We start from the raw sequence: 57671 nt of genomic DNA, 5'->3' as shown, positions 1-57671 counted from the left end.
ACGACCTCGATCGGGTCGGCATCGAGTAGGGCGAGAGAGGTCATCGGCGAGCATCTGCGTACGACCGGATCGTGCAGCCCGTCGAGCCGGGTGACCACATCGCGCACCTCGGCAACCAAGGCGTCGTCCCGGCGTCCGGGAACGAACAGCCCAACGCCCGCTGGTTGCCATCCGAGCTCGTGCACACCCCCAGTGTCGCCGACAAGACAGCGTCCGGACAGGGGCGCGACAAAGTGGTGCTCCGCATTGAGACCTTTCCGGCTGTGCAGGTGGCCATCCGGCCCTGCCAGGTCGGGCGGTACGGCGAAATCCCCAGCAGATACGGCGGTTCCCACCGAATTCCGGACGGCTCGCCATCAATCGTCCAGAGCCGCAGGGCACGGTCCGGCCGGTAGGTCGGGCGATCCTTGTCGGACCCCTGACATCTGCCTGCGACCTCGCGGGAAGTACGCATCGCGATGTATAACGAGATCCATGGCTGACGTGGAGATCCCGCGCGACGAGGCCGAGGCCGCGCTGCAGACCCGCCGTGACCTTGGCGCGGAGTACGAGCCCGCGATCGTCGAGTCCTTCGTCGAACGCATCGACAAGGCCATCGAGGCGCGGGTCGCCGACGAAGTGGCGAAGCGAGTCGGCGACGCCGGTGCACACGAGAAGGCCCTCGCGAAGGCCGCCTCGCTGCGTTCTGGTCAGGCGCTCGCGCTCGCGATCGTGTCGATCGTCATGTCGATCCCACTCACCGCGATCGCCGCCGATACGAGTGTCGCCCTGGTCCTGTTGATCTGGGGGGCGATCGTGTCCATCAACCTGATCTTCGCCCTGGGCGGCCTGGCGAGCCGCCGCCGGCGCTGACCCGCCACGCTCACGACGCCGAGAAGGCCCCGTCCTCGCGGACGGGGCCTTCTCGGCGTTCGAGTCCCCTGCGGGTCCCAGCAGGTGGTCCTAGCCCTGGCCGGTGAGCTTCTCCCGGAGTGCTGCCAGCGCCTCGTCGGACGCGAGCGTGCCCTCCGCCGGCTTGGCGGGCTCGCTGGAGGCGTAGGACGACGGTGCGGCCGCCGACGACTCCTCGCCGCCCTCGTCCAACTCGGCCTGCTGGGCCGCCTCGATCTGCTTTTTGTGAGCTTCCCAGCGCTGGTGGGCCTCCGCGTACTCCCGCTCCCACTGGTCGCGCTGCTGCTCGAAACCTTCGAGCCACTCACCCGTCTCGGAGTCGAAGCCGTCGGGGTACTTGTAGTTGCCCTGGTCGTCGTACTCGGCAGCCATGCCGTAGAGCGTCGGGTCGAAGTGCTCCCCGATCGCCTCGGCACCCTCGTTGGCCTGCTTGAGCGACAGCGAGATCCGGCGCCGCTCCAGGTCGATGTCGATGATCTTGACCATGACGTCGTTGCCGACCTGGACGACCTGCTCCGGGATCTCCACGTGCCGCTCGGCCAGCTCGGAGATGTGGACCAGGCCCTCGATGCCGTCGTCGACCCGGACGAACGCGCCGAACGGCACCAGCTTGGTGACCTTGCCCGGCACGATCTGGCCGATCTGGTGCATCCGCGCGAACTGCTGCCACGGGTCTTCCTGCGTCGACTTCAGCGACAGGGACACCCGCTCGCGGTCAAGGTCGACGTCGAGCACCTCGACGGTGACCTCCTGACCGACCTCGACGACCTCGCTCGGGTGGTCGATGTGCTTCCACGACAGCTCGGAGACGTGCACCAGGCCGTCGACACCGCCGAGGTCGACGAACGCGCCGAAGTTGACGATGCTCGACACGACGCCCTTGCGGATCTGGCCCTTCTGCAGCTGGTGCAGGAAGTTCTGCCGGACCTCGCTCTGGGTCTGCTCGAGCCACGCGCGCCGGGACAGGACGACGTTGTTGCGGTTCTTGTCCAGCTCGATGATCTTGGCTTCGAGCTCCCGCCCGACGTAGGGCTGCAGGTCGCGCACCCGCCGCATCTCGACGAGAGAGGCCGGCAGGAAGCCGCGCAGACCGATGTCGAGGATGAGACCGCCCTTGACGACCTCGATGACGGTGCCGGTGACGACGCCGTCCTCCTCCTTGATCTGCTCGATCGTGCCCCAGGCGCGTTCGTACTGCGCGCGCTTCTTGGACAGGATCAGCCGGCCTTCCTTGTCCTCCTTCTGCAGGACCAGCGCCTCGACTGGGTCGCCGACCTTCACCACGTCGCTCGGGTCGACGTCGTGCTTGATCGACAGCTCGCGAGCCGGTATCACGCCCTCGGTCTTGTAGCCGATGTCGAGCAGGACCTCGTCCCGGTCGACTTTGACGACGGTGCCTTCGACAATGTCACCGTCATTGAAGTACTTGATTGTCTCGTCGATCGCGGCGAGGAAGGCCTCCTCCGAACCCACGTCGTTCACCGCTACCTGCGGCGTCTCCTGCTGGGCCGGTGCTGTGTCGTTCAGCGGGGCCTCGATGCTGCTCGTCATCTGGATGGTGGCTCCGATATGGCGTGGTCGTCGTCTCCTGCGCGCGTGGACCCTTGGATCAAACTGCCGATAGAGTCCTCGTCGCTGCCTGGCGCCGGAACCGGGTGATTTCGACAGGTAAGAGCGCGAGCCTGCTCCGTCCGAGGTCGCACAGGCCCACAACGCTCATGTCAGGATACGGGGGCCCTGTGATCAGGGTCAACGCAACCCCGCGTAACGGGCAAAGATCAACGCAGTGAAACCCGGCTTGGTTCCCTCCGGGCGTGCTCTTTCGAGTCTTCGACGCGGCTGTTTCAGCGCCATGTCGGACGGCCAGCGGCAAGGTTACGGTATCGGCTCATCTCGCGCAGAAGCCGGCACGCCTGATCGACGACGGGAGTTCCCCCATCCCGGGCGGCCAGGTCGACCAGGGCGAGGAGATCGACCGCCCGGCCGAGCTCGACGAACTGCGGCGAGACGGCAGGAGCCTGAGCGGCGAAGGTGGCGACGACGGCCGTGCAGAACGCCTCGTCGGTCTCGAACCTCAACAGGTTGCCGACGTCGGTGTAGGGCGATCCGCTGTGTGCGTACTCCCAGTCGACGAGCCCGGTGATCTCCCCGGACGTGGGGTCGACGAGCAGGTTCTTCGGGTTGACGTCACTGTGGGCAAGGCACGCCCGGTCAGGCGCGGCGTCGAGCAGATCCTGGGCGTACCGGGCGACTTCGAGCAGCCCCGCCAAGTCATCGTCCGACCACTGGGCAAAAGCACCGCGGCCGCGGTGCGCCTCCACCCAGTCTTCGAGGCCAGCACCGCTGGTCGGCCACGGCTGGACCGCCAGATCGGCCCCCACGAACTGCCCGGACCGCAGGAACGGAATGCCGACCAGGCGCGCGAGGAGACGGCCGGCGCTCTCGCCCGCCGCCCGGCGCTTGGCCCGAGGCGCTTCGGCGAGCCAGAGATCCATGCGTTCGCCGGGTAGTCGCTCCGTCAGCAGGAATGCCGGAGCGGCCGGAGCGGGCCCCTGCGTACGCATCTCGAGGATGCGCGGCACCGGGATCAGGTCACGCAGGAGGGAGTGGAGAGCGGCGTCGACCACGGCCCGGTCCGGGTTTCGGACGTACAGACGGAGTACCGCCTCCTCCCCCGGTGCCCCCACCAGGAAAGTCTCCCCGCTGTAGCCACCGGAGAGCGGTCGGGCATCTACACCGAGGAGGTCGCGGGCCGCGCTGAGCAGGGGTCCAGGCGGCGGCGTGAGTCCGGGGCTGCGACCGGGGCCGTGACCGGGGCTGGGGCTGCGACCGGGACCAGGGCTGGGGATCTCCCCCTGGTCAGGGGCGTGAACCGAGGTCTCGTCGGCCACCATCGTCAGTTCGCCGGGGTCAGGAACGCGGCGAGTGCATCAACGTACATACCCGGATCCGCCGCGCCGCACATCTCCCGCGCCGAGTGCATCGCCAGCTGGGGTGCACCCACGTCGACCGTGGTGACGCCGACGCCGGCCGCGGTCATCGGACCGACCGTGGAGCCGCAGGGGAGGTCCGCACGGTTGACGAAGCGTTGCAGCGGTACGCCGGCCTGCTCGCACGCGTGGACGAACGCCCCGGTGCCGCGGGCGTCCGTGGCGTACCGCAGATTGACGTTGACCTTGAGCACCGGCCCGGCGTTGATCCGGATCGGGTGCTGGGGCTCGTGACGTTCGGGATAGTTCGGGTGGGTCGCATGGGCCATGTCACCGGACGCGCAGATCGAGCCGGCGAGCGCTCGGAGCAGGTCCTCCCGGTCGCCGCCGGCCGCGAGCACGATCCGTTCGAGCACGGCCGGCAGCAGGGTCGAGGCGGCACCCCGGTCGGAGACGCTGCCGACCTCCTCGTGGTCGAAGAGGACGAGAACGGGGACGCTGCCCTCGGCCGGTGCCTGGACGGCCCGCAGCAGCGCCTGGAGGCCGGCGTAGGTCGTGCCCAGATTGTCGAGGCGTGGCGCGCTCACAAGATCGCCGTCCCGCCCGATCCGACGGCTCGGAGCCAGGTCGTGGGTCATGAGCTCCCAGCCGAGGACGTCGGAGGTCTCGACCTTCAACTCCTCCGCCACGAAGCCGGCGAAGTCACCCGGAGAGGTGCCGACACCCCAGACGGGGAAGAGATGCTGCTGGGGGTTGAGCCGGACACCGGTCTCGCGGATCTCCCGATCGAGATGGATCGCCAGCTGGGGAACCCGGACGATCGGTCGATCGACCTTGAGCAGGTGCTCGGCGACCCCTTCGGGCGTACGGACCGACACCCGTCCAGACAGGCCCAGGTCGCGGTCGAGCCAGGAGTTGAGCAGCGGGCCGCCGTAGGGCTCGGCGGCAAGGAGCTGCCAGCCCGCCCGGCTGGTGTCCGGGTGCGGTTTGATCCGCAGGTTGGGACTGTCGGTGTGCGCCCCGACGATGCGGAACGATGTGCCGGGGCCGTGTGCGGACTCTGTGCTCCAGGCCACCAGGGAACCCGCCCGGAGCGTGTAGAAGCGCCCGGGTTCGCGGGGCCAACGGGCCGTCTCGTCCAGCGCGGTGAAACCGACAGCCTCCAGGCGGTCGGCCACCTCGGCACATGCGTGGTAAGGCGAAGGGGCCGCGTCGACGAACGTGCACAGGTCGTCGGCGTGGAAGAACGGGTCGACAGACTGGTCATCGGCTCGGGCGGCGGTCATGTCGAGCATCCTAGAAGCCTGACGTGACAGGAGGCGCATCGTGCCTGGACCCGGTGAGCCGGCGGGCGAGATGGCGGGCGATCGGGCGAGTGATCCGTACGCGCCCGCAGCAAGCGTCCATGCCAATCGCGGTTGGTGGGACGCCAGTGCCGACGGGTACCAGAGCGAGCACGGGGACTTCTTGGGAGATTCCGGCTTTGTCTGGGGACCGGAAGGCCTCGACGAAGCCGACACCCGGCTGCTCGGTGACGTCCACGGCCGCGGCGTGCTCGAAGTCGGCTGTGGTGCCGGGCAGTGTGCACGGTGGTTGCGTACGCAGGGCGCTGTCGCGGTGGGGGTGGATCTGTCGTGGCGCCAACTGCAGCACTCTCGACGACTCGACGAGGTGACCGGCGTGGGGGTGCCAGCGGTGTGCGGCGACGCGGGCGCCCTGCCGTTCGCGGACGCGAGCTTCGACCTCGCCTGCTCGGCGTACGGCGCACTGCCGTTCGTCGCGGACGTCGACGCTGTCATGGGCGAGGTGGCGCGGGTGGTGCGGCGGGGTGGGCGGTGGGCCTTCAGCGTGAGCCATCCCGTCCGGTGGGCGTTCCCCGACGACCCGGGCCCGCGCGGGTTGGTGGTGCGGCAGTCCTACTTCGACCGAACGCCGTACGCCGAGACCGACGAGCGAGGCGCTCTCACCTACGTCGAACATCACCGGACACTGGGCGACTGGGTCCGAGCGCTGACCTCTGCGGGCTTCGTCCTCACCGATCTCGTCGAGCCGGAGTGGCCGGACGGCCACGAGCGGACCTGGGGCGGCTGGAGTCCCCTACGCGGCCGGCTCATCCCGGGAACGCTGATCCTCAGCTGCGTCAACCGCGGCTAGACGGTATGCAGAGGCATTCCGTCTAGCCTGGGCGGGGCGGCACAGCGAGCCAGCCAAGGGCCGAGCAGATGTTGCCCGCGGGCGGCACCTCAACGTCGTCGGCAGAGCAGGCGAGGTCAGTGGCCGGCTTCGTGCCAGGTGCGGCCCTCACCGACGGACACGTCGAGCGGAACGGTCAGCTCGGCTGCGCCACCCATCTCGCGGCGGAGTAGTTCTGCCACCTGGTCACGCTCGCTGGGCGCCACTTCCAGGACCAGCTCGTCGTGGACCTGGAGCAGCATCCGCGACCGCAGCTTCTCCTCCCGCAGCGCCCTGTCGACGCCGAGCATCGCGACCTTGATGATGTCGGCCGCGGATCCCTGGATAGGTGCGTTCAGCGCCATGCGTTCGGCCATCTCGCGCCGCTGGCGGTTGTCGCTGGTGAGGTCCGGGAGATAGCGGCGCCGGCCGAGCATCGTCTCGGTGTAGCCGGTCTTGCGGGCGGCGGCGACCACACCCTGCAGGTAGTCGCGTACGCCGCCGAAGCGCTCGAAGTACTCGTCCATCAGCTCGCGCGCCTCGGCAGTTTCGATGCGGAGCTGCTGGGACAGGCCGTAGGCGGAGAGACCATAGGCGAGGCCGTAGTTCATCGCCTTGATCTTCGCCCGCATCTCCTGGGTGACCTCGGCAGCCGGCACGCTGAACACTCGCGACGCGGTCGCGGCATGGAAGTCCTCGCCGGAGTGGAACGCCTCGATCAGGCCATCATCTGCCGACAGGTGGGCCATGATCCGCATCTCGATCTGGCTGTAGTCGGCGGTGAGCAGGGACTCGTAGCCGACGCCGACGATGAACGCCTCCCGGATCCGGCGGCCCTCCTCGGTGCGGATCGGGATGTTCTGAAGGTTGGGATCCATCGACGACAGTCGCCCCGTCGCCGCGATGGTCTGGTTGAACGTCGTGTGGATCCGTCCGTCATCGCTCACCGTCTTGAGCAGACCCTCGACGGTCGAACGCAGCCTCGACGCGTCCCGGTGGGCCAACAGATGGGCCAGGAACGGGTGCTCGGTCTGGGCGTAGAGCTGTTGCAGAGCCTCGGCGTCGGTCGTGTAGCCGGTCTTGGTGCGCTTGGTCTTGGGCATGCCGAGCTTCTCGAACAGCACGACCTGCAGCTGCTTCGGTGAGCCCAGGTTGATCTCCTCGTCGATCACCCGGTAGGCCTCGTCGGCGGCCTGCTTCACCTGCCCGGCGAAATGTGCCTCGAGGCCCGACAGCCGCTCCACGTCGACGCAGATCCCCGCCTGCTCGACGCGCGCGAGGACGTCGACGAGGGGCAGCTCCACCTCGCGCAGCAGTCGGGCGCCACCGCGCTCGTCGAGGTCGTCGTCGAGCGCGGCCGCGAGGTCGATCACCGCCCGGGCGGCCACCATCGCCGTGTCCGCGACACCGCCGCCCTCGTCGACGCCCTCGAGGCTGAGCTGGCCGCTGTCGGGCTCCTCCGAGCGCAGCTCGCGCCGCAGGTAGCGCAGCGTCAGGTCGGCCAGGTCGTAGGACCGCTGGTCGGGGCGGACGAGATAGGCCGAGAGCGCTGTGTCGCTGGTGACGCCGCGCAGCTCCCACCCGCGCGCGGCCAACGCGAGCATCGGGCCCTTGGCGTCGTGCAGCGCCTTCTCGTGGCGGGCGTCGCCCAGCCAATCGGCCAGGGCCTTGTCGTCCTCGGGCGTGAGCTCACCCGGCTCCACCCAGGCCGCCGTACCGTCGGAGGACGCGAGGGCCACCCCAGCGACATCGCCGGTGCCGCGTCCCCAGCTGCCCTGGACGTGCAGGCCGGTGCGGACGTCGCCGGTCGCGTGCTCCTCTAGCCAGCCGGTCAGCTGGCCGGGCTCGAGCTTCTGGCCGGCGACGTCGAACCCCTCCTCCGCCTCCGGCTCGGGTGCCTGCAGGGTCGCGAAGAGACGGTCACGCAGCACCCGGAACTCCAGCGCGTCGAACACCTGGTGCACGGCGTCCCTGTCCCACGGCTGCATCACCAGGTCGACCGGCTGGAGCGGCAGGGTCAGGTCGCGGACGAGTTCGTTGAGCTGTCGGTTCTGCAGCACTTGTCCCAGGTGCGTACGCAACGACTCGCCGGCCTTGCCCTTGACCTCCTCCACATGGGTGACGAGGTCATCGAGTGAGCCGTACTGGTTGAGCCACTTCGCCGCCGTCTTGGGCCCCACCCCCGGGATTCCGGGCAGGTTGTCGCTGGTCTCGCCGACCAGGGCTGCCAGGTCGGGATAACGCTCGGGCGGGATGGAATAGCGCCGCTCGACCTCCGCCGGGGTGATGCGGGCCACCTCGGACACACCTCTGGTCGGGTAGATCACCGTGAGCCGGTCCGACACGAGCTGGAAGGTGTCCCGGTCGCCCGAACAGACGAGAACGTCATAGCCGAGCTCGACACCTCGGATGCCGAGCGTCGCGATGATGTCGTCGGCTTCGTACCCCTCCGACTCCAGGTGTGGGATCCGGAGCGCCTCGAGGACATCCTTGATCAGCGAGAGCTGGCTCCGGAACTCGTCGGGAGTCTTCTGCCGGTTGGCCTTGTACTCGGCGAAGGTCTCCGCCCGGAACGTCTTGCGCCCGACGTCGAACGCCACCGCGATGTGGGTCGGCTGTTCGTCGCGGATCATGTTGATGAGCATCGAGGTGAAGCCGTAGACCGCGTTCGTGGTCTGCCCGGTCGCAGTCGAGAAGTTTTCCGGCGGCAACGCGAACCACGCGCGGTAGGCCAGGGAATGGCCGTCGAGCAGCAGCAGGCGCGGAGCATCGGCCTGACCGGCGTCGGGTGTGTCGGTGCTGAGCTGATCAGTGTTGGAGGCTTCGTCAACAACCACGCAGGCGACTCTAGTCTCAGACACCGACACTGCCGGACAAGGCGTGGCAGCAGACGACGAAGGAGCGGGCATGACGGATCCGGGCAAAGCACTCGATCTCGCGGACATCCCCCTGGCACCCCTGCACGAGCGGCTGGGCATCGAGGTGGTCGAGGCAGGCCCTGACCGGTGTACCGGGACGATGCCGGTGGAAGGCAACACCCAACCCTTCGGGCTCCTCCACGGTGGCGCCTCCTGCGCACTGGCCGAAGGGCTCGCGTCGCTCGCGGCAACGATGTACGCCTGGCCGGACAAGGTGGCGGTCGGCGTCGACCTCAACGCGACCCATCACCGCGCCGTCCGGTCCGGTGTCGTCCACGGCGTCGCGACACCGGTCCATCGAGGCAGCACGATCGCGACGTACGAGGTGGTGATCTCCGACGAGGCGGACCGCCGGGTCTGCACGGTCCGCCTCACCTGTCACCTCCGCCCGGCCTGATGCTCGGTTGCCTCGGCCTGGCCGGAGGCCCAGTTCCTACGACTGAGAGGGCTGGTTGCTCCTCCCGGTATGGGAGCCCGTTCCATGACCATGAAGGAGATTCGGGCTATGGAACCGGAAAACGCTCATGATCACGATCATGATCACGGGAGGACGCGGTGGACGGAGACGCGGACCGGGGACTGGTCGCCGACCGCAGAGGCCTCCACGTCGCCGGGTACGTCGCCGAACTCCAGCTCCGTCGCGAGCGTCTCGCCCGTCACGAGGTCGCGGTGCGCCTCGACCGCCGTGCGTACACCCGAGTCGGGTGAGTCCACCACGAGACGGATCCGGTCGGAGACGTCGAGGCCAGCGGCCCGGCGGGCCTGCTGAACGACCCTGATCACGTCCCGCGCCACCCCTTCGGCGGTGAGGTCGGGAGTCACCTCGGTGTCGAGCACGACCACGCCGGCGTCGCCGGGCAACGCCGCGGACGATTCGGGATCGGACGGCACCAGCCGGAGCTCGTACTCCCCCTCTCGCAGAGCCACGCCTCCCGCGACGACGCCGGCCTCCGACATCGACCAGTCACCGGACTTGACGGCGCGGATCACCCGCTGGACGTCCTTGCCGAGACGCGGCCCCAGGGCCCGCGGCACCACGGAGAGGACACGTTCACAGTGCGCCGCGTCATCGGATTCGATGACGACGGCCTTGACGTTGACCTCGGAGCGGATCAGGTCGGCGAACGGCTCCAGGGCGGCGGCATCGGGCGCCGCCACCGTCAGCGAAGCGAGCGGCAGCCGGACCCGCAGCCCTTTCGCCTTGCGCAGGGCGAGCGCCGCCGAACAGACGTGGCGTACGGCATCCATCGAGGCGACCAGCCCAGGGTCGGCCGGTAGGTCGTCGGCCTCCGGCCAGTCCGTCAGATGCACCGACCGCTCCCCCGTGAGACCGCGCCAGACCTCCTCGGCCACCATCGGCAGCAACGGAGCCGCCAGCCGGCACAACACCTCCAGCACGGTGGAGAGGGTGTCGAACGCATCCCGGTCACCCGACCAGAAGCGCTCCCGCGACCGCCGGACGTACCAGTTGGTCAGGACGTCGAGGAACGCGCGCACCTCGGCGTAGGCACCCGAGATGTCGTACGCATCCAACGCTCTCGTCGTCGCGGCGACAGTGTCGTGGAGCTTCGCCAGAACGTACCGGTCGAGGACGTGCGGCGAGTCGGTGCGCGACCGGGCGACGACGCCCTCTGCGTTGGCGTACAGCGTGAAGAAGTAATAGGCATTCCACAACGGGTTGATCGCCTGACGTACGGCCTCGCGGAACGCCGAGTCGGCCACGATCGCGTCGCCGCCGCGGAGCACCGGCGAGGACAGGAGCGCCCACCGCATGGCGTCGGCGCCGTACTGGTCGAAAACCTCGTGGACGTCCGGATAGTTGCGCAGGCTCTTCGACAGCTTCCGCCCGTCGTCGCCCTGCAGGATCCCGTGCACGACACAGTGCCGGAACGCCGGCCGGTCGAAGAGTGCCGTCGCGAGGACGTGCAGGGTGTAGAACCACCCGCGGGTCTGCGGTACGTACTCCACGATGAAGTCGCCCGGATAGTGGTCCTCGAACCAGTCGGCGTTCTCGAACGGGTAGTGCACCTGGGCGAACGACATCGACCCCGACTCGAACCAGCAGTCCAGCACCTCGGGCACGCGGCGCATCGTCGAGCGTCCGGTCGGGTCGTCGGGGTTCGGCCGCGTGAGCTCGTCGACGAACGGCCGGTGCAGGTCGGTCACGCGGACACCGAAGTCCTGCTCCAGTTCGGCGAGCGAACCGTAGACGTCCAGGCGTGGGTAGGCAGGGTCGTCGGACTTCCACACCGGGATCGGCGAGCCCCAGAAGCGGTTGCGGCTGATCGACCAGTCGCGGGCGCCCGCCAGCCAGGTGCCGAACGAACCGTCCTTCACGTGCGCGGGCGTCCAGTCGATCTGCTGGTTCAGCTCGATCATCCGGTCGCGGAACCGCGTCACCTCGACGAACCAGCTCGACACCGCCTTGTAGACCAGCGGCGTGTCACAGCGCCAGCAGTGCGGATAGCTGTGGGTGTAGGTGTCGTGGCGCAGCAGCACGCCGCGCTGCTTCAGGTCGCGGACGATCGGCTGGTTGGCCTCGAAGACCTGCAGGCCTTCGTAGGTCGGGACCACCGAGGTGAACCGCGTGTGGTCGTCGACCGTCACCACGGTGGGGATGTCGGCCAGGTCGCAGGCGGCTTGGTCCTCCTCGCCGTACGCCGGTGCGAGGTGGACGACACCGGTACCGTCCTCGGTCGAGACGAACTCGGCACCGAGCACCTGGAAGGCGTTCGGCGTGTCGGCCAGGAAGTCGAACAATGGCGTGTAACGGCGGCCGACGAGCTCCGACCCGCGCAGGGTGCCGACGCGTGCCGCGTCGCCGAGTTCGTTGTCGTAGGCCGCCAACCGGGACTCCACCAGCACATAGCGCACCCCGTCGGACTCCACCACGGCGTAGTCGATGTCCGGTCCGACGGCGACCGCCAGGTTGGACGGCAGCGTCCACGGAGTGGTCGTCCAGACCAGGAGCCGCTCCCCCGTCTCCAACTCGAACGCGACCGTGACGGCGGGGTCGTGCCGGTCGCGGTAGACGTCATCCATCCGGGTCTCGGTGTTCGACAGCGGCGTCTCGCAGCGCCAGCAGTACGGCAGGACGCGGAAACCCTCGTAGATCAGGCCTTTGTCGTACAACGTCTTGAACGCCCACAGGACGCTTTCCATGTACGAAGCGTCGAGCGTCTTGTAGTCGCCGGCAAAGTCGACCCAGCGCGCCTGCCGGGTCACGTAGCGCTCCCACTCCGACGTGTAGCGCAGGACCGAGGTCCGGCACGCGGCGTTGAACCGCTCGACCCCGAGGTGGACGATCTCCCGCTTGGTCGAGATGCCCAACTCGCGCTCGGCTTCCACCTCGGCGGGGAGGCCGTGACAGTCCCACCCGAACCGGCGTTCGACCCGGCGTCCGCGCATCGTCTGGTAGCGCGGCACAAGATCCTTGACGTAGCCCGTCAGCAGGTGGCCGTAGTGCGGCAGCCCGTTCGCGAACGGCGGACCGTCGTAGAACACGAACTCGTTGGAGCCGTTCGGGCCCGGATCCCGCTGGTCGATGCTCGCCTGGAAGGTCTTGTCCGCCTCCCAGTACTCCAGCACCTCGCGCTCGAGCTCAGGGAAGGACGGCGTCGCCGGCAACGTCGTACCGGACGCGTCGGGGGCCGGGGTTGCCGCATCGTCGCGGTGTCGCGGATACATCGTCGCCTCGTCCTCGCCTCACCACCGCAGGCTGTCCTGCGGAATCTGGTGCGAGGACGAGCGAGGAAACCCCCGATGGGTGACCGCCCGCGGTACCACCTCGCTTGGCCCGGCGCCCGCCCTTGAAGGCGCGCGGTCGGACCCGCTCGTTGGCCGGCTGTGACGGGCCGGACCCGTCCGGGTCTAGTGAGGATCCGTCTCGTCCCGTCCGGACGGCTGCCGTGGCGGCGCGTCGTTGGGGAGGGATCCCGTTCTTCCGAAAGGCTCGCCGGTGATGGCCGGGTCGATGCCTGTACGCCCAAGGGTAACCACCCGGTCCTGGATCAGTCGCCCCAGTTTGGCCCGGGTAGTCTCCGGGCGTGTTTCCTGGCTTCGGGACGCTCCTCAACGTCGTCACGGTCCTGGTGGGCGCGACCCTCGGTGTCCTGCTCGGCCACCGGCTGCCGCAGCGCACGCGGGACGTAGTGACCGACGCCCTGGGCCTGGTCACGCTGCTGATCGCGGCATTCGCGGCGTTCGCGGTGCGCGACCGGGCGTTGATCGCGGCGGTCGGCGACAGTGCACCGATCCTGATCATCCTCACCTCGCTGGTGCTGGGCGGCGTCCTGGGGTCGCTCCTGCGCCTGGAGACCAGGCTCGAAGGCCTCGGCCACGTGCTCCAGCGCCGGCTCTCCGCCGGGTCGGACTCGGCCGAGCGGCGTCGGTTCGTCGAGGGGTTCGTGTCGGCGTCGCTGGTGTTCTGCGTCGGCCCGCTCACCGTGCTCGGGTCGATCTCCGACGGCCTCGGTCGCGGGTCGGACCAGCTCGCCCTCAAGGCGGCCCTGGACGGCTTCGCCGCCATCGCGTTCGCGACGTCGTTCGGGTGGGGAGTCGCGGCGTCCGCCCTCGCGGTCCTCGTCATCCAGGGCGGGCTCACGCTGGTGGGCGCCGCCGCCGGCGAGTTCCTCAGCGAGGCTCAGATCTCGGCGCTCACGGCGACCGGAGGGCTGCTTCTGGTGGGCGTCGCGCTGCGCCTCCTGCGGATCAAGCAGCTGCCGGTCGGCGACCTCCTCCCCGCCCTGGTCGCCGCCCCGCTCGTCACCGCCGTCGTGGTGTGGGTGCGCTGACGGGGCTCCGCCGGGCGTCATGGCCCACGGTGATGACCGACGATCTTGGGCTCGTGCCGGTTACGCGGGAGTCGCCGAATCCTCGTCGTCAGGTCGCCGCCAGGTCCCCCGGCGCGCGACGTACCGCTCGCTCGCGCCGAGCGCCGGATTGGCCGAGGTCGCCTGACCTGCGGGCTGCATACCGGCCTTCTCCATGACCCTCGCCGATTTCGGGTTGGCGACGTAGTACTGCGCGGAGATCGTCCGCGCGCCGAGGATGGTGAAGCCGTACGCCAGAACCGCGGCGAGCGCCTCGGTCATGTACCCCTTGCCCCACCACGCGCGCCCGAGTGCGTATCCCACGACCAGATCGCCCGCGCCTGGATCGATCGTGCGACCGATGCCGATCCAGCCGATCACCACACCGGTGGCGCGAAGAACGATCGCGGCGTCATGCGACCCACGCGGGTCCTGTGCGGTGAAACGCAGGACCGCATCGAACCAGGCGTCCGGATCACGACCGAGCGGCTGGTCGAGATAACGCATGACCTCGGGGTCGGAGCGCCACTGGCTGACAGCCGCGCGGTCGCCCGCATCGAAGTCCCGGATGAGCAACCGCTCGGTCTGACACTCCATACGTACAGTGTTCCGGCTCCCGCCCCGCTTCAGGTGGAGTTCGGCCGCCCTGCTCTCGTCCGCGGCAGCCTTGCCGGCCACCGTGGCGGGACTAGCCCGTTCGAGCTACGCGGCCGCTCAGGCCATGCCGAGGTAGGCCTCCTTGACCGCGGGGTCGGCGAGCAGTTCGGTGCCGGTGCTGGTCCTGGTCACCAGGCCGGTCTCGAGGACGTACCCACGATGTGCGCGGCTCAACGCCTGGTGGGCATTCTGTTCGACCAGCAGGACGGTCGTGCCCTGGTTGTTGATCTCGGTGATGATCTGGAAGATCTGCTGGATGAACTGGGGGGCCAGCCCCATCGAGGGTTCGTCGAGAAGCAGCAGTCGAGGCCGCGCCATCAGCGCCCGGCCGATCGCGACCATCTGCTGCTCGCCTCCGGACAGAGTTCCTCCCACCTGGGAGGAGCGCTCGGCCAACCGCGGGAACAGCTCGAACACGCGCGCGAAGTCCTCGGCGATGCCCTGGCGGTCCTTACGGGTGTAGCACCCCATCTCGAGGTTCTCCCGGACCGTCATGCCGGGAAACACCCCTCGCCCTTCCGGCGCCTGGCAGATGCCTCGGACGACCCGCAGGTCCGCCCGGAGCCTGGAGATGTCGTCACCGTCGAAGCGGACGGTCCCGCGCGTGAGGGGGAGCAGGCCGGAGATTGCCTTCATCGTCGTCGTCTTGCCGGCGCCGTTGGCGCCGATCAAGGTGACGATCTCGCCCTCGTCCACCGTCAAGGAGACGTCGCGCAACGCCTCGATCCGGCCGTAGTGGACGGAGATCCCGTCGACCTCAAGCAGTGGCATCGTCGACAACCCCCAGATAGGCGGCGATGACGGCCGGGTCGTCCCTGACCTCGGCAGGGGTACCGTCGGCGATCTTCTTGCCGAACTCCAGCACCACGATCCGGTCGGTCACGCCCATCACGACCCGCATGTCGTGGTCGATCAACAGGACGGTGTAGCCGTCGTCGCGGATCCGGCGGATGAGGTCCATCAACTGGTCCTTCTCCGCCGGGTTGAAGCCGGCCGCCGGCTCGTCGAGGCAGAGCAGCTTCGGCTCGGTGGCGAGTGCCCGGGCGATCTCCAGCCGGCGCTGGTAGCCGTACGGCAGGTTCCGCGCCCGGTCAGCCGCCCGGTCTGCGATCCCCACGAACTCCAGGAGCGCCATGGCGCGTTCGACACCCTCCCGCTCCTCCCGCCAGTGCCGGGGGAACCTGCACAGCGCGCCCGACACGCTCGTGCGGTGCCGCGCGTCGGTGCCGACGACGACGTTCTCCAACGCCGTCATACCTTCGAAGAGCCGGATGTTCTGGAACGTCCTGGCGATGCCCCGCCGCGTTATCTGGTGCCGCTTGGTACGACCGAGTGGCCTTCCCTCCAGCTGGATCTCGCCCGAAGTCGGCCGGTAGACACCGGTCATGGCGTTGAAGCAGGAGGTCTTGCCGGCACCGTTGGGGCCGATGAGACCGAGAATCTCGCCACGCTTGATCGCGAACGACACCGAGTCGAGCGCCACCAGGCCACCGAACCGCAGGCTCACGTCCCGGAGCTCGAGCAGCGTCCCACCGACCTCGACGTCGATCTCCCGGTCGGGTGCGACGGCTTCGGCCACCTCGGCGAAGTGCTCGGCGCGTTCGGCCGCGGTCATCTCGCGGACCTCGACCGACAGCCCTTCGCCGGCGGGCGGCGTCGTCACCGGGTCCACCGCGGTGCGGTCGTCGCTGACGGACGCACTTTCCTCTGGCCGACCACTCATGCGTTCACCCCCTTGCCGGAGTCGGTGAGGGCGCTTTCGGTCCCGGCCTGCTCAGGACGGCCGACCAGCCGTACGTACGCCTGCCGGCCGCGGGCGAGCAGCCGCTGTCGCGCGCCCATGAGGCCCTGCGGGCGGAAGACCATGAGGACGATGAGGGCGATACCGAACATCAGGAAGCGGTACTCCGGTGCCAACTGGAGCCGGTCGGGCACATACGAGATCACGAGCGCACCCAGCAGGACTCCGACCTTGTTGCCCGATCCGCCGAGAACGACGGCCGCGACGAAGAGGATGGACGTCACCACGTCGAAGCGTTGGTTGTTGACGAACCCGATCTGTCCCGCGTACAGAACGCCGGAGAGCCCTCCGACCGCTGCGCCCATGACGAACGCCCACACCTTGAACTTGAACGTGGGCACGCCCATCAGTTCGGCGGCGTCCTCGTCCTCACGGATCGCGACCCAGGCACGACCGACCCGGCTGCGTTCGAGATTTCCGACCAGCAGGAGGATCACGATGATGAACGTCACCGTGAGCCAGTACCACGGCTTGCCGTCGGTCTGGGTGAAGATCGGCGACCCGTCGGCATAAGTGCCTGGAGGGCGTCCGACCTCCTGGAAGCCCCGGTTTCCCCGCAGCGGTTCGACGTTGTCGGCGAGGAGGCGCACCATCTCACCGAAGCCCAGGGTGACGATCGCGAGGTAGTCGCCACGTAACCGCAAGGTGGGAGTGCCGATGACGACGCCGGAGATCATCGTGATGATCATGGCCACCGGGACCACGACCATCCACGAGTATTCGGGGTTGGTGAGGAACGAGTCGGGGCTTGTCATGATCGCCGCGACGTACGCACCGATGGCGAAGAATCCGACGTAACCGAGATCCAGCAGCCCGGCCTGTCCGAGCACGATGTTGAGCCCGAGCGCGATCAGCCCGAAGCGAGCCGCGTTGAACAACGCGAGCTCGTAGTCGGTCCACGGTTCCGTCGTCAACGGGAAGACGTTGAGGACCGGAAGCAGATAGACCAGGACGAGGAGCGGGATGATCAGCACCCAGTGCTGGGCCCGGCTGAGCGAGTTCCACCGGTCCCGGACCCGCTGACCGAACGGCACGCGGTCGGTCGCGACCCACCGGCCGGTCATACCCGCGCCCTTCCGAGCGACTCACCGAGGATGCCGGTGGGCCGGACCATCAGGATGCCGATGAGCAGGACGAACGCCACGACGTCTCGCCACTCACCACCGAAGAACGACTGGCCGTAGTTTTCCACCACGCCGAGCAGGAGACCGCCGACGAGGGCTCCCCGGAGATTGCCGATGCCGCCGAGGACCGCGGCCGTGAACGCCTTGATTCCCAGGAGGAAGCCACCGTTGTACAACACACCCTGGGGAATCTGCATGATGTAGAAGAGCGCGGCAGCGCCGGCGAGAACCCCGCCGAGAATGAACGTCAGCATGATGACGCGCTCTTTGTTGACGCCCATCAACGCGGCGGTGTCGGGGTCCTGCGCGACGGCCCGGATGCCGCGCCCGAGCCGGGTGCGGTTGATGAACTGGTCGGCGAAGACCAACAGCGCGATAGCGGCCACGAAGACGATGATCTGGATCTGGGTGATCCGCGTGGTCCCGAACTCGAACACCGCCTCGGGAGCGAGCAACCGAATCGCCGGCTCCGGGTTGCCGCCCCGCCAGATGAGGAAGATCTGCTGGATGGCGAACGACGCGCCGATCGCGGTGATGAGGAACACGAGCCGGGGTGCGTTCCGCCGTCGTAATGGCCGATAGGCCACGCGCTCGAGCACCAGCGCGATCACGCCCGCACAGATCATCGCCACCAGCCCTGCCAAGGCGAGGTTGACGATCAGCGGCCCGAGCCCGCTGTCGATCGTCGGCCCCGGTTCGTACCCGAGGAACACGAATGTCGTGTACGCCGCGAAGGCGCCGACGATGAAGACCTCCGAGTGCGCGAAGTTGATCAGCTTCAGGACGCCGTAGACGAGCGTGTACCCGATGGCCACCAACGCGTAGATGCTGCCGTAGGCGAGACCGTCGATCGTGTTTGCCCAGAACCGGTCGATCAGCAGGTCGGTGTTGAAGTCGACCCAACCGCCGCTGGCCTGGACGAGGCCGGTCGCAAGGTGGAGTGTCACGCAGACGTCCGTCCGTTGTGGTCGAAGTCGGCGGCGACGTGGGTGGGGCGCGGAGCACCGAGGTCAACTCGGGCTTGCCGCGCCCCGTCCCGTCGCCGGACTTACTTGCTGAGGTCCTTCAGGTGGGCAATCTCGCCGTCCCTGACCTCGTACATCCAGATCGGCGTTTCGGTGAGCTCACCTGTTTCGTCCCACTTGAACTGCTTGGTCAGTCCCTGGCCTTCGTAGTTCTTCACGAAGTCGAGCACTGCCGCGCGGTCCTCGGCGCCCTGGTCCAGCGCCTGCAGAAGGATCGTGGTCGCGTCGTAGCCCTCGGGCGAGTAGGTCGAGGGATCCCTGTCCGACAGTGCCTTGAAGTTCTCGGAGAACTCCTCGAATCCCGCTGAGGGCAGGCACGGGCAGCTGAGGTAGACGCCCTCGGCGGCGTCACCGGCGTTCTTGACGAACTCGTCATCGCGAACACCGTCAGGCGCGACGACCGACCCCTCGAAACCGCCGTCCCGCAGCTGCTGGACGAACGGTGACGCCTCGGGGTAGTAGCCCGAGAAGAAGACCGCGTCCGGAGCAGCGGAGGTGATCTCGCCCACGACCGCGGAGAACTCCTTCTGGCCGGTCTTGATCTTCGGCTCGCAGGCGACCTTGCTGCCCAGCGCCTCGGTCGTCAGGTCCGCGAGCCCGATGCCGTACTCGGAGTCGTCACGGACGACACAGACCTTCTTGGCCTTGAGAGTGTCGGAGATGAACGTCGCAACGGCCGGAGCCTGCGACGCGTCGTTTCCGAGCCCTCGGTAGAACGTCTTCCAACCGTTCGTCGACAGCCCGGGGTTGGTCGCCGACGGGCTGACCGTCACCAGTCCGGCATCATTGAACGCCTTGCCGACGGCCTTCGACTCACCGGAGAACGGCAGACCGATCACACCAAGGATCGACGGGTCGTTGATGGCCTGGGTGACGACACCAGGGGCCTTGTCAGGACTGCCCTCCGAGTCGAACTCCTTCAACTTCACCTGGCAACCAGGGTTGGCCTCGTTGTGCTCCTTCACCGCAAGGCGTACGCCGTGCAGGATGTTGAGGCCAAGGGCCGCGCTGGCACCGGCGATCGTGCCGATGTAGGCGATCGACGTGCCCTTTGCACATTTGCCCTGCCCGTCGCCGGCGGGCAGGACAGCGCCCGTGGGGATCGGCGGGGCAGCGTCGGGCTTGACTGCGACCCGGCCCGGCGCGCTGTCGGACTCGGTGTCACTGTTGGACCCGCCTGTGTTCTGCGCGCACGAAGCGAGGCTCAGCGAAACCACCGCTGCCAACGCCACGGCCCGCACCAGTCGTGCTTTGTACACGAATACCTCCATAGCCACCCACACGTCATGGTGTCGCGACAGTCACGTCATGTGACAGGCGCCTGCCGACCGGTGCCGGAACCTACTGCGGACCGAGCCGGCACGACAAGTCCCGCCACAGGGGGGGACGCCGGTCTCAAAGGTGTTCCGCAGCGGGAATGGCCACCGCTGTCGAGGCTCCGAGGGAGGTGCCGTGGTCAGGAGCGGTGCCACGATCGCACCAGCGCCCAGGTCGGATGTCCGACCCACGATTCCTCCCGATGCCGCATGATTCGGCGCACGTCGCGCCGCCCCCGTACTTCACGGAGTGTGCAGAGACTAGCTGTACGGGGGCACTCGGGTGAACGGACCCGGGGACGCTCTTACCGTCTCGTAACTCTGGACGCCCCCATGTCGGGAAAATCACCCAGTCGGAGCCTCTGGATCGCCTGGCTCGCCACCGTCCGCAATCACGTTGTCACTTTCGTCCACCACAAGTTGAGCGACGCGGCGCATCGGGACGCGCTTGTCCATCGCCGTCTTCTGGATCCAGCGGAAGGCGTCGGGCTCGCTGAGATCGAACTTCTGCTGCAGCAGGGACTTCGCGCGCTCGACCAGTTTGCGGGTCTCGAGCCGCTCGGCGAGTCCGGCGACCTCATGTTCGAGTTGGACGCGCTCGGTGAACCTCGAGACGGCGATCTCGATGGCCGGGACGAGATCGGCCTTGGTGAACGGCTTGACGAGGTAGGCCATCGCCCCCGCGGCGCTTGCGCGGTTGACGAGATCGCGCTGGCTGAATGCCGTGAGGATGATCACCGGACAGATGCCCTCGTCGCCGATGCGTTCGGCCACGGTGATGCCGTCGAGCTTGGGCATCTTGACGTCGAGGATCGCGAGATCCGGCCGCAGCTCACGGACGAGCGCGAGGGCACTGTCGCCGTCGGCCGCCTGGCCGATCACGTCGTAGCCTTCTTCACCCAGCATCTCCGCGAGGTCGAGCCGGATGAGCGCCTCGTCCTCTGCGAGGACGACCCGGCGTGGTTGGCGCTCGGTCGGGTTGGTCACGGCGCAATCCTCCTGCCCAGAGCTGCACGATGCGAGCGCCGCCAGCGTACCCGGCGGATCCGGTCGGGCATTGTCGGCACCGTCCGATAAGCTTGTTTTGGGCCCCGGTACGCCAACCGGCAGAGCGAGCGGTCTCAAACACCGTCCAGTGTGGGTTCGAATCCCACCCGGGGCACCTCATTTCATTCTTCTGACCGTTCGGCGCTTCGGTCGAAGACTCATCTTGTCGGTGGTCCGTGCAATATTCAGCCCATGTATGACCGGCGTATTCGCGAAAGCGCACTCCTTCTTCTCGCCAAAGGCCTCAGCCTCAACGCGGCGAGCAAGGAGCTCGGCATAAGCCGGGCTGCGCTGACGCAGTGGAGTCGAGCCCCAGAAGTGGCGCTGGCAGCAGCCGAACACGGCTGCCCGCGATGTGCGAACCCACCCGATCTCCCAGATCGCCATGCATATGCGCATCTCCTTGGCCTTTACCTCGGCGACGGATACATCAGCCAGCTTCGCAAGGGTGTCTACTCGCTTCGGATCTTCTGCGACGACCACTACCCCGGCCTGCAGGCGGAGGCAGGCGCATCGATGCGGCACGTGCGCCCTCCGGGCAAGGTCTATCGCGTACCCGGCGCCGGATGTTCGGCCGTGATGGGCCTGTGGAAACACTGGCCGTGTTTGTTTCCGCAGCACGGGCCAGGCATGAAACACACTCGACCTATTGTGCTGGAATCCTGGCAGCGCGAAATCGTCGAAGAATACCCCGGCAGGTTTCTGCGTGGACTTTTCCATTCCGACGGCTGCCGCATCACCAACTGGACCGTACGCACGGTGAATGGAACCCCGAAGCGATATGAATATCCGCGTTACTTCTTCACCAATGCCTCCGCCGACATCCGTGCCCTCTGTACGTGGGCACTAGACCTGCTCGGGATCGCCTGGCGCCAGCCCAACCCGCGGCAGATCTCGGTGGCTCGGCGAGAGGCAGTCGCCGCCCTCGACACCCATGTCGGACCGAAGTCCTGACGTCGGCTGCTCCAGCCGGCCAGTCCGTAGGTACTGGAAACCCCCTGGCATGGAGCGATATCTTCTGCGATATTCCTGGCGAGGACGGGGCACCGGCTCCGGGCCGCTGAACACCAGAGTGCCCGCCCAACCGCAGAACACCGAGGAGGTCGTCGTGGCCGAGAGACTCACCGACGAGCCCACCGGGCCCAACTCCGACCCCGCCGGCTCCGCCCGCCCGCCGGGCACCGCTGAACCAGATACCCCCGAAGGTCCGGAGACTCTCCTCCTGAGAGCGCTCGGGAGCCTTCCCGAAGCGCAGCGCCACGATGTCCTGCGCTGGCTGTTCGAACGCATCCCGCAAGCCGCGCCGCCGCTCCGCGACCTCGGCGCCCAGGCACCCGGTCCGGAAGCGGAGATCGCCAGATCGCTCGCCGCGCGACACACGGCCCACCAGGGCCCCGGCGACACTGAGGCTGCCCGACAGGCGCTGCTGTTCGGAATGTCAGACCCGATGCGTGGTGACTACCAGATGGTGCCGGTACGCCTGCCGACGGCAGACCACGCACGGCTGCGGGCCTGGTCGCAGGAGCACGGGTTCGCCATGGCCACCATCATTCGCGGGTTGCTCGCCCGCTTCCTCGACGAGCAGCACCCAGGCTCGCCGGAGGCCGGGACGGCACCAGCGGGTTGAGACGACACGGGGTCACGACCCGACGCAGGACGGTGAGCTCACAGCCGGTATGCCGGTGCTGCCTCGGTCACCGCGTCGCCGATCCGGTGGACTCGCAGTGCGTTGGTGGACCCCGGGATGCCTGGCGGACTACCGGCGACGATCACCACGTTGTCGCCTCGGCGGCACCGGCCGACAGCGAGAAGTGAACGGTCGACCTGCTTCACCATCTCGTCGGTGTGCGCGACCGTGGGCGCGAGGAACGTCTCGACTCCCCAGGTCAGCGCGAGCTGGTGGCGGGTCTCCTCCTCCGGCGTGAACGCCAGAAGTGGCACCCGTGAGCGGTAGCGTGCCAGCCGCCGAGCGGTGTCACCGGACTGTGTGAAGGCGACGAGGAACTTCGCACCCAAACGCTCGGCCACCTCGGCGGCCGCCTTGGCGATCACCCCGCCCTTGGTACGAGGCTCCCACTGGATGCCTGCCACCCGTTCGAGACCGTGTTCCTCGGTGGTCTCGACGATCCGGGCCATCGTGCGTACGGCATCGATGGGATAGAGCCCGACACTGGTCTCCCCCGACAACATCACCGCGTCGGTCCCGTCGAGGACCGCGTTGGCGACATCGGAAGCCTCGGCCCTGGTCGGCCGGGGTGCGTTGACCATGGACTCGAGCATCTGGGTGGCGACGATCACCGGCTTGGCGTTGGTGCGGGCGAGTTCAACGATCCGCTTCTGCACCAGGGGGACATCCTCGAGCGGCATCTCGACGCCGAGATCGCCACGGGCCACCATGAACCCGTCGAACGCATCGATGATCTCGTCGAGGTTCTGGACCGCCTGGGGCTTCTCGATCTTCGCGATGACCGGAAGCCGCACCTTCTCCTCCGCCATCACGCGCCGGACGTCCTCGACGTCGCGGGCGTTCCGGACGAACGACAGGGCGATCATGTCCGCCCGCAGGTGCAGCGCCCAGCGCAGGTCGTCGAGGTCCTTCTCCGACAGGGCAGGGACCGAGAGCCCCACGCCCGGCAGGTTGAGCCCCTTGTGGTCCGACACCCGCCCACCCACGACCACCCGGGTCACGACATCGGTGTCGGTCACGGACTCCACCTCGAGCGCGAGCCTGCCGTCGTCGACGAGGATGCTGTCTCCTGCGTCGACGTCGCGCGGCAGCCCTTCGTAGGTCGTCCCGCAGCGGGTGACGTCACCCACGCATTCCTGCGTGGTGATCGTGAAGCGGTCACCGTAGACGAGGTTGACCGACCCGTCGGCGAACTTGCCGAGCCGGATCTTGGGTCCCTGCAGGTCGACGAGGATCCCGACCCCACGGCCGGACTCCTCGGCAGCCTCGCGGACCAACCGGTAGATGCGTTCGTGCTCGGCGTGGCTGCCGTGACTCAGGTTGAGTCGGGCAACGTCGAGCCCGGCGTCCACGAGTTCGCCGATCCGCTCAGGTGTGGAGGTAGCGGGACCGAGGGTGCAAACAATCTTTGCGCGGCGCACAAAGCCGACTCTATGCCTGCGTCAGAGCCGGCTTCGTCGCAGGGCCGCGTAACCCGCGAGTAGCAAGGCGGCCCACCCGAGGGCGTGCACGGTGATCACACCGGCCGATCCGAGGTCAGCGGCGCCTTCGATGCGCGACGCCGCGAAGAGTTGAGGGACGAGCCAGCGGGGGGTCTGCGACTGCCGCGACCCGAGGACGAGCACGAGGACGGGCACCGCGAGGACGATCATCACCGACCATCCCGCGCCGGCGATGACTGGCCGGCTCGCCAGGGCGCCGACGGCCAACCCACACGTCGCCGACAGGACATGGAGCCACCCCCCGAATGCGGCCCAAGCCGCCCATTCCGGCCAACCGCCGGAGATCTCGACCGCGCCGACGAGGAGGGGCGCCACGACACCGAGCACGACCACCGGCAGGACCATGACGAGGGCAGCAAGCAGGCCGGCAGCGAGCTCACGGCCCGGGGAGCCGACGCCGATCTTGGCCAGCAACCGCTGTTCGTCGGGCTCGGTGTCGAGCACGAGTTTGGTCTGCCAGCCGAAGACACCGAACAGCAGCGCGGCCGAGAACGCGTACGCCTGGTTGGGTGGCGCCACTCCCCCGGCGTGGGCGACCGAGACCAGCGCCAAGGCCGCGATCAGGGGTGGCCAGACCCGCTGGAGCCCGACGTAGGCACCGATGCGCATCCGTACAAGGGCGACGACCCGGGTCACGGCTCGCTCCGTACGTCCCGGTCCTCGGACACCGGACAGGTGTCGGACACCCGGCCCGCCTCGAGCGTCCAGTGCCTGGTCGGTCCCAGGTCGCCCGACCGGCCCCGGTGGTCTGTGACGACACAGAAACCACCAGCCGCGGTGACCTCCGCCACCAGCGCGGGGACCTCCTTCTGGCTGGTGGCGTCGAGGCCCTCCCACGGCTCGTCCATGACGAGGAGTCCGGGTCGCCTGAGCAAGGCCTGTGTCAATCCCACCTTGCGCCGGGTGCCCTGCGACACCGAGGCGAACGACGTGTCGAGGAACTCGGTGAGACGCAGCCTTCCGGCCAACTCGTCGATCCGTGCGCGTGCCTCGTCGGTGGTGAGGCCCTGGACCCTCGCCATGGCCTGGAGATAGCGCCGTACGGTGAAAGGTCGCCCGAGCGGAAGGCGCTCCGGCAGCCATCCGACCACAGCGGGACGGCCGGACAGCTCGCCGCGACCCACGGGCAGCAACCCCGCGATGACCCGCAGCAGCGTCGACTTGCCGGAGCCGTTGCGTCCCTCGATGACAACCGTCTCACCAGGGCCGAGCTCGACGTCGACACCGCGGAGTACCCATGGCGTACGCCGGGCGTACCGCGCGTGGACATCGACAAGCCGCACGGGAATCTTTCTACCAGGGCTTCCGGTGGGAAGGATCAGACCATGCCTCAGGTCTTCGACCGCGACCCGCGCCGGCGCCGCGACGCACGCGCCAAGGAGCTCGGCTCGCAACTCGCACTGCGACACGTCGCGGCGATCGCACTGACCTGGGTCGACAACGCCGGCATCACGCGCGTCAAGGCCGTACCCACCAGGAGACTCACCGACGCCGTCGCGTGGGGCGTCGGCATGTCCCCGGTGTTCGACGTCTTCACGGTCGGGGACTCCATCACGACCAGTACGCACATCGGCGGACCCGTCGGCGACCTTCGCCTCTTTCCGGACCTCGACCAGGTCACCGTTCTGGCGGCTCAGCCCGGCTGGGCATGGGCTCCGGTCGATCGCAGGACGCAGGAAGGTGAGACCTACCCCGCCTGCCAGCGTTCCTTCGCCCGCCGGATGGTCGGCGAGGCCGCCGGCCGTGGCTTGGACGTCCGCATGGCCTTCGAGGTCGAGTGGTTCGTCGGCCGGGACGCCGAGGATGGCGGCGACGAACGCGACCGTGCCGTGGAGCCGGCGTGCAAGGGCCCGGCTTATGGCATGACCCGGGTGATCGAGCTGTCGAACTATGCGCACGACCTGCTCGACGCGCTCGCCGCCGAGGACGTGCCCGTCGAACAGTTCCACCCGGAGTACGCACCAGGTCAACTGGAACTGTCGGTCTCCGCAGCGGATCCGGTCACCGCGGCCGACCGCCTCGTGCTCGTCCGGCAGACCATCCATGCGGTCTCCCAGACCTACGGCTGGCGCGCGTCGTTCGCGCCGGTCGTCGAGGCGGCGGGCGTGGGGAACGGGTCGCACCTGCACCTGTCGGCTTGGGCTGACGGCGCGAACCTGTTCGCAGGCGGCTCGGGACCCTATGGGCTGACCGGACGCGCAGAGTCGCTGGTGGCGGAGCTGCTCGACCGGCTGCCGGCTCTGTGCGCCATCGGCGCTCCCAGCGCTGCCAGCTACCTTCGCCTGGTCCCGCAACACTGGGCCGGGCCCTACCAGTGCTGGGGACGGGAGAACCGCGAGGCGGGGATCCGCCTGATCACCGGCACCACCGGCTCCGAGCACACCGCCGCCAACGTCGAGCTCAAGTGCATCGACGGCAGTGCCAACCCATATCTCGTCGTCGGCACGGTCCTCGCCGTGGCACTCGCCGGGATCGACCGCGGACGCCGGCTGCCATCCGAGATGCGGGTCGACCCCGCCACCGTGCCTCCCGCCGACCGTCCGCCCCGGCTCCCCCAGTCGGCGCTGGAAGCCATGTCCCATCTGGAAGCCGACGAGATCCTGGCCACCGCGCTGGGTGAGCCGTTGCTGCATGCGTTCCTCGCCGTCCACCGGGCCGAGATGGAGCTCTTCGCCGACGCGACACCGGCCGAGATCGTCGCCGCGACCCGATGGGCGTACTGAGCCCAGACCGTGGGAGTGGGCGCGAAGGGACGAGATGCGTGACCCAACGAAGTGAGGTGGCGCATCAGCACAGCACCTTGGTCCTGGTGCCGACGAAGGAGGTCCCGTGACCGGGCTCGACCAGCCACTCGTCGACGGGCACTGCCATGTCGTGGTCGACAGGCAACCGGATCGGCAGGCGTTCGAACTCTTCCTCACCGAGGCCACGCAGCCCGCCCCCACGGGCGTCTCGTACGCCGACTCGCAGTTGGGTCTCGCGCTCCGCCGATGGTGCGCCCCACCACTGGGCCTGCCGCCCGGCGCGCCGCTCGAGGAGTACCTCCTGCGGCGAACCGAACTGCCGGCGGCCGAGGTGCGGCGCCGGCTACTCGAAGCGGCCGGACTCTCACACCTGCTGGTCGACACCGGGCTAGGAGCCACGGGCTCCGTTTCCCTGCCACAGTTGGCATCTGCCGCACGTGCGGAGGTTCGTCCAGTCGTACGCCTCGAACGGGTCGCTGAGGACCTGGCGTCGTCAGGAGTGTCAGCTGAGGACTTCGCCGACGCCTACGCCGCCACGCTTGTCGACGCCACGCGAGACGCGGTCGCCGTGAAGTCGATCCTGGCCTACCGCCACGGATTCGCGGTTCCCGCGACCCGTCCGGGCATGGCCGAGGTTCGGGATGCCGCCCGTGGATGGCTCGCCAACAACGGAAGGCACAGAGCGGCCGAGGCGATCCGCCAATGGCGCCTTGACGATCCGGTCCTTCTGCGGTTCGTTCTCTGGTGCGGTCTTGATCGCGGCCTGCCGGTCCAGCTGCACACCGGCTTCGGGGACCGGGACCTGCGGCTCACCAGCGTGAACCCCGCCTTGCTGCAGGGCCTTTTCGAAGCCGCGGAGCCGACGGGGACACCGATCGTCCTGTTGCACTGCTATCCGTACCACCGTGAGGCCGGCTGGCTGGCCGCCGTACATCCCTACGTGTACGTCGATGTCGGGCTCACCGTGGCCCATGCCGGGATCCGTGCCGAAGCGATCCTTGGTGAGTTCTGCGAACTGGCACCGTTCGGGAAGCTGCTGTACTCGAGCGACGCGTACGGACTGCCGGAGCTCTATCTCGTGGGCGCCGCGCAGTTCCGGGAGGCGTTCGGGAGGCTCCTCGACAGCTGGCGGAGGCAGGGCGCCCTCACCCTCGCCGACGCAGATCGGATCGGCGCGATGGTGGGCGCCGACAACGCCCGCCGCCTCTACTCCCTCTGAGGGCTCAGCTTCCGTGCCCTGGGGCCGTTCCGGCCCGATCGAGAGGTCCTCCCCCGTGGCCACTTCTTCCCCTACGCTGACCCATGCGGATCATCGGCCTGCCCCGGACCGCCATCAAGACCCCAACCGGCGTACGCCTGCGCCGCAGGAGATGGCCTGAGCGAATGAGGGTCAACTAGAGGTAGTCCTGTGACGTGTCAGAGGTTTCTCGTCTTCTACGACGAGAAACCTCCGACAGGTCAACGGAGACGGGAGCGAACGGCGTCAGGCCATGAGCGGGCGGGCTGTGGGCGGGATGGGGGCCGGCAACGCGGTTTCGCCTCCGCGCAACCAGGCGTCCAGTCCCGCCGCGCAGGCACGACCCTCGGCGATCGCCCACACGATCAGCGACTGTCCGCGGCCGGCGTCACCGGCGACGAATACCCCGTCGACGCTGCTCGCGTAGGACGCGTCCCGCTTGATGTTGCCGCGCTCGTCGAGCTCGACCTCCAGCTGTTCGAGCAAGCCGCCACGTTCCGGTCCGACGAAGCCCATCGCCAGCAGGACGAGCTCGGCGGGGATCTCCTCCTCGGTGCCGGGCACAGGTTCGAACCGGCCGTTCTCGAACTTCACCTGCACCAACCGCAACGCCCGGAGCCGCCCCTCGTCGTCGCCGACGAACTCCTGCGTCGACACGGCGTACTTCCGGTCCCCGCCCTCCTCGTGTGCGCTCGACACGCGGAAGATCATCGGGTACGTCGGCCAAGGGTGGGCGACAGGCCGCTCGTCGCTCGGGCGCGGCATGATCTCCAGCTGGACAACGCTCTTCGCGCCCTGGCGATGAGCGGTGCCGAGGCAGTCGGCGCCGGTGTCCCCGCCGCCGATGATGACGACGTTCTTGCCCGCGGCGGTGATCTGGTCGGGGACCTCCTCACCGTGCGCGGCCCGGTTGGCCTGCGGAAGGTACTCCATCGCCTGGTGGATCCCGGCCAGGTCGCGTCCGGGCATCGGCAGGTCACGCGGGATCGTCGAGCCCATCGCCAGGACGACCGCGTCATAGCGGGTACGCAGGTCCTGGCCCGTCACGTCCACGCCGACGTTGACACCGGCGCGGAAGATCGTGCCCTCGCGGGCCATCTGGTCGATCCGGCGGTCGAGGACCCGCTTTTCCATCTTGAACTCGGGGATGCCGTAGCGCAGCAGGCCACCGATCTTGTCGGCGCGTTCGTACACCGCGACCGTGTGACCGGACCGGGTGAGCTGCTGGGCGGCGGCGAGCCCGGACGGGCCCGAGCCGACGACGGCGATCGTGCGTCCGGTCAACCACTCCGGCGGCTGCGGGGTCACCCACCCTTCCTCGAACGCCCGGTCGATGATCGCGACCTCGACGTTCTTGATCGTCACGGCTCCACCGGACGTCGCCTCGTCGATGGCCAGGACACAGGCCGTCTCGCAGGGTGCGGGACACAGCCGGCCGGTGAACTCCGGGAAGTTGTTGGTCGCGTGCAGGCGTTCGATCGCGGCCTGCCAGTCGTCACGCCAGACCAGGTCGTTCCACTCGGGGATGAGGTTGCCGAGCGGGCAACCCTGGTGGCAGAACGGGATACCGCAGTCCATGCAGCGCCCGGCCTGGGCGGAGATGATCGGCAGCAGGGCGTGGCCGATGCCCTTGCCGGGATAGACCTCGTTCCAGTCCCGCAGGCGTTCGCCTACGGGACGACGGTGCGCAACCTCGCGCGGAGTGGTCAGGAAGCCCTTGGGGTCAGCCATGTGCAGCCTCCATGATCGCCTGGTCGACGTCGCGTCCTTCGGCCTCTGCGCGGGCGCGCGCCTGCAGCACCCGTTTGTAGTCCTGCGGCATGATCTTCGTGAACCGGGCGAGTGTCGCCGGCCAGTCCGCAAGGAGCCTCTCCGCCACCGCGGATTCGGTTGCCTGGCCGTGCGCCTTCACCAAGGCTGTCAACAACTCCTTGTCATCGTCGGTGAGCGGCTCCAGATCGACCATCTCCTGGTTGATCCGCCCTGCTCGAAGATCCAGGACGTACGCCACGCCACCGGACATGCCGGCCGCGAAGTTGCGTCCGGTCGCGCCGAGGACGACGACGGTGCCGCCGGTCATGTACTCGCAACCATGGTCACCCACGCCCTCCACGACCGCCGTCACCCCGGAGTTGCGGACGCAGAACCGTTCGCCCACCTTGCCGCGGATGAAGAGCTCGCCACCGGTGGCGCCGTAGGCGATCACGTTGCCGGCGATGATGTTGTCCTCCGCCACCAGCGTGGCCGTTCGGTCCGGGCGTACGACGATCCGCCCACCGGACAGCCCCTTGGCAAGGTAGTCGTTGGCATCGCCTTCCAACCGCAGCGTGATCCCAGGCGGAACGAACGCACCGAACGACTGGCCGGCCGACCCGATGAAGGTGAGGTCGATCGTGTCGTCGGGAAGTCCCCTGCCGCCGTAGATCTTCGTCAGCTCGTGACCGAGCATCGTGCCCACGGTGCGGTTGACGTTGCGGATCGGTACCTGCGCACGGACCGGCTCGCCCTTGTCGAGGGCGTCGCGGGCGAGCTCGATGAGATGGTTGTCGAGCGCCTTCTCCAGGCCGTGGTCCTGGCTGGTCACACACCGGCGTGCGGCGCCACCTGGCAGGTCGGGCACGGCGAGGATCGGGCTGAGGTCGAGCCCCGAGGCCTTCCAGTGCTCGACCGCCTGTCCGACGTCGAGCATCTCGGCGTGGCCGATCGCCTCGTCGAGACTGCGGAACCCCAACTCCGCAAGGTATTCGCGGACCTCCTGCGCGATGTATTCGAAGAAGGTGACCACGAACTCCGGCTTGCCGTTGAAGCGCTTGCGCAGCTCGGGGTTCTGGGTCGCGACGCCGACCGGACACGTGTCGAGGTGGCAGACCCGCATCATGATGCAGCCGGACACGACGAGCGGCGCGGTCGCGAAGCCGTACTCCTCCGCGCCGAGCAGTGCGGCGATCACGACATCGCGGCCGGTCTTGAGCTGCCCGTCGGTCTGGACGACGATCCGGTCCCGCAGCCCGTTGAGCAGCAGCGTCTGCTGGGTCTCGGCGAGGCCCAGCTCCCAGGGCGCACCCGCGTGCTTGAGCGAGGTGAGCGGCGCCGCGCCGGTGCCGCCGTCATGGCCGGAGATCAGCACCACGTCGGCATGCGCCTTGGACACCCCGGCCGCGACCGTACCGACCCCGACCTCGGCGACCAGCTTCACGTGCACCCGCGCCGACGGGTTGGAGTTCTTCAGGTCGTGGATCAGCTGCGCGAGGTCCTCGATCGAGTAGATGTCGTGGTGCGGCGGCGGCGAGATCAGCCCCACACCCGGCGTCGAGTGCCGGGTCTTGGCGATCCACGGGTAGATCTTGCCGCCCGGCAGCTGGCCGCCCTCGCCGGGCTTCGCGCCCTGCGCCATCTTGATCTGCAGGTCACTGGAGTGGGTGAGGTACTCCGACGTCACGCCGAACCGTCCGCTCGCGACCTGCTTGATCGCACTGCGGCGTTCGGGGTCGTAGAGCCGCTCCGCGTCCTCGCCGCCCTCGCCGGTGTTGGACCGGGCGCCGATCCGGTTCATCGCAATGGCGAGCGTCGAGTGCGCCTCCATCGAGATCGAGCCGTACGACATGGCACCGGTCGAGAAGCGCCTGACGATGCTCTCGACCGACTCGACCTCCTCGATCGGCACGGGTGGGCGGACCCCGCTACGCAGCGAGAACAGCCCACGCAACGTCATCAGTCGCTGCGCCTGCTCGTCGACGCGGCTCGTGTACTGCTTGAAGATGTCGTACCGCTGGCTGCGGGTCGAGTGCTGCAACCGGAACACCGTCTCCGGGTCGAACAGGTGCGGCTCCCCCTCACGCCGCCACTGGTACTCGCCCCCGATCGCCAGGCGCCGGTGCGGCTGCGCGACCCCGTCCCGGGGATACGCCTGCACGTGCCGGCGGCGTACCTCCTCGGCGATCGCGTCGAGCCCCACCCCGCCGAGGCGTGACGTGGTGCCGGTGAAGTACCTGTCGATGACGTCCTGCCCCAGGCCGATCGCCTCGAAGATCTGTGCACCCGTGTAGGACGCGACCGTCGACACGCCCATCTTGCTCATGACCTTGAGCACGCCCTTGCCGAGCGCCTTGACGAGATTGCGGACGGCCTGTTCGGTCTCGATCCCGGTGAGGAAGTCCCCTTCCCGCACGAGGTCCTCGACGCTTTCCATGGCGAGGTAGGGGTTGACCGCCGCCGCGCCGTAGCCGATCAGCAGGGCCACATGGTGCACCTCGCGGACGTCGCCGGCCTCGACGACCAGACCGACCCTGGAACGGGCCTTCTCCCGGATCAGGTGGTGGTGCACCGCTCCGGTGAGGAGCAGCGACGGAATCGGCGCCAGGTCGGCGTTGGAGTGCCGGTCCGACAGCACGATCACCCGCGCGCCGTCGGCGATCGCCGCCGACACCTCCGTGCAGATCTCCTCGAGCCGGCGAGCCAACTCCGCTCCGCCACCCTCGACGCGGTAAAGGCCCTTGACGACGTGCGCGGCGTAGCCGGGGAAGTCACCGTCGCGGTTGACGTGGACGATCTTGGCCAGCTCGTCGTTGTCGATCACCGGGAACGGCAGCACGATCTGCCGGCACGACGCGGGCCCTGCCTCGAGGAGGTTGCGCTCCGGGCCGATCGTCCCGGCGAGTGAGGTGACCAGCTCCTCGCGGATCGCGTCCAGCGGCGGGTTGGTGACCTGGGCGAACAGCTGCGTGAAGTAGTCGAAGAGTAGCCGCGACCGCCCGGACAGCACCGCGACCGGGGTGTCACTACCCATCGACCCGATGGGTTCCGCACCCACCCGGGCCATCGGGGCGACGATGACCCGCAACTCCTCCTCGGTGTAGCCGAACGTCTGCTGCCGACGGGTGACCGACGCGTGCGTGTGGACGACGTGCTCACGGGGCGGGAGGTTCTCCAGCCGGATCAGGCCGGCGTGGAGCCATTCGTCGTAGGGGTGCTCGGCCGCGAGCTGGCCCTTGATCTCCTCGTCCTCGATGATCCGGTGCTCGGCGGTGTCCACGAGGAACATCCGACCCGGCTCCAGCCGGCCCTTGCGGACGATCGACTTGGGGTCGAGGTCGAGCACGCCGACCTCGGACGCCAGGACGACGAGGCCGTCGTCGGTGACCCAGTACCGGCTCGGACGCAGGCCGTTGCGGTCGAGGACCGCCCCCACCTGCGTACCGTCGGTGAAGGCCACGCACGCCGGACCGTCCCACGGCTCCATCAGGCAGGAGTGGAACTCGTAGAACGCCCGCCGCTTGGCGTCCATCTCGGTGTGGTTCTCCCACGCCTCGGGAATCATCATCAGCACGGCGTGCGGGAGCGAACGTCCGCCCATCTCGAGCAGCTCGAGCGCCTCGTCGAAGGTGGCGGAGTCGCTCGCTTCTGGCGTGCAGATCGGGTAGAGCCGCTGCAGGTCGCCAGCACCATGCTGGTCGTCCGACCCGGGCTTCGCCAGCAGGTCGGAGGCGAGCAGGGCCTCGCGGGCGCGCATCCAGTTCCGGTTGCCCATGACCGTGTTGATCTCGCCGTTGTGGGCGAGATAGCGGTACGGATGGGCGAGTGGCCAGGACGGGAACGTGTTGGTGGAGAAACGGGAGTGCACCAGCGCGATCGCACTCTCGACCCGCCGGTCGGACAGATCGGGAAAGAACGGCTCCAACTGCTCGGTCGTCAGCATTCCCTTGTAGACAAGGGTGCGCGACGACAGCGAGGGGAAGTACACGTCCGTGTCGTTCTCGACGCGCTTGCGCAGCGCGAACGCCCGTCGCTCCAGTGCCAGACCGGGAAGCGCCCCGCCCTCGACACTCGCCACGAAGAGCTGGCGGAACCGCGGCATCACCGCACGGGACGTCTTGCCGAGCAGCTCAGGCGCAACCGGGACGTCACGCCAGCCGACGACGACCAGACCCTCCTCGGCCGCGACCTCCCCCACCCGGCGTACGACGGCGGCATCGGCATCGTCGTCATCGGGCACGAACGCGGTCCCGACCGCGTACTCCCCCGCAGGCGGCAGTGGGAAGTCACAAACCGCACGGAAGAACGCATCGGGAATCTGGATCAGCATCCCGGCTCCGTCACCGGAGTCGGGCTCACTCCCGGAGGCACCGCGGTGGTCGAGATTGCGCAACGCCGTGAACGCCTGGTCGACGATCTGCCGACTGGGCTCACCGCTCAACGTCGCGACGAAGGCGACGCCGCAGGCGTCGTGCTCGAACCGCGGGTCGTAAAGGCCGTGCGGCGGCGGGGGCGTTCCGAGCATGTGGATACTCCCGTCGTCGAACTCGCGTTTGAAGGTACTAGCCCGGGGGACGACCCCCGGACCCCCGAACGTGCTCGAGGGACGACGTTGGCCCTGGAGATTGCATGCAGGGTAGCGGAGCGATCCGGGCGCCGGCCATCATCCCTCTCCTGATGGCCATGCGGCCCGAAGTGGCCCAGGGACGACTGACCCGGTCCGAATGAGCGGAAACGGGTCGAAGCGGCTCGGCGTCGAGCTACCTACCTGACATTGTGCATCGTCCCGAACATCATTGTGCATCCTTGGGCCGGGACCCGCCCTGTGACGTTCGTCCCGCCGACTCCGGGCCGCGGACCTCGAAACCGAGTTCGACCGGAACGCCCCGCTGGTCGCCGAGCTCGTGCTGCTCAGCCTCGTCGCCGTCCCCGTGGGCGTCACTGCCGGGCGCGCCGACCCGCGGGTCGGTGTGGGCGCTACCGTCCGTAGCCACCGCGGCTCTGTCGTCACCCAGCTCGGTGACCGTCTCGCGGCCCGGCCGGAGTCGGGCGGAGATGGCGATGTAGAGCACCGCCGCCAGGAACACCGCCACCGACGTCCACACGTTGAGCCGCAGGCCGGCGACCTGGTTGACGGGGTCGATCCGGAGGTACTCGATCCAGCCCCGTCCCAGCGTGTAGCCCGCCACATAGAGCGCGAACGCCCGGCCGTGGCCCAGCTTGAACCGACGGTCTGCCCAGATCACCAGGCCGGCGACCCCGACATTCCAGACACTTTCGTACAGGAAGGTGGGTTGGAAAGATTCGTACTGCTCGTAGCCAGGCGGGCGGTGCGCCGGGTCGATCTGAAGGCCCCACGGCATCGACGTCGGAGCGCCGAAGAGCTCCTGGTTGAACCAGTTGCCCCATCGGCCGATCGCCTGGGCGAGGATGATCCCCGGCGCCAGAGCGTCGGCCATGGCCGGAAGCGGGATCCCCCGCCGCCGACAGCCGATCCAGGCGCCGAGGGCACCGAACGCGATGCCACCCCAGATGCCGAGGCCGCCCTCCCAGACGGCGAACGCACGGAGCGGATCACGCCCAGCTCCGAAGTAGAGCTGGTAGTCGGTGGCGACGTGGTAGATCCGTGCACCCACCAGGCCGAACGGCACCGCCCAGACGGCGATGTCGGCGACCGTACCGGGGCGGCCGCCGCGAGCGACCCACCGCCGGTTGCCCAGCCAGACGGCGACGATGACGCCGGCGATGATGCACAGGGCGTACGCCCGGATCGGCACCGGACCAAGGTGCCAGACTCCCTGGGACGGGCTGGGAATCAAGGCCTGGATCAGCATGGGCGGGTGTACTCCTGTGCTCCTCGGGATGCGCGGCCCTGCGGGCGGCCTCGCGCCGGTGGGGCCGCGCTTACCGGACGGACACTACCCGGTCACCGCTTGCCCGCGAGCGCATCGGTGATGGCGAGTCTCAGCGCGGTCGGGCTCGTGTCCTCGGGATCGAGCGGCTTGCCGTCGACGAAGACGGTGGGGGTTCCGGAAACGCCCCGGTCTGTCGCCGTCTGGTCGATCGACTGGACCCACTCGGCGAACTTCTCCTCGCGTACGCATGAGCGGAAGGACCCGGAGTCAAGTCCCACGGACCGGCCCAGGGCTACCAGCTGGTCGGTCGTCCAGTCCTGCCGGAAGTTGCTGTACAGCGCGTTGTGCATCTCCTTCGCCCTGCCCTCGTCGGCGGCACAGGCGAAGGCGTTTGCCGACAGCTCCGTCGGGCGACCGAAGTTGTCGAGCGTCACGGGGTAGTAGACGACCCGGACCTTGTCGCTCTCGACCTGCTGGCCGATCATCTTCTCGGCGCCGGTCTCGAACTCCTGGCAGTGCGGACAGGAGAAGTCCTCGAACACCTCGACGACGACCGGCGCATCGGCCTCACCCAGGCCCACGCCGTTGCCCAGGCCGGCGGCTCCGGTGCCCGCTCCGCTCGACTTGGAATAGCCCTCGACGACGCCGGCCGGGGCGGCCGCGTCGGCGTCGATCCGCGATCGCTGCCACTGGACGACGCCCGCGACGGCGACGATGGCGAGCACGACCACGACGGCGATGCCGACCCGGGCGAAGTTCTCGCGCCGCCGCTCCTGCGCCGCCTGCCGTTCTCGCTCGGCCTTGAGCGCGTCGCGGGCCGACTTCTTGGTCATGTCGGTTCCCCCGTCTGACTGGTGTCGAGCGTCTGACTGGTGTCGAGCGTCTGACTGGTGTCGAGCGTCCGTCTGGTGTCGAGCGCGAACCGACCGGCGCCGAAGACCGCCAGCCACGCCGCGCAGAGGGTGAGTCCGAGATCTCGCAGGATCTCCTCGAGGTACTTCGTCTGGGCGGGGTCCACCAGTCCGCCGTCGCCGAAGCAGCCACAGTCGATCGACAGCCCACGCGCCCAGACCGAGGCGATACCGGCCACGAACACCAGCATGAGTACCCCGGAGAAGACGGCCGCCACCCGGGTCCCCATACCCAGGATGAGCGCCACCGCGAGAACGATCTCCACGAACGGCAGGGTGTAGCCGACGGCCGCGTCGACGCCGTACGGCAGAAGTTGGTACGCCCGCACGGCCCGGACCTGTTCGGTGGGGGCGACGCCGAGTTTGAGGATTCCGGCGACGAGCAGAACACCGCCAAGGACCAGCCGCGCAGCCAACGAGACCCAGGGCGCGCTGGCGCGCCAGCGGTGCCTTCCGGGAGCTGATATGGCGGCGGTGGGGTCGGCCGTGTCAGTGCCCACGACGCCGGACTCCAGCGGCCAGGTCCCGGGCGAGCTCCTCGACCCCCGTCCGGCCGGCGTGCCCATCCGAGGCGGTGAGGACCCGGCGGACGAACGCCGAACCGACGATCACCGCGTCGGCGTACGACGCGACCTCGGCGGCCTGGTCACCGTTGGAGACGCCGAGCCCGACGCCGACCGGCAGCGCGGTCACCGCGCGGGTACGGGTCACGAGGTCCGGCGCGATCCGCGAGGTCTGCGCCCGGGCTCCGGTGACCCCCATCACCGACGTCGCGTAGACGAAGCCGCGGCAGGCGTCGGCCGTGATCCGGAGCCGCTCGTCGGTCGAGGACGGCGCGACGAGGAACACCCGGTCGAGGCCGGTCGCGTCGGACGCCGCGATCCACTCGCCGGCCTCCTCCGGGATCAGGTCCGGTGTGACCAGGGCCGACCCGCCCGCCGCGGAGAAGTCGCGGGCGAACCGGTCGAGGCCGTACTGCTCGATCGGGTTCCAGTAGGTCATGAGGATGACGCAGACACCGGTTCCGGCGACCGCCTCGATGGTCCGCAACACATCGGTCGTACGAATCCCGCCACGCAGCGCCTGCTCCGACGCCGCCTGGATCACCGGTCCGTCCATCGTCGGGTCGGAGTAGGGCAACTCGACCTCGATCACGTCGACCCCGCCGTCGACCATAGCCTTCATGACCGCGATCGCGTCGTCGTAGGTCGGGAAGCCGGCTGGGAGGCAGCCGACGAGTACGCCGCGGTTCTCCCCCCGCGCCTTGTCGAAGAGGGGCGTGACGCTCATGTCCTATTCCTCTTCCTGCGCGTCCGAGCCGGGCTTCTCGTCGAGCAACCCGAACCACCGCGCGGCGGTGTCCATGTCCTTGTCGCCGCGCCCGGACAGTCCGACGAGGAGGACCGCGTCGGGTCCGAGTTCCTTCGCGACCCTGAGCGCCCCGGCCACGGCATGCGCCGACTCGATCGCCGGGATGATCCCCTCGGTCCGGGTGAGCAGCCGGAACGCCTCCATCGCCTCCGCGTCGGACACCGGCGCGTAGGTCGCGCGACCGGTGTCATGCAGCCAGCTGTGCTCGGGGCCGACACCGGGGTAGTCGAGCCCGGCCGAGATGGAGTGACTCTCGATCGTCTGGCCGTCGTCATCCTGCAGGACGTAGGACCGGGACCCGTGGAGGACGCCGATCCGCCCACCGCTGATCGACGCCGCGTGCCGCCCCGTCTCGCCATGTCGGATTGCTGCTTCGCTGGCATCGCCACCGGCCTCGAAGCCGTACAGCCGGACGTCCTCGTCGGGAACGAACGCCGCGAACAACCCCATCGCGTTGGAGCCACCACCGACGCAGGCACAGGCCGCGTCCGGCAGCCGGCCGAGAAGCTCGAGCGACTGGGCGCGCGCCTCGTCGCCGATCCCGCGGCAGAAGTCACGCACCATCGCCGGGAACGGGTGCGGCCCGGCCACCGAGCCGATCAGGTAGTGCGTGTGGTCGACGGTCGCCACCCAGTCGCGGAGCGCTTCGTTCATCGCGTCCTTGAGGGTGCGGCTGCCGGAACGGACGGGAACCACCTCGGCGCCGAGCATCCGCATCCGGGCGACGTTGAGCGCCTGCCGACGGGTGTCCTCCTCGCCCATGTAGACCAGGCACTCCAGGTCGAGGTAGGCGGCGGCGGTCGCGGCGGCGACGCCGTGCTGGCCCGCGCCTGTCTCGGCGATGACGCGTCGCTTGCCCATCCGCTTGGTGAGCAGGGCCTGCCCGAGCACGTTGCGGATCTTGTGGGCGCCGGTGTGGTTGAGGTCCTCCCGCTTGAGCAGGATCCGGGCACCGGCGACCTCGGAAAGGCGGGTCGCGTCATAGAGCAGGCTTGGCACGCCGGCGTACTCACGAAGCATCCGGTTGAGCTCTCCGGTGAACTCCGGGTCCGCGAGCGCCTCTGCCCGTGCCGCGTCCAGTTCGTTCAGGGCCGCGATCAAGGCTTCAGGAACGAACCGGCCGCCGAAGCGGCCCCAGTGCCCGGTCGCGTCGGGTCCGGCCGGTGTTCCGGCGGGGAAGCTCGTCACAAGATCGGTCATGGGCACGACTCAGTCGTGGTGAAGGGCAGGATGCGCACCGGCCGCGACGAGATCCGCGACCGCCGAGCGCGGGTCCTTGCCGGTGACGAGGCTCTCGCCGACCAGCACCGCGTGGGCGCCGGCTCGTGCGTACTCGATCACGTCATGGGGTCCACGAACGCCCGACTCGGCGATCTTGACGATGTTGTCGGGGATCTTGGGCGAGAGCCGGGCGAACGCGGTCCGGTCGACCTCGAGCGTCTTCAGGTCACGGGCGTTGACACCGATGACCTTCGCTCCCGCGTCGGCCGCGCGGACGACCTCCTCCTCGGTGTGACACTCGACGAACGGAGTGAGGCCGATCGACTCGGCACGTTCGATGAGCGAGACCAGTGCGTTCTGGCCCAGTGCCGCGACGATCAGCAGCACCAGGTCGGCACCGTAGGCCCTGGCCTCCCACAACTGATAACTGGTGAGAACGAAATCCTTGCGCAACAGGGGGACCTCGACAGCGGACCGGACCGCCCGCAGGTCATCGATCGTGCCGCCGAACCTGCGGTTCTCGGTGAGCACGCTGATCGCCGCCGCGCCGCCGGCCTGGTAGTCCACCGCCAATGCGGCCGGATCGGCGATCGCGGCCAGCGCACCCTTGCTCGGGCTCGAGCGCTTGACCTCGGCGATGATCGCCACTCGGTCGCCGCGCAACACCGGCATCGGGTCGATCGCATACGGCAGGTGCGCGGTCCGAGCCTTGAGATCCTCGATCGAGACTCTCGCCTGGCGCTCGGCTAGATCGGCACGCACGCCGTCGAGGATGTCGTCGAGGACGCTCACGCGGTCAGGTCCTTCCTGCGCGGCTACCAGGGCTCGAACGGACCCGATTCCCCGCGGCCCGTGCACTCCCTGAGGACGAGGTTCAGACTAACGACGCCCTGTCGCCGGGCCGACACCGGATGGCTCCCCTGAGCGTGCTCCAAGCCCACCCCGAGCCTGCCCCAAGCCCGCCTCGAGCCGACCCGAGCCGGGACACAAGCGAGGGCCCCGCACACAGCGCGGGGCCCTGAGGAATCGTCGTACGGAGAGGAGTCACACCTTGACGACGAGGGTGGACATGATCTTGTCGGCGAACGTCTGGCGCTTCTGGTCCCACAAGGGCCACAGATAGCCGATGTAACAGGCCATGCCGTCGAGAACGTGGGCGAGGGCACGCACGAACGCCACCCCGGCACCAACCGGCTGACCGTCGGACTCACGGAGCAACTTCAGGCCAAGGACCTGCTTGCCGACGGTCTGACCGGTACTCCCCTGCCGGATGACGACGTTCCAGATCCCCAACCCGAGGCTGACAAGCCCGAGCAGGCCGGCGATGATGCCGGTCACGCCGTCCGGCGGAGTGCCCTGCGCGAGCGACGGGATGTAGAGCGCATAGCTCACGGCAAGGGGGATGCCGGTGACCAGTCCGTCAAGGAGAGTGGCGCCGACGCGCTGCAACCAGGTGCCGAGCTGGTCCGGACCGGGCTGTCCCACCATCTGGGCGTACTGCTGCGCGTACTGGCCGTAGGGGTCCGGTTGGCCGTACTGCCCCTGGCCATAGGCCTGCTGACCGTAGGGCTGACCGGCATACGGCTGCTGGCCGTACTGACCCTGACCCGGCTGGCCCTGACCCGGCTGGCCCTGACCCGGCTGACCCTGACCCGGCTGACCCTGACCCGGCTGAGGCTGGCCATACGGTTGCTGGCCGTACTGCCCCTGACCCGGCTGACCCTGACCCGGCTGAGGCTGCCCATAGGGCTGCTGACCGTACTGACCCTGACCCGACTGGCCCTGACCCGGCTGGCCCTGACCCGGCTGAGGCTGGCCATACGGTTGCTGGCCGTACTGGCCCTGGCCTTGGGCGTACTGGCCCTGACCTGGCTGGCCCTGACCCTGGCCATACGGCTGCTGACCGTACTGACCCTGACCCGACTGGGGCTGGCCATACGGTTGCTGGCCGTACTGCTGTTGGCCGTACTGCTGTTGGCCGGACTGGCCCTGGCCGTACTGCTGACCCGACTGCCCAGCCTGGCCGTACTCGCCCTGGCCGTATTCCGGCTGGCCGTATTCCGGCTGGCCGTACTCGCCCTGACCGTGGGGCTGCTGCCCGCCGCGGCCCGACGACTGTCCCTGCTCGTGGGGGTCAGAGCCCGCAGGCGGGTTCGGCGTACTCACAACCGTCTCCATTCGAAAGTGTCCTAGTGAACCCGAGCAGGCTAGCGACCCGCAGGCGCGCAGGGAACAGCTCCCGGGTGAGTCCCAGGGAGAGAGTCTGCCGTCCATGGCGACCACGCGCTACCAGGCGCCGACACCAACCCTGGGTCGTACGCCTCGGACCCGCGCCGCGCGCCTGCCGACGGCTACCGTTGAGGTGTGCCGGACTCCCATCCACCAGCCACCCCGCCAGCCAGCGTCCTGGCGGGAATGGCGGTCGCCGCGCTCGGCGGATTGAGTATCGCGGGCATCTACTCCTGGAGTGGCGGCACCCTCGGCATCCCCTGCCTGCTGCGGAGCACCACTGGCCTGGCCTGCCCGTTCTGCGGGACGACCCGCATGGTCGCCGCACTGTTGCACGGCGACCTCACGAGCGCGCTCCTCTTCAACGCGCCGGTTCTCGTGGCGGCAACGGTGGCGGGCTACGTCTGGATGAGCTGGGTGCTGGAGCGGCACGGGAACCGCCGGTTGCGGTTGCCGCGCCCCCGCCTCACGCCTGTGGGCCGACACCGGTTGACCGGCGCACTGATCGGCCTTGCGGTGGTGTTCATGGTCGTACGCAACCTGCCCTGGGAGCCCTTCACCGTCCTCGGCGCCTGACCGACCAGCCGTCGTCTGATCTGCCCAGGCGATGCGCTGACCGGCTCAGGCGTCGAGCGCCGTCGCCACCAGGTCGAAGTACTGGTCGCCTCGCACCACGCGGAACTCCGGACCCAGCGACTCGGTCACCGTCACCAGGTCCTCCGGGGTGACGCTCCAGGCGTTGACGCCGAGAGCGACGAACGCGGGCGAGGTGCCGTCCCAGCCTTCGAGGGCGGCTGCCAAGGTGTTCTGCGCCTCGTCGACGGCGCCCACACCGCGGATGGTCGACAGCGGAGTACGACCGAGGAGCAACGAGGTCTCGCTCGTCCCGCCCCAGTTCAGCAGCATCCCGGTGGGACCGACGTCCTCGACGTAGGCACGGGCCTTCGCCTCGCTGAGGTCGACGTCGGCGTGATCGACCCGGTTCAGGACGTACACGATGTCCATGCCGGTGTCGGCCATGTAGCGCCGGGTCTGCTTGGTGAACGTGGCGAACGTCTCGTCCGGCCAAGGGTTTGGGTAGATGTAGCCGGCGCCCGACGGACCGGCGACGAGGAGGTCGTTCTCTGTGGCCGTGCGTTGGTAGTAGCTGAGGAAGTGTCGAGCCGCGTCCTTCAGAATCGGTGTGGTGGTCCAGTTGATCGGCACGTCGCCGCGGGCGGGGTTGTCCCACAGGACGCGGAGCCGGTGCTCGTTGTACTGCAGGTTGTCACCTTCGGACATCGTGAACGTGACGTAGATCTTGTTCTCCAGCGGGACCTTCGGCGCTGGCTTCTGCTCGTCGGAGATCGGCGCCCTCGCACCCGAGTGGACGCTCATGTTCTCGAACCAGTCCGCCGCGAGCACGTAGACACCGTGCGTGGAGCAGAGCTCGGTGCCGCCGAACTCCCCCGCGATGTCCTGCGCGAACCAGCCGAGGTACGGCGTCGTCGGCGCGACGTCGGACATGATCTGCTCGAACAGGGCCCGCTCCTCCGGCACGTTCGGGTCGAGCCAGAACGTCATCGCCTTGTTCGCCACCGCGTAGTCGCGCAGGTAGGCGAACCCTTCCTGGCCAGGGATCAGCGGTTCGACGCCCGTCACCGACAGCGTGAACTCGTTCCACATCTCGACCGACAGCGTGAGCTGCTGAGCACCCGCCGGCGGCTCGAACCGGTAGACGAAGTAGCGGTCGCCGTCGGCGAACCGGTGTAGCGGTGGACCGAGGCTGGTCTGGGAGTTGTTGGCGTCGAAGAGGTACGGCTCCTCGGCGTCGGTGCCGGGCGTGAACCGCGCGACCTCGGCCCCGTCCGCTGTGAGGACGACCTCGGTGACGGCGGGTCCCCAGCCGTCACCGGTGAACGCGTCGTCAAAGCGCACCCACACACCCTCGGTCCCGAGGTGGTCGGTCAGGTCGAACTCGTACACCTGCCGGTTGGCGGCGTCGTGCTCGTGTGCGTCGACCTTGGCCAAGGTGGTGTAGCCGTCCGGCACACCGGGCGGCAGGTTGACGTCGCGCTGTGGCGGAAGTCCGACCAGCATGCGGTGCGTGGTACGCGACCAGAGGTGGTCGAACTGCCAGGTGTACGCCTCGACCCGACTGGTGAAGCGCCCCCGCAGATCCTCGAGGACCTGCAAGCCGTAGACGCCGGTCAGCCGGTCGGCCAGTGCGGGGCTCGCCACGACCGCGTTCTCCAGCCCGGCCAGGGTGGTGGCGACGTTGATCGAGTCGGGGACGTCGGGGTCGTAGACGATGATGCCGCGTGCGGTGGTGTGGTACTCGTCCACCAGCGTCCACGCGTTGTCGTGGATGGTGAAGGGAACGCCCACGGCTTCCAGCCAGGTGGTGCGACCCTCGCCGCCCGTCGCGTCGTCACCGATGAGGTAGACCCTGGGCGAGGTGCGGTTGACGATGCCCTGAAGCGTGCCGAGCAACAGCTTCTCGTCGCCCGAGAGCGTCGTGATGTCGGCGGCGTCGAGCCGCGTCGGCACGGCGAAGCGCGGGAGGGCCTGGCCTTTCGGCCAACTGATCCCGCCGCCAGTGGCCGCGGTCGCGGTCTGTGTGCCGACAGCCGAGGCCAGCACGCCGACCGCGACGCCGCCGAGGACGGACCGGCGCGACGGCGTAGGAAGAATGCTGGAACGGTCGTCCCCCGCGCCCTGGATCTCGGGTCGCATATGCCACACCTCTCATGCCCGACCCTTGAGGAGGGCAGGCGCGAATCCTCAACAATGCAAGGAAGTTCGTCCGATGCGACGGGGACCCGTCGCCGGTCGAGTGAGATTGTGGAGGACGGTGGCGGGGTCGACAAGGTCGTTGGCCACAGCAGGCCGCCGGGCGTTGCGGCGGGCCATCCGACGGGTCGGGCTCAGCGGGTACGCAGGACGTCAGCCAGCTGGTCCAGTGCCCAGTCGAGGTCCGCGGGCTCGACCGTCAGGGGCGGTGCGAGCCGGATGGTGGAGCCGTGCGTGTCCTTGGCGAGCACACGCCGCTCAGCGAGCGACGCGCAGATGTCCCGGCCGGTGCCGAGGGCCGGGTCGACGTCGAGGCCGGCCCACAGGCCGACGCCGCGCACCGCGTGGAGCCCGGAACCCACCAAGCCCTGCAGGCGCTCGTGCATCACCGCGCCCAGCTCGCGGGCGCGGGCCTGGTACGTACCCTCCCGCAGGAGGCCGACCACCGCGCGACCGACGGCGCACGCCAACGGGTTGCCACCGAAGGTGCTCCCGTGCTGGCCCGGCCGCACGACGCCGACGACCTCACGCGAGCCGACCACCGCGGACACCGGGACGATCCCACCACCCAATGCCTTGCCGAGAATCACGAGATCGGGCACCACACCGGCCAGTTCGCAGGCGAGTGTCGTGCCGGTACGCCCGAGGCCGGACTGGATCTCGTCGGCGAGAAGCAGCACACCGCGTTGCGTACACACCCGGCGTACCGCGGCCAGGTAGCCGTCCGGCGGCACGATGACGCCGGCCTCACCCTGAATCGGTTCGAGAAGAACCGCGACCGTCGTGTCGTCGATCGCGTCGGCGAGGGCGCCGGCGTCTCCGTACGGCACGGTGACGAAGCCCGGCGTGTAGGGACCGTAGTGGTCGTGTGCGTCCGGGTCGTCGGAGAAGCTCACGATGCTGAGGGTGCGACCGTGGAAGTTGCCGCTCGCGACGATGACCTTCGCCGTTCCGTCGGGCACGCCCTTGACCTCATAGCCCCACTTGCGCGCCAGTTTCAACGCGGTCTCGACGGCCTCCGCTCCGGTGTTCATCGGGAGCACCATCGCGTCGTCGGGCAGGCCCGCGGTGGCGGTGAGCGCGACGAGCTCGGAGCAGAACGGCCCGAACTGGTCGTGGTGGAACGCCCGGCTGGTCAGGGTCACCCGGTCCAACTGTTCCCGCGCGGCGGCGAGGAGCAGCGGGTGCCGGTGACCGAAGTTCAGCGCCGAGTAGCCGGCGAGGCAGTCGAGGTAGCGACGACCGTCGACGTCGGTCACCCAGGCGCCCTCGGCCTCCGCCACGACGACCGGAAGTGGGTGGTAGTTGTGCGCGGCGTACCGCTCGGCGAGGCCGATGGCCTCGCCCGCCCGCGAGGTCACGTCGCTGATCATCGCCGCTCCTCCTCGCGCTCCCGTGCCGGCCGGATCTCGAGCGTGCAGCACTTCGGGCCGCCACCGGACTTGCGGAGTTCCGACACGTCGACCGTGACCGGTTCGAAGCCACGCTCGGCGACCTGACGAGCGAGACTGGTCGCCTGGACCGGGAGGACGACGTGGCGCCCGTCGGACACGGCGTTCAGCCCGAGGACCATGGCGTCGGCCTCGTCGGCGAGGATCGCGTGCGGGTACATCTCCCGCAGCCGATCCTGGCTCTCCGGCGAGAACGCCGGTGGGTAGTACGCGATCGTCTCCTCGTCCAGCACTGCCAGTGCCGTGTCGAGGTGGTACAGCCGGGGGTCGACCAGGTCGAGGGACACCACCGGGCGACCGGTGAACTCGGCCAGCTCGCGATGGGCACCCGGCTCGGTCCGGAAACCGGTACCGGCGAGAATCAGGTCGGGCATGGTGAGGAAGTCACCCTCGCCTTCGGCGACCGACAGGGGCACGTAGGTGTCGCGCACCCCCACCGTCGTGCCGTGGGTCTTGAACCAGGCGAGGTAGTGCACCGCCTCGGGCAGCCGTTGGACGTGACGGAACCGTGAACCGAACGCCTGGCCGTCGACGACGACAGCGCCGTTCGCGGCGAAGACCATGTCGGGAAGGCCGGGCACCGGGTCGATCAGGTGCACCTCGTGGCCGAGGTCGACATAGGTCTGCCGGAGCGTCTCCCACTGAGCCAGCGCGCGCTCGCCGTCCACGCGCGCGGCCGGGTCGTCGGGATGCATCCACGGATTGATGGAGTACGCCACGGTGAAATACCTCGGCCGGCACATGAGATACCGCCGCCGGGTCGCCGGCCGCGTGCTCTGCCTGTGCATGACCTCACGACGCTCGGTCATCGCGCCCCCCTTGCCCCGATGCGTACGTATCGTCGCCCCTTCGCGTACGTACGTCATGAGCGTAGGTCGCCGACCAGGGGCGATCCAATGCGCGGCACGTCCTTCCAGGTAGCGGATCGTTGCGTCATCTCGGGCACAGACAGCGAATCATTGCGTGGGAGCGCTCGCGTCCATTGTGTCCGACGGGAATGCTCAGCCGGCCGGCGTGAGACCTGGCCGGTCCAACAGCCGGGTCAGGACCAGAGCACTCTTCGTGCGTACGACATAAGGTTCGGCGTTCATCCGTTCCAGCACCTCCTCGAAGTGGCGGATGTCGGCCGCGAGCACGTGGACGAGCGCGTCTGCCTCCCCGGTGAGCGTGCAGGCCGAGACCACCTCCGGGAACCTCGCGACCCCGTCGCGGATCGTCGTCGGCGAGGTCTTGCCCTGGCAGTACAGCTCGACGTAGGCCTCGGTCGTCCAACCCAGCGCCTCCGGTTCGACCTTCGCCGTGAAACCGGTGATCGCGCCCGACTGGCGCAGCCGGTCGACCCGGCGCTTCACCGCGGGCGCCGACAGGCCCACCTTGGCGCCGATGTCGGCGAAGCTCGCCCGACCGTCGTCGAGGAGGAGCGAGACGATCCGTTCGTCGAGGGTGTCAAGCCGCACAGGTCACGCTCCTTCGCGGATCGCGGTCGACCGTGGCAACCGAACCTGCCGCACATGGTCGCTCAAGGGGTGTCCCCTAGTCTGCGGGTCATGTCTCCGCGCCGGCTCGTCGTCCTGGTCAATGGCCTACCCGCCGCGGGCAAGTCGACGCTCGCCCCGAAGCTCGCGCGGGCGCTCGGCCTCCCGCTGTTGAGCAAGGATGTCATCAAGGAGACGCATGCCGACGTGCTCGGCGTCGCCTCACCGGACGGCCGGACACAACGGCAGTGGAACGCCGCCCTGGGACGAGCCGCGAGCGAGACCATGTGGTCCCTGCTGGCGTACGCATCGGCCGGAGCGGTCCTGGAGAGCTCCTGGCGGGCGGACGTCCGCCCGCTCGTGCAAGCGGGCCTCACCCACGCCGGCGTCAGCTGCCCGGTGGAGGTGTGGTGTGACGTCTCACCCGAGCTTGCCTGGTCGCGGTACGTCGCGCGGGCGGAGTCGTCCCACCCGATCCACGGCGCCCTGATGAGCCACAGCGAGGAGTGGGCGCGGATGGTGGAACACGGGCAACCACTGGCGCTCGGCCCCGTCCGCAGGGTCGACACAAGCGGCGACGTCGACGTCGACCAGCTGGCCGCCTGGTGCGAGTCCTCGGACCAGTCTTGGGAGAATGGTCGAAGCCCACATCCAGGAGGTTGACGAGCCATGGCAACCACACCAGTCCGCGTCGGGATCGTGGGTGCCACCGTCACGACCGGCGGCAGCGGCTGGGGAGCCAATGCGCACGTGCCCGCGCTGCAGGCCCTTCCCGAGTTCGAACTCAAGGCTGTCTGTACCTCCCGCGAAGGCACTGCCCGGGCATCTGCACAGGCGTTCGGCGCCGAGTTGGCGTTCCACGACATCGACGAGATGGTGGCCCACCCGGACGTCGACCTCGTTGCTGTCGTGGTCCGTGTGCCCTGGCACCGTGACCTGGTGATGGCCGGACTGCGCGCCGGGAAGCCGGTCTTCTGCGAGTGGCCACTTGGCGCCAATCTCACCGAGGCCCAGGAGATGGCCGACGCCGCCCGTGAGCGGTCACTGCGCACGATGGTGGGGCTCCAGGCGCGCAGCGACTCCCACGTCAGATATGCCCGCGACCTCATCGCGGACGGCTACGTCGGTGAGGTGTTGGTCGCGAACGTCACGGTCAAACCCCAGGCGATCACCGAGCGGGGCACGGGACGTATCTGGCAGGCCGACCTCGCGAACGGGGCGAACCCGCTCACCATCCCCGGTGGCCACACCATCGACGCGCTGTGCTTCCTGCTGGGCGAGTTCGCGGAGGTGTCTGCGCGGGTGGCGACCCGGATACGGCACTGGCGGCACACCGACACCGGCGAAGAGGTCCGCGTCACCGCTCCCGACAGCATCAGCGTGGCCGGTCGCCTGGTGGGTGACGCCGAGGTCGCCGTCCAGGTCGCCACCGTGCCGACGAACCCGACCGGCACGCGGATCGAGATCCACGGCAGCGAGGGAAGTCTGGTTCTCACCGGCCCGTCTGCCCAGATCGGTCCCAACCAGCTCGTCGGCGCGCGTGGCTCGGACCCGATGACCGAGCTCACCCCGCCGGCGCGCTACACACCGATCCCGGGCGACACTCCGGCGGGCAGCCCGTGGAACGTGGCACAGGCCTACCACCGCATCGCCCATGCGTTACGCGACGGCGAACCCTACGACCCTGACTTCGCCCAGGCACTTCGACGCCACCGCCTCATCGAGGCGATCGGGCGCTCGTCGCAGGAACGACGCGCCGTCGCACTCTGACCGGCGAGCGTGGCCGTCAGGAGGTCTCGGCGCCTTCCTCCTGGGACTTCCGGGCACCCGCATGCGCGACGTCCTCGGCGCTGTAGCGCGGCGGTCGGCCGGTGCCCAGGCCGGCGCTCGAGAGGATCTTGCCGATCACCAGACCCACCAACGGCACGCCGACCGCACCGACGAAGAACAGCCACCACTCCGCCATGACGACAGCCACACCGGCCACCACGGAGCCGAGGAAGATGATCGTGACGGTCGTCCAGGCCGCTGGACTGTTGCCGTGACCTGGGTGAATCGAACCGCCCGGTGCGTCCGACATTCGTACCTCTCCTTCGCCCGTTGCCTTCATCATTGTCTCCCGCGTCCCAGATCTGCCGGCCCAGGGGGCGGCGATCACGGCGGGGTGGTCCTCAGCCGCGGGTGGTCGGGTCCTCGCCCCGGTCAAGAGCGGCCCAGGCATCATCGGCCACTGGATGGCTGGACCGCTCCGGCGGTGCCGACCCGGTTGCCCGCGCTGCGCTGGTGGCGCGAGACGACTCGGTGGCGCCGTCCGGTCTGGTGGAGTGGGCCGGTCTGGTGGAGCGGGCCACCCCGGAGCCACCCGGCGCGTCGTACCGGCTGCCCATCGCGGGCCAGCGGGAACCACCGAGCGCGGTCGACAGACCACCGACGGTGACAAGTACGCCGGCCACGCAGCCGGCCACCGGCCAGCCGCTCGTCGCCCGCGCCGACGCGTGCACGGTGAGGGTCGGGTCCCCCACCGCCGTCGCGAGCGCGTTGTCGGCGATCGCGGAGTCCTGGAGCCAGAACGCCACGCAGGCCGCCACCATCGCCACACCGGTGAGGACGAGCACGACGCCCACGATCCGCCGGGCGGACCGGCGGGTGGCGAGTACCGCCAGGAGCCCGGCCAGCCCGACCAGGCCGGCGGCGCGGACGAGGGGTGCGGCCTCTACCCCACCCACCATCACCCGAACGGCCGGGTAGTCGGGGACTGCCCACTCGGCACTCACCCACGTACGACCCGCCGCGAACAACGCCAGCGCGGCACCCGCCAGGACCAGGACGAGTGCGACCGTCATCTCCCGCCGGGGCGTCATGGCTGCGTGAACGTCTCCGCGACCGCCACGGCCCGCAGGGCCGCCGCCGCCTTGCTTCGGGTTTCGGCGTCCTCGGCGAGTGGGTCGGAGTCGGCGACGATGCCACCGCCGGCCTGGACGTAGGCCACACCGTCGCGCAGCAGTGCGGTACGAATGGCGATGGCGGCGTCGAGGTCTCCCGCGAAGTCGAGATAGCCGACGACGCCGCCGTACAGCCCTCGGCGCGTCGGCTCGAGCTCCTCGATGATCTCCATCGCCCGGGGCTTCGGCGCGCCCGACAACGTCCCCGCCGGGAAGCAGGCGCACAACGCGTCGAACGCCGTCCTGCCCTCCGCCAGGCGCCCGACGACCGTCGACTCCAGATGCATCACGTGGCTGTAGCGGCGGACCGTCATGAAGTCGACGACCTCGACGGTTCCGGGCGCGCAGACCCGGCCGAGGTCGTTGCGGCCGAGGTCGACCAGCATGAGGTGCTCGGCGCGTTCCTTCGCATCCGCGAGCAGCTCGACTTCCAGAGCGTGGTCGTGTTCGGGGGTGCTGCCGCGGGGTCGGGTGCCCGCGATCGGATGCGTCATCGCCTTCTCGCCGGTCACCGTCACGAGCGCCTCGGGGCTCGACCCCACGATGTCGAAGTCGTCGTAGCGCAGGAGGTACATGTAAGGCGACGGGTTCGAGAACCTCAGCACGCGGTAGATGTCGAAGGCGCGCGCCGTCGTCCGACGTTCGAAGCGCTGGGAAACGACGACCTGGAACGCCTCACCGGCGCGGATCTCCTCCTTCGCCCGCTCGACCGCCGCCATGTGCTCGGCCTGAGTCCGGCGCCGTTCGTACGCCGGATCGGCCTGCAGGTCGGCGGCCGCGACGAACGACGGCGTCGGCTGGCTGAGGGCCTTGGTCATCGTGTCGAGTCGCTCGACCGCGTCGGCCCACGCCTCGTCGACCCGCTCGGGGCTGTCGTCCCAGTTCACCGCATTGGCGATCAGGAGCAGCGTGCCGTCCTCGTGGTCGAGAACGGCGAGGTCCGTGGCCAGCATGAGCGAGAGCTCAGGAACGTGCAGGTCGTCGGTGGTGAGGTCGGGCAGGCGTTCGAGCCGGCGTACGGCGTCGTAGCCGATGTAGCCCACCAGACCTCCGGTGAGCGGCGGCAGGTCGGGAAGGTGCGGCGTGTGCAGGCGGGTGAGCGTCTCCCGGACCGCTTCGAGCGGGTCTCCGCCTTCGGGCAGGCCGACCGGTGGGGTGCCGAGCCAGTGCGCGGCACCATCGCGCTCGGTCAGGGTGGCGGCGGAATGGACGCCCACGAACGAATAGCGCCCCCACACCCCACCCTGTTCGGCGGACTCGAGCAGGAAGGTTCCCGGCTCGTCGCGGGCGAGCTTGGCATAGACACCGAGCGGCGTCTCCGCGTCGGCGAGCAACCTCCGGGTGACCGGGATGACCCGCAGGTTCCGGGCAAGGTCGCGGAATCCCGCCAGATCGGGGCTTGTCGTACCGAGCATCGTCACCGGGGCACTCCCCGCGGGGTGGGTACGCCGACGACGGCGTCCAGCAGGTCGGCGTCGAAGCACGTGCGGTCCCCGGTGTGGCAGGCCGGTCCCTCCTGGTCGACCTTGACCAAGATGCTGTCGCCGTCGCAGTCAAGGCGTACCTCCTTGACCCACTGGCGGTGCCCGGAAGTCTCGCCTTTGACCCAGTACGTCCGGCGGCTCCGGCTCCAGAACGTCGTACGCCCGGTCGTGAGGGTGCGGTGCAGCGCCTCGTCGTCCATCCAGCCCACCATCAGGACCTCGCCGGAGTCGTGGCGCTGGACGACCGCGACAACGAGTCCCTGGGCGTCGCGCGAGAGACGTGCCGCGATCTCGGGGTCGAGCCCGCTGGAGGGTGCGAGCGGTGTGTCACCGGGCATGGCCGCCATTCTCGCCGGTGGGTCGGACGGCTTCCGGCCCGGGTGCACCCGGACGCATCATGGAAACGTGACCACCGAGCCAGCTCCGACGCAGGTGCACCTGAGCGGCCGATGGCCGGTGCTCGGCAGCGTGCTGGTGGTGGCGGCGGTCGTGGTGTTCGCGTGGCTCGGATCGGGCCTTCGTCCGCACACCTGGCCGTCGACCGCTCTCGTCGTCACCACAGCGCTGGGCGTCGGCATCCTGGCGTTGCGCCGGACCAGGTCCCGGGCACCAACCGGGACGCGGACGCGGCGACGCGTGGCCACGCCACGGCTGCGGCGGGCGGTCATCTGCTGGGCGGTCCTGCTCGCGGCCGCGCTCGGGTGGGAGGCGTACGCCTTCGTCCACCAGCCGGCATGGAACGTCAGCAGCGCCGACTACCCCACCTTGTCGGTCCTGCTGGATCCGCTGCTGGAGCTGCGGCCGGTACGGTTCGTCGCCTGGCTCGCGTGGCTCGGTGCGGGGCTTCGATTGGCGCGACCGTGACCACCCGGCTCGTCGTGATCGCCGGCTTCGTGGTGCTGTTGCTGCTCGCCTGCTCCCTGGTCATCCTGGCGCGGATCCACCGAGTGCAGCTGGCCACCCTCGGAGAGGCCCTCGCCCACGTGATGGTGCGTGCGGAGGTCCGGATCCTCGTACTCTGCGGCTGGGCCTGGTTGGGCTGGCACGCCCTGGCCCGCTGAAGCCGACCCGGAACGGGAGGCCGCGGCACTCGTGGCAGGCTGACCGACCATGGAGACACCGATTCCGACATCGACGAGCGGGCAACCCGGCGAGCTGCGGGCCTTCGGTGGTGGTGGCGGCGGGCCGGCTTCTGCGCCGGCGGCGAAGGCAGGCGTGGGGTTCACCAGCCGGCAGGCGTACCGCTTCGAGGGGAGCGCGGTCTGCTCCGGCGCGGCCGCCCGGTTGTTCGAGGTCGACGTCGAGGTGACGACCGACACCGTGCTGTCCTACGTCCTCCTCCCGGACTTCGCCCCAGGCGACCTGCGGTATCTCGCGACCTTCACCGCCGTCGACCTCGAGTTCGGTGACGGCACCCGGCTCAGTGACCTGGGCGTCCGGGACCAGCACGGCGTCGTCCTCGGCCCGCGCGAGCAGGGCGAGGCGCGGACACTCTCGGTGGACCAGTGGAACTACCGGTACGCGCGGATCGGTGACGTCGCCGCCGGGCGCACCGTCCGCGCCGTCCTCGTCGGTTACGACGCTCCGGTGGGACCCGGCAGCGTCTCGGGTTGGGTCGACGCCATCGGACTCGACGAGCGGCCGAGGACGCCACCACCGGCCCGCCCCTCCGACCAGGTGGTCACGACCAGGGGCACCCACTCCAGTGCGGAGTTCTCCCGCGGCAACACGATTCCGGCGACCGCCGTGCCGCACGGCTTCAACTTCTGGACGCCGGTGACCGACGCCGGATCCCTGACCTGGGTGTACGAATACCACCGCGCGAACAACGCCGACAACCGGCCGGAGCTGCAGGCGTTCGCACTGAGCCACCAGACGAGTCCGTGGATGGGCGACCGGCAGACGTTCCAGGTGATGCCGTCAAGCGCCGAGGGTGAGCCAGACGGTGACCGCTCCGCGCGGGCGCTCGCGTTCGGGCACGACGCCGAGATCGCCCGACCCCACTACTACGCGGTGACGTTCGACAACGGCATCAGGACCGAGATCGCGCCGGCCGACCATGCGGCGATGTTCCGGTTCACCTTTCCGGGCGACACGTCGACCCTGCTCTTCGACAACGTGAACGCCGACGCGGGCGTGATGGTGCACCCCGGGCGCAACGTGGTCACCGGGTTCACCGACGTACGCAGCCGGCTCTCCAACGGCGCGACCCGGATGTTCGTCGTTGCGTCGTTCGACCACCCGGTCGTGGCGAGTGGGCGGCCGACCGGCACCGGTGAGCGCCGCGACGCCAGCGGCTACGTGCGCTTCGACACCTCCACCGACAAGACGGTCACCATGCGGATCGCGACCTCGCTCATCAGCCTCGAACAGGCCGAACGCAACCTCGCGCTGGAGCTCGGCCCGGACGAGACGTTCGAGGGCGTCCGCGAGCGCGCACAGCGACAGTGGGACGAGAAGCTCGCCGTCATCGAGGTGGAAGGCGCCAGCGAGGACCAACTGGTGACGCTCTACTCGAACCTGTACCGGCTCTTCCTCTATCCCAACTCCGCGTACGAGAACATCGGGACGGCGGCCGAACCGGTCTACGCCCACGCGGTCCAGTCCTCGGTCACCACGCCACCGAGCACGCCGACCTCCACCGGCGCCCGGGTCGTGCCCGGGAAGGTCCATGTGAACAACGGGTTCTGGGACACCTACCGCACCACCTGGCCGGCGTACGCCCTCCTCACGCCGAGTCTGGCGGGCGAACTGGTCGACGGTTTCCTGCAGCAGTACCGCGACGGCGGCTGGATCTCGCGCTGGTCCTCACCCGGCTACGCCGATCTGATGGTCGGGACGAGCTCCGACGTGGCGTTCGCCGACGCGTTCGTCAAGGGCGTCACGGTTTTCGACGTCGAGACGGCCTACGACGCCGCGCTGAAGAACGCCACCGTGCGCCCGCCGAACGACCATGTGGGCCGGAAGGGCATCGACAGCTCCCGCTTCCTCGGCTACACCGCCGACGAGTCGACCCACGAGGCGATGTCGTGGGCGATGGACGGCTACATCAACGACTTCGGCATCGCGATGATGGCCGGGAAGCTGGCCGAACGCTGCGAAGGCGACGATCCGCGCCGGGACCGCTACCTGGCCGAGCAGGCGTACTTCTCCCGGCGGGCGCGAGGGTACGTCCACCTCTTCGACCCGGCGGTGGGATTCTTCCAGGGCAGGCTCGCCGACGGCCGGCGGCGGTTGTCGCCTGAGGAGTTCGACCCACGGATCTGGGGCTTCGACTACACCGAGACCAACGCGTGGAACATGGCCTTCCACGCCCCACACGACGGGGAGGGTCTCGCGAATCTCTACGGGGGAAGGGAGAAGCTGGCGGCCAAGCTCGACGAGTTCTTCGCGACACCTGAGACCGGAGCCGAGGAGGTCAAGGGGTGGTACTCCCAGGTCATCCACGAGATGACCGAGGCGCGGGACGTACGCATGGGAATGTACGGCCACAGCAACCAGCCGGCCCACCACATCGCGTACATGTACCTCAACGCCTGCCAGCCGTGGAAGACTCAGGAGAAGGTGCGCGACGTCCTCGCCCGGCTCTATCTCGGCAGCGAGATCGGCCAGGGCTACCCGGGCGACGAGGACAACGGCGAGATGTCGGCCTGGCAGGTGTTCAGCGCCCTCGGCCTCTACCCTCTGCAGGTGGGCAGACCGGCGTATGCCGTCGGTTCGCCGCTCTTCACCAGGGCCACGATCCATCTCGAGAATGGCCGCCGCCTGGTCGTCAGTGCACCCGGCAACGGCCCGGAAACTCCCTACGTACAGTCGTTGACCGTCAATGGTGAGGCGTACGACGCGACGACGCTCCCCCACGACCTGCTCGCCGAGGGAGCGGTGCTGGAGTTCGTGATGGGATCACGACCGTCCACGTGGGGCACGGATCCGCGCAGCGCGCCGCCGTCACTGACGGCGACCGGCGCCCTGCCGCAACCCCTCGTTGACATCACGACTGCTGGCGAGGTCACCGCCGGCCCGGGGATCGTGGCGGCGCGGTTGTTCGACGACACGGCGAGTGTGGACGTCGGGTTCGACCGACCCGACGCCTGGGTGCAATGCGAGGTTGACAGCGCGACGCAGGTCGAGCTCTACACCCTCACCTCGGCATCCGTGGGACGTGACCCGAGCGCGTGGGTGGTCAAGGGCTCGCGAGACGGTGTGGGGTGGGACGTGCTCGACACGCGTACGGACGAGGAGTTCCGGTGGCGCTCGCAGACCCGGGTGTTCGCCCTCGCACGGCCGGCGGCCTGCACGCACTACCGGTTCGAGTTCACCGGCGGCGACGGCAAGCCGTTCGCCCTTGCCCAGATCGAGCTCCTCGCCGAGCCGGCCGCGAGCGGGTCGAACACTAGGATCGAGGCATGAGCGACCACGCCCGGACCGAACGCCAGGCGCTGGCCGACCTCCTCTTCGAGGTCGGTCCCGACGCCCCCACGCTGTGCGGTAGCTGGACGACCAGCGATCTCGTGGCGCATCTCGTCATCCGGGAGAGCGACGTCGTGGCCGCGGCCGGCATGGTGATTGGCCCACTGGCAGGTCGTACGAAGACGACGATGGACGCAATGGTGCGGCGACTCGGCTACACCGAGGTCGTCGACCGGTTCCGGAAGGGCCCACCTCGCTGGTCACCGATGCGGATCCATGGCATCGACGAGGCGGCCAACACGATGGAGTTCTACGTCCACCACGAGGACGTCCGCCGGGCCAGGCCGGACTGGGAGCCACGCGAGTTGCCGGCCGACCTGGAGGAGACACTGTGGCGCCGGGTCACCGGGCCGGGCCGGTTCCTGTTCCGCCGCTGTGCCGTCGGTCTACTCGTGGTCCGTCCCAACGGCTCCACCGTCCGCGTACGCAACGGGGAGCCCACCGCCGTGCTCGCGGGAAAGCCGAGCGAGATCGCGCTCTACATGTGGGGACGCAAGGATGTCGCCCTGGTCGAGACCAGCGGACCTGACGCCGCCGTCGAGGCTCTCGCCCAGGCTCCGCTCGGTTTCTAGCGCGTGTCCTGACTGGTCGCGGGCGTCGTGCTAGCCTCCGGGTCAGGTCGCCGCATCGACGCGTCGACCCAATGATGTAACCAGCGACAAAGCAGCAGACGACAGGGGAGCGCGGAAGCGCTGAGAGTGCGGGGCCACGCAAACTGGCACACCCGCAGACCCTCGAACCTGATCTGGGTAATTCCAGCGCAGGAAGTCGGTCTGTCCGGCCACGGCAACGTGACGTACGCACCTGACTCGGACCCCACGAGCAGGTGCGTTGTTGCGCCCGAACGGATCCGGCAGGACGCGGTCGCCCGTCATCTGCGTGAGCAGGCTCTGCGTGGGCAGGGTTCTGCACGAGCAGGGAGGGCAACGCCATGTCCCATGACTCCACCGAGACCCCGACCGGTCGCCTCGACTCCCCACCCACCACCCGCCTTCGCTGGCGGACCGTCGACATCATCGTGGCGGCCGTGCTCGCGGCCGCGTTCGGTGTGGTGTTCGCCGGGTGGAACGCACTGTGGGCCGCGACCGCTCCGGCGTTCACCTGGTTTCCGCCCGCCCAGGCGGTGCTCTACGGCATGTGGCTCGTTCCCGGTGTGCTCGGCGGCCTGGTCATCCGCAAGCCCGGTGCGTCGGTGTTCACCGAACTCGTCGCCGCCACCGTCTCGGTGTTCTTCGGCGCGCCCGCCCCGCTGATGATCGTGGTGTACGGGCTGGTGCAAGGTATGGGCGCGGAGCTGGGATTCGCGGCGCTGCGCTACCGGTCCTGGCGGCTGCCGGCCGCGTTGGTCGCAGGTCTGACGGCCGGGCTGGTACCAGCCGTCCTCGACAACATCCTCTACAACGCCGCGTGGGCACCGGCGTGGATGCTCGCCTACGGCGTCCTGGTCGTGGCCAGCACCGTCGCCCTGGCCGGAGTGGGTAGCTATGTGCTCGTGCGCGCGCTGGCCAGCACCGGTGTCCTCGCACCGTTCGCCGCGGGGCGCGAGCAGTCCACGACATGACACCGGCGCACCCAGCGGCCCTGGGCGTCCGCGCCCGCGCCTGGGGCTACCGCCATGCCGGTCGGCAGGCGTGGGCCGTCCGCGGGCTCGACCTCACCGTCGAGCCCGGGGAACGGATCCTGCTCGCGGGCGCGTCCGGCGCGGGCAAGAGCACGCTTCTCACGGCCCTTGCCGGACTCCTCGACCCCGAACAGGCAGGCGAGGTCGAGGGCGCCCTCACCGTCGGCGGGGCTCCGCCGAGGGAGGTACGGGAGCGGGTCGGCATCGCGTTCCAGGATCCGGAGAGCCAGCTGGTCATGGCCCGGGCCGGCGACG

The 57671-nt window shown here is 69.1% G+C and carries 51 protein-coding genes, 1 tRNA gene and 1 riboswitch (2 of these 53 cut by a window edge); of the genes, 19 read left to right on the top strand and 33 right to left on the bottom strand.

The window, feature by feature from the left end; all coding sequences use genetic code 11:
- Window positions 1–185, bottom strand: partial view of a hypothetical protein gene (locus ABNF93_RS12145; RefSeq protein WP_349328055.1) — the 5' end (the start) only. The gene continues 385 nt to the left of window position 1, outside the view; 185 of the gene's 570 nt are visible here — the first part of the coding sequence; the start codon lies at window positions 183–185; its stop codon lies off the left edge, out of view.
- A 289-nt stretch (window positions 186–474) separates the two neighbouring features.
- On the opposite strand from ABNF93_RS12145, the gene ABNF93_RS12140 reads away from it, so the two are divergent.
- Complete coding sequence (locus tag ABNF93_RS12140; protein WP_349328054.1) at window positions 475–852, top strand: hypothetical protein; 378 nt, start codon at window positions 475–477, stop codon at window positions 850–852.
- A 90-nt stretch (window positions 853–942) separates the two neighbouring features.
- Here the strand turns inward: ABNF93_RS12140 and rpsA are convergent, their stop codons facing one another.
- From rpsA to ABNF93_RS12125, 3 genes are all read right to left on the bottom strand, one after another.
- Window positions 943–2442: a 30S ribosomal protein S1 gene (rpsA, locus tag ABNF93_RS12135; RefSeq protein ID WP_349328053.1), complete on the bottom strand. Its 1500-nt coding sequence runs from the start codon at window positions 2440–2442 to the stop codon at window positions 943–945.
- 293 nt (window positions 2443–2735) lie between these two features.
- Complete coding sequence (locus ABNF93_RS12130) at window positions 2736–3785, bottom strand: phosphotransferase family protein (protein ID WP_349328052.1); 1050 nt, start codon at window positions 3783–3785, stop codon at window positions 2736–2738.
- Between the two features lie 2 nt (window positions 3786–3787).
- Entirely contained in the window at window positions 3788–5107 is a 1320-nt protein-coding gene (locus ABNF93_RS12125; RefSeq protein ID WP_349328051.1) for a M18 family aminopeptidase, read from the bottom strand.
- 40 nt (window positions 5108–5147) lie between these two features.
- Between ABNF93_RS12125 and ABNF93_RS12120 the strand changes: the two genes are divergently transcribed.
- Window positions 5148–5975 (top strand): class I SAM-dependent methyltransferase, encoded by an 828-nt coding sequence (locus tag ABNF93_RS12120; protein ID WP_349328050.1) that lies wholly within the window; start codon window positions 5148–5150, stop codon window positions 5973–5975.
- A 116-nt stretch (window positions 5976–6091) separates the two neighbouring features.
- On the opposite strand, the gene polA is transcribed toward ABNF93_RS12120, so the two are convergent.
- On the bottom strand, window positions 6092–8830 hold the full coding sequence (gene polA / locus ABNF93_RS12115) for a DNA polymerase I (protein WP_502877577.1): 2739 nt from the start codon (window positions 8828–8830) through the stop codon (window positions 6092–6094).
- 70 nt (window positions 8831–8900) lie between these two features.
- Between polA and ABNF93_RS12110 the strand changes: the two genes are divergently transcribed.
- Window positions 8901–9308: a PaaI family thioesterase gene (locus ABNF93_RS12110; protein ID WP_349328049.1), complete on the top strand. Its 408-nt coding sequence runs from the start codon at window positions 8901–8903 to the stop codon at window positions 9306–9308.
- Between the two features lie 143 nt (window positions 9309–9451).
- Here ABNF93_RS12110 and ileS read toward each other — a convergent pair whose 3' ends face one another.
- A complete protein-coding gene (gene ileS / locus ABNF93_RS12105) occupies window positions 9452–12598 on the bottom strand; it encodes an isoleucine--tRNA ligase (RefSeq protein WP_349328048.1) in 3147 nt (1048 codons plus the stop codon).
- Window positions 12599–12957: 359 nt separating this feature from the next.
- On the opposite strand from ileS, the gene ABNF93_RS12100 reads away from it, so the two are divergent.
- On the top strand, window positions 12958–13704 hold the full coding sequence (locus ABNF93_RS12100) for a DUF554 domain-containing protein (RefSeq protein ID WP_349328047.1): 747 nt from the start codon (window positions 12958–12960) through the stop codon (window positions 13702–13704).
- 60 nt (window positions 13705–13764) lie between these two features.
- Here the strand turns inward: ABNF93_RS12100 and ABNF93_RS12095 are convergent, their stop codons facing one another.
- The 7 genes from ABNF93_RS12095 to ABNF93_RS12065 form a co-directional block, all read right to left on the bottom strand.
- Complete coding sequence (locus tag ABNF93_RS12095) at window positions 13765–14319, bottom strand: GNAT family N-acetyltransferase (protein ID WP_349328046.1); 555 nt, start codon at window positions 14317–14319, stop codon at window positions 13765–13767.
- A gap of 117 nt (window positions 14320–14436) precedes the next feature.
- Window positions 14437–15150: an ABC transporter ATP-binding protein gene (locus ABNF93_RS12090; RefSeq protein WP_349328045.1), complete on the bottom strand. Its 714-nt coding sequence runs from the start codon at window positions 15148–15150 to the stop codon at window positions 14437–14439.
- Window positions 15137–16102: an ABC transporter ATP-binding protein gene (locus ABNF93_RS12085; RefSeq protein WP_349328044.1), complete on the bottom strand. Its 966-nt coding sequence runs from the start codon at window positions 16100–16102 to the stop codon at window positions 15137–15139. Before ABNF93_RS12085 ends, ABNF93_RS12090 begins: the two co-directional genes overlap by 14 nt.
- On the bottom strand, window positions 16099–17244 hold the full coding sequence (locus ABNF93_RS12080; protein ID WP_349328043.1) for a branched-chain amino acid ABC transporter permease: 1146 nt from the start codon (window positions 17242–17244) through the stop codon (window positions 16099–16101). The genes ABNF93_RS12085 and ABNF93_RS12080 overlap by 4 nt, the downstream gene beginning before the upstream one ends.
- Complete coding sequence (locus tag ABNF93_RS12075; RefSeq protein ID WP_349328042.1) at window positions 17241–18251, bottom strand: branched-chain amino acid ABC transporter permease; 1011 nt, start codon at window positions 18249–18251, stop codon at window positions 17241–17243. Before ABNF93_RS12075 ends, ABNF93_RS12080 begins: the two co-directional genes overlap by 4 nt.
- Before the next feature lie 101 nt (window positions 18252–18352).
- A complete protein-coding gene (locus ABNF93_RS12070; protein WP_349328041.1) occupies window positions 18353–19588 on the bottom strand; it encodes a branched-chain amino acid ABC transporter substrate-binding protein in 1236 nt (411 codons plus the stop codon).
- 402 nt (window positions 19589–19990) lie between these two features.
- Window positions 19991–20632: an ANTAR domain-containing response regulator gene (locus tag ABNF93_RS12065; protein WP_349328040.1), complete on the bottom strand. Its 642-nt coding sequence runs from the start codon at window positions 20630–20632 to the stop codon at window positions 19991–19993.
- A 101-nt stretch (window positions 20633–20733) separates the two neighbouring features.
- Here ABNF93_RS12065 and ABNF93_RS12060 point away from each other — a divergent pair.
- From ABNF93_RS12060 to ABNF93_RS12050, 3 genes are all read left to right on the top strand, one after another.
- Window positions 20734–20807 (top strand) — tRNA-Leu (locus ABNF93_RS12060).
- A 77-nt stretch (window positions 20808–20884) separates the two neighbouring features.
- Window positions 20885–21646, top strand: coding sequence for a transcriptional regulator (locus ABNF93_RS12055; protein WP_349328039.1), 762 nt, complete (start codon window positions 20885–20887; stop codon window positions 21644–21646).
- Window positions 21647–21800: 154 nt separating this feature from the next.
- Window positions 21801–22319 (top strand): hypothetical protein, encoded by a 519-nt coding sequence (locus ABNF93_RS12050; RefSeq protein ID WP_349328038.1) that lies wholly within the window; start codon window positions 21801–21803, stop codon window positions 22317–22319.
- A gap of 38 nt (window positions 22320–22357) precedes the next feature.
- Here ABNF93_RS12050 and pyk read toward each other — a convergent pair whose 3' ends face one another.
- The 3 genes from pyk to ABNF93_RS12035 are packed head-to-tail and all read right to left on the bottom strand — an operon-like array spanning window position 22358 to window position 25164.
- Window positions 22358–23800 (bottom strand): pyruvate kinase, encoded by a 1443-nt coding sequence (pyk, locus tag ABNF93_RS12045; RefSeq protein ID WP_349328037.1) that lies wholly within the window; start codon window positions 23798–23800, stop codon window positions 22358–22360.
- A gap of 21 nt (window positions 23801–23821) precedes the next feature.
- On the bottom strand, window positions 23822–24517 hold the full coding sequence (locus ABNF93_RS12040; RefSeq protein WP_349328036.1) for a hypothetical protein: 696 nt from the start codon (window positions 24515–24517) through the stop codon (window positions 23822–23824).
- Window positions 24514–25164, bottom strand: a complete 651-nt coding sequence (locus ABNF93_RS12035; RefSeq protein ID WP_349328035.1) for an ABC transporter ATP-binding protein — start codon at window positions 25162–25164, stop codon at window positions 24514–24516. The genes ABNF93_RS12040 and ABNF93_RS12035 overlap by 4 nt, the downstream gene beginning before the upstream one ends.
- A 42-nt stretch (window positions 25165–25206) precedes the next feature.
- On the opposite strand from ABNF93_RS12035, the gene ABNF93_RS12030 reads away from it, so the two are divergent.
- Window positions 25207–26604 carry a type I glutamate--ammonia ligase gene (locus ABNF93_RS12030; protein WP_349328034.1) on the top strand — a complete coding sequence of 466 codons (1398 nt, stop codon included), beginning with the start codon at window positions 25207–25209 and terminating at the stop codon, window positions 26602–26604.
- 106 nt (window positions 26605–26710) lie between these two features.
- A complete protein-coding gene (locus ABNF93_RS12025; protein WP_349328033.1) occupies window positions 26711–27844 on the top strand; it encodes an amidohydrolase family protein in 1134 nt (377 codons plus the stop codon).
- Window positions 27845–28108: 264 nt separating this feature from the next.
- On the opposite strand, the gene ABNF93_RS12020 is transcribed toward ABNF93_RS12025, so the two are convergent.
- The 9 genes from ABNF93_RS12020 to ABNF93_RS11980 form a co-directional block, all read right to left on the bottom strand.
- On the bottom strand, window positions 28109–29593 hold the full coding sequence (locus ABNF93_RS12020; RefSeq protein WP_349328032.1) for a glutamate synthase subunit beta: 1485 nt from the start codon (window positions 29591–29593) through the stop codon (window positions 28109–28111).
- On the bottom strand, window positions 29586–34139 hold the full coding sequence (gene gltB, locus ABNF93_RS12015; protein ID WP_349328031.1) for a glutamate synthase large subunit: 4554 nt from the start codon (window positions 34137–34139) through the stop codon (window positions 29586–29588). The genes ABNF93_RS12020 and gltB overlap by 8 nt, the downstream gene beginning before the upstream one ends.
- A gap of 268 nt (window positions 34140–34407) precedes the next feature.
- Entirely contained in the window at window positions 34408–35448 is a 1041-nt protein-coding gene (gene lgt, locus ABNF93_RS12010) for a prolipoprotein diacylglyceryl transferase (RefSeq protein ID WP_349328030.1), read from the bottom strand.
- A 92-nt stretch (window positions 35449–35540) separates the two neighbouring features.
- Window positions 35541–36302 carry a DsbA family protein gene (locus ABNF93_RS12005; protein ID WP_349328029.1) on the bottom strand — a complete coding sequence of 254 codons (762 nt, stop codon included), beginning with the start codon at window positions 36300–36302 and terminating at the stop codon, window positions 35541–35543.
- Complete coding sequence (locus tag ABNF93_RS12000; protein ID WP_349328028.1) at window positions 36299–36880, bottom strand: MauE/DoxX family redox-associated membrane protein; 582 nt, start codon at window positions 36878–36880, stop codon at window positions 36299–36301. The genes ABNF93_RS12005 and ABNF93_RS12000 overlap by 4 nt, the downstream gene beginning before the upstream one ends.
- Window positions 36870–37670, bottom strand: a complete 801-nt coding sequence (gene trpA / locus ABNF93_RS11995) for a tryptophan synthase subunit alpha (RefSeq protein ID WP_349328027.1) — start codon at window positions 37668–37670, stop codon at window positions 36870–36872. Before trpA ends, ABNF93_RS12000 begins: the two co-directional genes overlap by 11 nt.
- 3 nt (window positions 37671–37673) lie before the next feature.
- A complete protein-coding gene (trpB, locus tag ABNF93_RS11990; RefSeq protein ID WP_349328026.1) occupies window positions 37674–38951 on the bottom strand; it encodes a tryptophan synthase subunit beta in 1278 nt (425 codons plus the stop codon).
- 9 nt (window positions 38952–38960) lie between these two features.
- Window positions 38961–39764: an indole-3-glycerol phosphate synthase TrpC gene (trpC, locus tag ABNF93_RS11985; RefSeq protein WP_349328025.1), complete on the bottom strand. Its 804-nt coding sequence runs from the start codon at window positions 39762–39764 to the stop codon at window positions 38961–38963.
- Window positions 39765–40016: 252 nt separating this feature from the next.
- On the bottom strand, window positions 40017–40460 hold the full coding sequence (locus ABNF93_RS11980) for an RDD family protein (RefSeq protein ID WP_349328024.1): 444 nt from the start codon (window positions 40458–40460) through the stop codon (window positions 40017–40019).
- Window positions 40461–40499: 39 nt separating this feature from the next.
- Between ABNF93_RS11980 and ABNF93_RS11975 the strand changes: the two genes are divergently transcribed.
- Complete coding sequence (locus tag ABNF93_RS11975; protein WP_349328023.1) at window positions 40500–41165, top strand: hypothetical protein; 666 nt, start codon at window positions 40500–40502, stop codon at window positions 41163–41165.
- Window positions 41166–41336: 171 nt separating this feature from the next.
- On the top strand, window positions 41337–41777 hold the full coding sequence (locus ABNF93_RS11970) for a DUF2752 domain-containing protein (protein WP_349328022.1): 441 nt from the start codon (window positions 41337–41339) through the stop codon (window positions 41775–41777).
- Between the two features lie 45 nt (window positions 41778–41822).
- On the opposite strand, the gene ABNF93_RS11965 is transcribed toward ABNF93_RS11970, so the two are convergent.
- The 4 genes from ABNF93_RS11965 to ABNF93_RS11950 form a co-directional block, all read right to left on the bottom strand.
- A complete protein-coding gene (locus ABNF93_RS11965; RefSeq protein WP_349328021.1) occupies window positions 41823–43916 on the bottom strand; it encodes a GxGYxYP domain-containing protein in 2094 nt (697 codons plus the stop codon).
- Window positions 43917–44107: 191 nt separating this feature from the next.
- Window positions 44108–45346 carry an ornithine--oxo-acid transaminase gene (gene rocD, locus ABNF93_RS11960; RefSeq protein WP_349328020.1) on the bottom strand — a complete coding sequence of 413 codons (1239 nt, stop codon included), beginning with the start codon at window positions 45344–45346 and terminating at the stop codon, window positions 44108–44110.
- Complete coding sequence (ddaH, locus tag ABNF93_RS11955; RefSeq protein WP_349328019.1) at window positions 45343–46233, bottom strand: dimethylargininase; 891 nt, start codon at window positions 46231–46233, stop codon at window positions 45343–45345. The genes rocD and ddaH overlap by 4 nt, the downstream gene beginning before the upstream one ends.
- Before the next feature lie 192 nt (window positions 46234–46425).
- Window positions 46426–46881 carry an Lrp/AsnC family transcriptional regulator gene (locus ABNF93_RS11950; protein ID WP_349328018.1) on the bottom strand — a complete coding sequence of 152 codons (456 nt, stop codon included), beginning with the start codon at window positions 46879–46881 and terminating at the stop codon, window positions 46426–46428.
- Between the two features lie 90 nt (window positions 46882–46971).
- Between ABNF93_RS11950 and ABNF93_RS11945 the strand changes: the two genes are divergently transcribed.
- Both ABNF93_RS11945 and ABNF93_RS11940 read left to right on the top strand, forming a co-directional pair.
- Window positions 46972–47562: a P-loop nucleotide/nucleoside kinase family protein gene (locus ABNF93_RS11945; RefSeq protein WP_349328017.1), complete on the top strand. Its 591-nt coding sequence runs from the start codon at window positions 46972–46974 to the stop codon at window positions 47560–47562.
- Between the two features lie 6 nt (window positions 47563–47568).
- Window positions 47569–48669: a Gfo/Idh/MocA family protein gene (locus ABNF93_RS11940; protein ID WP_349328016.1), complete on the top strand. Its 1101-nt coding sequence runs from the start codon at window positions 47569–47571 to the stop codon at window positions 48667–48669.
- Window positions 48670–48685: 16 nt separating this feature from the next.
- Here the strand turns inward: ABNF93_RS11940 and ABNF93_RS11935 are convergent, their stop codons facing one another.
- The 4 genes from ABNF93_RS11935 to hisI form a co-directional block, all read right to left on the bottom strand.
- Window positions 48686–48979 carry an HGxxPAAW family protein gene (locus ABNF93_RS11935; protein WP_349328015.1) on the bottom strand — a complete coding sequence of 98 codons (294 nt, stop codon included), beginning with the start codon at window positions 48977–48979 and terminating at the stop codon, window positions 48686–48688.
- Between the two features lie 91 nt (window positions 48980–49070).
- Complete coding sequence (locus ABNF93_RS11930) at window positions 49071–49760, bottom strand: Trp biosynthesis-associated membrane protein (RefSeq protein ID WP_349328014.1); 690 nt, start codon at window positions 49758–49760, stop codon at window positions 49071–49073.
- A complete protein-coding gene (locus ABNF93_RS11925) occupies window positions 49757–51256 on the bottom strand; it encodes an anthranilate synthase component I (protein ID WP_349328121.1) in 1500 nt (499 codons plus the stop codon). The genes ABNF93_RS11930 and ABNF93_RS11925 overlap by 4 nt, the downstream gene beginning before the upstream one ends.
- 2 nt (window positions 51257–51258) lie before the next feature.
- The gene (gene hisI, locus ABNF93_RS11920) at window positions 51259–51663 is read right to left on the bottom strand and encodes a phosphoribosyl-AMP cyclohydrolase (RefSeq protein WP_349328013.1); all 405 of its coding nucleotides are present in this window, start codon (window positions 51661–51663) and stop codon (window positions 51259–51261) included.
- A gap of 67 nt (window positions 51664–51730) precedes the next feature.
- Here hisI and ABNF93_RS11915 point away from each other — a divergent pair, with 67 nt between their 5' ends.
- From ABNF93_RS11915 to ABNF93_RS11890, 6 genes are all read left to right on the top strand, one after another.
- Entirely contained in the window at window positions 51731–52189 is a 459-nt protein-coding gene (locus tag ABNF93_RS11915) for a hypothetical protein (RefSeq protein WP_349328012.1), read from the top strand.
- On the top strand, window positions 52186–52386 hold the full coding sequence (locus ABNF93_RS11910; protein ID WP_349328011.1) for a DUF6186 family protein: 201 nt from the start codon (window positions 52186–52188) through the stop codon (window positions 52384–52386). The genes ABNF93_RS11915 and ABNF93_RS11910 overlap by 4 nt, the downstream gene beginning before the upstream one ends.
- A gap of 49 nt (window positions 52387–52435) precedes the next feature.
- Window positions 52436–55735 (top strand): GH92 family glycosyl hydrolase, encoded by a 3300-nt coding sequence (locus tag ABNF93_RS11905; RefSeq protein ID WP_349328010.1) that lies wholly within the window; start codon window positions 52436–52438, stop codon window positions 55733–55735.
- A complete protein-coding gene (locus ABNF93_RS11900; RefSeq protein ID WP_349328009.1) occupies window positions 55732–56367 on the top strand; it encodes a TIGR03085 family metal-binding protein in 636 nt (211 codons plus the stop codon). Before ABNF93_RS11905 ends, ABNF93_RS11900 begins: the two co-directional genes overlap by 4 nt.
- Window positions 56368–56460: 93 nt before the next feature.
- A riboswitch (TPP riboswitch) is annotated at window positions 56461–56579 on the top strand.
- A 147-nt stretch (window positions 56580–56726) separates the two neighbouring features.
- Complete coding sequence (locus ABNF93_RS11895; protein WP_349328008.1) at window positions 56727–57356, top strand: ECF transporter S component; 630 nt, start codon at window positions 56727–56729, stop codon at window positions 57354–57356.
- A protein-coding gene (locus tag ABNF93_RS11890) for an ABC transporter ATP-binding protein (protein ID WP_349328007.1) crosses the window boundary here: on the top strand, window positions 57353–57671 show its 5' end (the start). The gene runs 1247 nt beyond the window's last position; only the first 319 of its 1566 coding nucleotides appear in the window; its start codon is at window positions 57353–57355; its stop codon lies off the right edge, out of view. Before ABNF93_RS11895 ends, ABNF93_RS11890 begins: the two co-directional genes overlap by 4 nt.

This window comes from Actinopolymorpha sp. B9G3, assembly GCF_040120725.1.
GTDB lineage: Bacteria > Actinomycetota > Actinomycetes > Propionibacteriales > Actinopolymorphaceae > Thermasporomyces.
Note: the sequence above shows the minus strand (reverse complement) of the source record. Positions and strands in the feature narration are given on the sequence as shown.

Bases quoted from the DNA above. Each gene is read 5' to 3' on its own strand.
- ABNF93_RS11945 (WP_349328017.1), top strand. From the start codon at position 46,972: ATGTCTCCGCGCCGGCTCGTCGTCCTGGTCAATGGCCTACCCGCCGCG.
- ABNF93_RS12140 (WP_349328054.1), top strand. From the start codon at position 475: ATGGCTGACGTGGAGATCCCGCGCGACGAGGCCGAGGCCGCGCTGCAG.
- trpA (WP_349328027.1), bottom strand. From the start codon at position 37,670: ATGAGCGTCACGCCCCTCTTCGACAAGGCGCGGGGGGAGAACCGCGGC.
- ddaH (WP_349328019.1), bottom strand. From the start codon at position 46,233: ATGACCGAGCGTCGTGAGGTCATGCACAGGCAGAGCACGCGGCCGGCG.
- ABNF93_RS11925 (WP_349328121.1), bottom strand. From the start codon at position 51,256: ATGCTCGGTACGACAAGCCCCGATCTGGCGGGATTCCGCGACCTTGCC.
- ABNF93_RS12130 (WP_349328052.1), bottom strand. From the start codon at position 3,785: ATGGTGGCCGACGAGACCTCGGTTCACGCCCCTGACCAGGGGGAGATC.
- ABNF93_RS11965 (WP_349328021.1), bottom strand. From the start codon at position 43,916: ATGCGACCCGAGATCCAGGGCGCGGGGGACGACCGTTCCAGCATTCTT.
- ABNF93_RS12125 (WP_349328051.1), bottom strand. From the start codon at position 5,107: ATGACCGCCGCCCGAGCCGATGACCAGTCTGTCGACCCGTTCTTCCAC.
- ABNF93_RS11895 (WP_349328008.1), top strand. From the start codon at position 56,727: ATGTCCCATGACTCCACCGAGACCCCGACCGGTCGCCTCGACTCCCCA.
- ABNF93_RS12020 (WP_349328032.1), bottom strand. From the start codon at position 29,593: ATGGCTGACCCCAAGGGCTTCCTGACCACTCCGCGCGAGGTTGCGCAC.
- hisI (WP_349328013.1), bottom strand. From the start codon at position 51,663: ATGCCCGGTGACACACCGCTCGCACCCTCCAGCGGGCTCGACCCCGAG.
- gltB (WP_349328031.1), bottom strand. From the start codon at position 34,139: ATGCTCGGAACGCCCCCGCCGCCGCACGGCCTTTACGACCCGCGGTTC.
- ABNF93_RS11900 (WP_349328009.1), top strand. From the start codon at position 55,732: ATGAGCGACCACGCCCGGACCGAACGCCAGGCGCTGGCCGACCTCCTC.
- ABNF93_RS12110 (WP_349328049.1), top strand. From the start codon at position 8,901: ATGACGGATCCGGGCAAAGCACTCGATCTCGCGGACATCCCCCTGGCA.
- ileS (WP_349328048.1), bottom strand. From the start codon at position 12,598: ATGTATCCGCGACACCGCGACGATGCGGCAACCCCGGCCCCCGACGCG.
- ABNF93_RS11980 (WP_349328024.1), bottom strand. From the start codon at position 40,460: ATGGTGGGACAGCCCGGTCCGGACCAGCTCGGCACCTGGTTGCAGCGC.
- ABNF93_RS12090 (WP_349328045.1), bottom strand. From the start codon at position 15,150: ATGCCACTGCTTGAGGTCGACGGGATCTCCGTCCACTACGGCCGGATC.
- lgt (WP_349328030.1), bottom strand. From the start codon at position 35,448: ATGCTGATCCAGGCCTTGATTCCCAGCCCGTCCCAGGGAGTCTGGCAC.
- ABNF93_RS12030 (WP_349328034.1), top strand. From the start codon at position 25,207: ATGCCTCAGGTCTTCGACCGCGACCCGCGCCGGCGCCGCGACGCACGC.
- ABNF93_RS12055 (WP_349328039.1), top strand. From the start codon at position 20,885: ATGTATGACCGGCGTATTCGCGAAAGCGCACTCCTTCTTCTCGCCAAA.
- ABNF93_RS12085 (WP_349328044.1), bottom strand. From the start codon at position 16,102: ATGAGTGGTCGGCCAGAGGAAAGTGCGTCCGTCAGCGACGACCGCACC.
- ABNF93_RS12095 (WP_349328046.1), bottom strand. From the start codon at position 14,319: ATGGAGTGTCAGACCGAGCGGTTGCTCATCCGGGACTTCGATGCGGGC.
- rpsA (WP_349328053.1), bottom strand. From the start codon at position 2,442: ATGACGAGCAGCATCGAGGCCCCGCTGAACGACACAGCACCGGCCCAG.
- rocD (WP_349328020.1), bottom strand. From the start codon at position 45,346: ATGATCAGCGACGTGACCTCGCGGGCGGGCGAGGCCATCGGCCTCGCC.
- ABNF93_RS12005 (WP_349328029.1), bottom strand. From the start codon at position 36,302: ATGACCAAGAAGTCGGCCCGCGACGCGCTCAAGGCCGAGCGAGAACGG.
- ABNF93_RS11930 (WP_349328014.1), bottom strand. From the start codon at position 49,760: ATGACGCCCCGGCGGGAGATGACGGTCGCACTCGTCCTGGTCCTGGCG.
- trpB (WP_349328026.1), bottom strand. From the start codon at position 38,951: ATGACCGATCTTGTGACGAGCTTCCCCGCCGGAACACCGGCCGGACCC.
- ABNF93_RS11935 (WP_349328015.1), bottom strand. From the start codon at position 48,979: ATGTCGGACGCACCGGGCGGTTCGATTCACCCAGGTCACGGCAACAGT.
- ABNF93_RS11940 (WP_349328016.1), top strand. From the start codon at position 47,569: ATGGCAACCACACCAGTCCGCGTCGGGATCGTGGGTGCCACCGTCACG.
- ABNF93_RS11905 (WP_349328010.1), top strand. From the start codon at position 52,436: ATGGAGACACCGATTCCGACATCGACGAGCGGGCAACCCGGCGAGCTG.
- ABNF93_RS12080 (WP_349328043.1), bottom strand. From the start codon at position 17,244: ATGACCGGCCGGTGGGTCGCGACCGACCGCGTGCCGTTCGGTCAGCGG.